This is a genomic window from Lactococcus cremoris subsp. cremoris NBRC 100676 (assembly GCF_001591705.1).
GTDB lineage: Bacteria > Bacillota > Bacilli > Lactobacillales > Streptococcaceae > Lactococcus > Lactococcus cremoris.
This window is the reverse complement of the sequence record NZ_BCVK01000014.1, coordinates 1-40,602: the sequence shown is the minus strand read 5'-3', so window position 1 is coordinate 40,602 and position 40,602 is coordinate 1. Positions and strand designations below refer to the sequence as shown.

At 35.9% G+C, this 40,602-nt stretch carries 34 protein-coding genes, 1 tRNA gene, 1 other RNA gene and 6 pseudogenes; 12 read left to right on the top strand and 30 right to left on the bottom strand.

Annotated features, from left to right (window positions below; translation table 11 throughout):
- From LLA01S_RS03825 to LLA01S_RS03795, 7 genes are all read left to right on the top strand, one after another.
- Nucleotides 1-692: isochorismate synthase (locus tag LLA01S_RS03825; protein WP_155719839.1), on the top strand; the 692-nt coding region annotated here is incomplete at its 5' end.
- A gap of 41 nt (nucleotides 693-733) precedes the next feature.
- Nucleotides 734-2,398 (top strand): 2-succinyl-5-enolpyruvyl-6-hydroxy-3-cyclohexene-1-carboxylic-acid synthase, encoded by a 1,665-nt coding sequence (gene menD, locus LLA01S_RS03820; RefSeq protein WP_061777875.1) that lies wholly within the window; start codon nucleotides 734-736, stop codon nucleotides 2,396-2,398.
- Nucleotides 2,388-3,203 carry a 2-succinyl-6-hydroxy-2,4-cyclohexadiene-1-carboxylate synthase gene (gene menH, locus LLA01S_RS03815; protein WP_014572947.1) on the top strand — a complete coding sequence of 272 codons (816 nt, stop codon included), beginning with the start codon at nucleotides 2,388-2,390 and terminating at the stop codon, nucleotides 3,201-3,203. The genes menD and menH overlap by 11 nt, the downstream gene beginning before the upstream one ends.
- 512 nt (nucleotides 3,204-3,715) lie before the next feature.
- Nucleotides 3,716-4,558, top strand: coding sequence for a 1,4-dihydroxy-2-naphthoyl-CoA synthase (gene menB, locus LLA01S_RS03810; RefSeq protein ID WP_011675699.1), 843 nt, complete (start codon nucleotides 3,716-3,718; stop codon nucleotides 4,556-4,558).
- A gap of 157 nt (nucleotides 4,559-4,715) precedes the next feature.
- Nucleotides 4,716-6,071, top strand: coding sequence for an o-succinylbenzoate--CoA ligase (gene menE / locus LLA01S_RS03805; RefSeq protein WP_032949742.1), 1,356 nt, complete (start codon nucleotides 4,716-4,718; stop codon nucleotides 6,069-6,071).
- Complete coding sequence (gene menC, locus LLA01S_RS03800) at nucleotides 6,068-7,180, top strand: o-succinylbenzoate synthase (RefSeq protein ID WP_061777874.1); 1,113 nt, start codon at nucleotides 6,068-6,070, stop codon at nucleotides 7,178-7,180. Before menE ends, menC begins: the two co-directional genes overlap by 4 nt.
- A 385-nt stretch (nucleotides 7,181-7,565) precedes the next feature.
- Nucleotides 7,566-7,976 carry a PaaI family thioesterase gene (locus LLA01S_RS03795; protein WP_011675695.1) on the top strand — a complete coding sequence of 137 codons (411 nt, stop codon included), beginning with the start codon at nucleotides 7,566-7,568 and terminating at the stop codon, nucleotides 7,974-7,976.
- 7 nt (nucleotides 7,977-7,983) lie between these two features.
- On the opposite strand, the gene LLA01S_RS03790 is transcribed toward LLA01S_RS03795, so the two are convergent.
- The 20 genes and pseudogenes from LLA01S_RS03790 to LLA01S_RS03700 form a co-directional block, all read right to left on the bottom strand.
- Nucleotides 7,984-8,973, bottom strand: coding sequence for a LacI family DNA-binding transcriptional regulator (locus tag LLA01S_RS03790; RefSeq protein WP_021211633.1), 990 nt, complete (start codon nucleotides 8,971-8,973; stop codon nucleotides 7,984-7,986).
- Nucleotides 8,974-9,059: 86 nt separating this feature from the next.
- Nucleotides 9,060-11,279 (bottom strand): annotated as a pseudogene (locus LLA01S_RS12130) (glycoside hydrolase family 31 protein).
- Nucleotides 11,280-11,305: 26 nt separating this feature from the next.
- Complete coding sequence (locus LLA01S_RS12975) at nucleotides 11,306-11,533, bottom strand: hypothetical protein (RefSeq protein ID WP_232035052.1); 228 nt, start codon at nucleotides 11,531-11,533, stop codon at nucleotides 11,306-11,308.
- Nucleotides 11,534-11,691: 158 nt separating this feature from the next.
- Nucleotides 11,692-11,847: a DUF624 domain-containing protein gene (locus tag LLA01S_RS12970; RefSeq protein ID WP_254245746.1), complete on the bottom strand. Its 156-nt coding sequence runs from the start codon at nucleotides 11,845-11,847 to the stop codon at nucleotides 11,692-11,694.
- 176 nt (nucleotides 11,848-12,023) lie between these two features.
- On the bottom strand, nucleotides 12,024-13,586 hold the full coding sequence (locus tag LLA01S_RS03770; protein ID WP_032949740.1) for a type 2 periplasmic-binding domain-containing protein: 1,563 nt from the start codon (nucleotides 13,584-13,586) through the stop codon (nucleotides 12,024-12,026).
- A 62-nt stretch (nucleotides 13,587-13,648) separates the two neighbouring features.
- Nucleotides 13,649-14,311, bottom strand: a pseudogene (locus LLA01S_RS03765) (carbohydrate ABC transporter permease); the annotation flags it as partial.
- A 17-nt stretch (nucleotides 14,312-14,328) separates the two neighbouring features.
- A complete protein-coding gene (locus tag LLA01S_RS03760; protein ID WP_061777872.1) occupies nucleotides 14,329-15,219 on the bottom strand; it encodes an IS982-like element IS982B family transposase in 891 nt (296 codons plus the stop codon).
- Nucleotides 15,220-15,306: 87 nt separating this feature from the next.
- Nucleotides 15,307-15,558, bottom strand: a pseudogene (locus LLA01S_RS03755) (carbohydrate ABC transporter permease); the annotation flags it as partial.
- 11 nt (nucleotides 15,559-15,569) lie between these two features.
- Nucleotides 15,570-16,520: an ABC transporter permease gene (locus LLA01S_RS03750; protein ID WP_011675689.1), complete on the bottom strand. Its 951-nt coding sequence runs from the start codon at nucleotides 16,518-16,520 to the stop codon at nucleotides 15,570-15,572.
- 248 nt (nucleotides 16,521-16,768) lie between these two features.
- Nucleotides 16,769-17,290, bottom strand: a complete 522-nt coding sequence (locus LLA01S_RS03745; RefSeq protein ID WP_061777871.1) for a hypothetical protein — start codon at nucleotides 17,288-17,290, stop codon at nucleotides 16,769-16,771.
- Between the two features lie 52 nt (nucleotides 17,291-17,342).
- An RNA gene (gene ffs, locus LLA01S_RS03740) (signal recognition particle sRNA small type) lies at nucleotides 17,343-17,428 on the bottom strand.
- A gap of 15 nt (nucleotides 17,429-17,443) precedes the next feature.
- Entirely contained in the window at nucleotides 17,444-17,911 is a 468-nt protein-coding gene (gene tadA, locus LLA01S_RS03735) for a tRNA adenosine(34) deaminase TadA (RefSeq protein ID WP_011675688.1), read from the bottom strand.
- Nucleotides 17,912-18,247, bottom strand: a complete 336-nt coding sequence (locus tag LLA01S_RS12965; protein ID WP_021166164.1) for a hypothetical protein — start codon at nucleotides 18,245-18,247, stop codon at nucleotides 17,912-17,914.
- Complete coding sequence (locus LLA01S_RS12960; protein WP_011675687.1) at nucleotides 18,213-18,761, bottom strand: metallophosphoesterase; 549 nt, start codon at nucleotides 18,759-18,761, stop codon at nucleotides 18,213-18,215. Before LLA01S_RS12960 ends, LLA01S_RS12965 begins: the two co-directional genes overlap by 35 nt.
- Entirely contained in the window at nucleotides 18,749-19,501 is a 753-nt protein-coding gene (locus LLA01S_RS03725; RefSeq protein WP_011675686.1) for an MBL fold metallo-hydrolase, read from the bottom strand. Before LLA01S_RS03725 ends, LLA01S_RS12960 begins: the two co-directional genes overlap by 13 nt.
- A gap of 326 nt (nucleotides 19,502-19,827) precedes the next feature.
- Nucleotides 19,828-20,028, bottom strand: coding sequence for a cold-shock protein (locus LLA01S_RS03720; protein ID WP_011675685.1), 201 nt, complete (start codon nucleotides 20,026-20,028; stop codon nucleotides 19,828-19,830).
- A gap of 268 nt (nucleotides 20,029-20,296) precedes the next feature.
- The gene (locus LLA01S_RS03715) at nucleotides 20,297-20,497 is read right to left on the bottom strand and encodes a cold-shock protein (protein WP_011675684.1); all 201 of its coding nucleotides are present in this window, start codon (nucleotides 20,495-20,497) and stop codon (nucleotides 20,297-20,299) included.
- A gap of 122 nt (nucleotides 20,498-20,619) precedes the next feature.
- Nucleotides 20,620-20,820: a hypothetical protein gene (locus LLA01S_RS03710; protein WP_011675683.1), complete on the bottom strand. Its 201-nt coding sequence runs from the start codon at nucleotides 20,818-20,820 to the stop codon at nucleotides 20,620-20,622.
- Between the two features lie 118 nt (nucleotides 20,821-20,938).
- Nucleotides 20,939-21,012, bottom strand: a tRNA-Met gene (locus tag LLA01S_RS03705).
- Nucleotides 21,013-21,160: 148 nt separating this feature from the next.
- Nucleotides 21,161-22,278 (bottom strand): annotated as a pseudogene (locus LLA01S_RS03700) (vitamin B12 independent methionine synthase).
- A 167-nt stretch (nucleotides 22,279-22,445) separates the two neighbouring features.
- On the opposite strand from LLA01S_RS03700, the pseudogene LLA01S_RS03695 reads away from it, so the two are divergent.
- Nucleotides 22,446-23,433: pseudogene (locus LLA01S_RS03695) on the top strand (zinc-binding alcohol dehydrogenase family protein).
- Between the two features lie 28 nt (nucleotides 23,434-23,461).
- Here the strand turns inward: LLA01S_RS03695 and LLA01S_RS03690 are convergent.
- Nucleotides 23,462-24,124 carry a YoaK family protein gene (locus LLA01S_RS03690; RefSeq protein ID WP_015082180.1) on the bottom strand — a complete coding sequence of 221 codons (663 nt, stop codon included), beginning with the start codon at nucleotides 24,122-24,124 and terminating at the stop codon, nucleotides 23,462-23,464.
- Nucleotides 24,125-24,334: 210 nt separating this feature from the next.
- Between LLA01S_RS03690 and LLA01S_RS03685 the strand changes: the two genes are divergently transcribed.
- From LLA01S_RS03685 to LLA01S_RS03670, 4 genes are all read left to right on the top strand, one after another.
- On the top strand, nucleotides 24,335-24,553 hold the full coding sequence (locus LLA01S_RS03685; RefSeq protein ID WP_011675679.1) for a zinc ribbon domain-containing protein: 219 nt from the start codon (nucleotides 24,335-24,337) through the stop codon (nucleotides 24,551-24,553).
- 105 nt (nucleotides 24,554-24,658) lie between these two features.
- A complete protein-coding gene (locus LLA01S_RS03680) occupies nucleotides 24,659-26,653 on the top strand; it encodes an ABC transporter ATP-binding protein/permease (protein WP_014572963.1) in 1,995 nt (664 codons plus the stop codon).
- Nucleotides 26,654-26,927: 274 nt separating this feature from the next.
- On the top strand, nucleotides 26,928-27,572 hold the full coding sequence (locus tag LLA01S_RS03675) for a DedA family protein (protein WP_061777870.1): 645 nt from the start codon (nucleotides 26,928-26,930) through the stop codon (nucleotides 27,570-27,572).
- Between the two features lie 73 nt (nucleotides 27,573-27,645).
- A complete protein-coding gene (locus LLA01S_RS03670) occupies nucleotides 27,646-28,302 on the top strand; it encodes a TMEM175 family protein (RefSeq protein WP_061777869.1) in 657 nt (218 codons plus the stop codon).
- On the opposite strand, the pseudogene lmrA reads toward LLA01S_RS03670, so the two are convergent.
- The 9 genes and pseudogenes from lmrA to LLA01S_RS03620 form a co-directional block, all read right to left on the bottom strand.
- Nucleotides 28,276-30,030 (bottom strand): annotated as a pseudogene (gene lmrA, locus LLA01S_RS03665) (multidrug efflux ABC transporter LmrA). The gene LLA01S_RS03670 and the pseudogene lmrA overlap by 27 nt on opposite strands.
- A 109-nt stretch (nucleotides 30,031-30,139) precedes the next feature.
- The gene (locus tag LLA01S_RS03660) at nucleotides 30,140-30,814 is read right to left on the bottom strand and encodes an SGNH/GDSL hydrolase family protein (protein WP_021166169.1); all 675 of its coding nucleotides are present in this window, start codon (nucleotides 30,812-30,814) and stop codon (nucleotides 30,140-30,142) included.
- A gap of 15 nt (nucleotides 30,815-30,829) precedes the next feature.
- Nucleotides 30,830-31,318, bottom strand: a complete 489-nt coding sequence (locus tag LLA01S_RS03655) for a flavodoxin domain-containing protein (RefSeq protein WP_061777868.1) — start codon at nucleotides 31,316-31,318, stop codon at nucleotides 30,830-30,832.
- A 26-nt stretch (nucleotides 31,319-31,344) separates the two neighbouring features.
- Nucleotides 31,345-32,232, bottom strand: coding sequence for a MarR family winged helix-turn-helix transcriptional regulator (locus tag LLA01S_RS03650; RefSeq protein ID WP_015082174.1), 888 nt, complete (start codon nucleotides 32,230-32,232; stop codon nucleotides 31,345-31,347).
- A gap of 333 nt (nucleotides 32,233-32,565) precedes the next feature.
- The gene (cydC, locus tag LLA01S_RS03645; RefSeq protein ID WP_061777867.1) at nucleotides 32,566-34,287 is read right to left on the bottom strand and encodes a thiol reductant ABC exporter subunit CydC; all 1,722 of its coding nucleotides are present in this window, start codon (nucleotides 34,285-34,287) and stop codon (nucleotides 32,566-32,568) included.
- On the bottom strand, nucleotides 34,287-36,038 hold the full coding sequence (gene cydD / locus LLA01S_RS03640) for a thiol reductant ABC exporter subunit CydD (RefSeq protein ID WP_061777866.1): 1,752 nt from the start codon (nucleotides 36,036-36,038) through the stop codon (nucleotides 34,287-34,289). Before cydD ends, cydC begins: the two co-directional genes overlap by 1 nt.
- Nucleotides 36,039-36,260: 222 nt before the next feature.
- Entirely contained in the window at nucleotides 36,261-37,256 is a 996-nt protein-coding gene (cydB, locus tag LLA01S_RS03635; protein ID WP_011675669.1) for a cytochrome d ubiquinol oxidase subunit II, read from the bottom strand.
- Entirely contained in the window at nucleotides 37,256-38,731 is a 1,476-nt protein-coding gene (locus tag LLA01S_RS03630; RefSeq protein ID WP_021166174.1) for a cytochrome ubiquinol oxidase subunit I, read from the bottom strand. Before LLA01S_RS03630 ends, cydB begins: the two co-directional genes overlap by 1 nt.
- Nucleotides 38,732-39,451: 720 nt before the next feature.
- Nucleotides 39,452-40,602: peptide MFS transporter (locus tag LLA01S_RS03620; protein WP_061777865.1), on the bottom strand; the 1,151-nt coding region annotated here is incomplete at its 5' end.

Sequence of the window (40,602 nt, the reverse complement as noted above, 5' to 3'; positions counted from 1 at the left end):
CCAGAGAACTTGAATTCCTAAGTCAAAGCCCTTTTGAGCTCGAAAGTATTCTCCAAAATCTTCTTGAAAATAATCCTAAGGCTTTTATTTTTGCTTATCAAAAAGAACAAAGAATTTTTCTTGGTGCCTCACCAGAAATCTTAGTTCAAAAAAATGGCAATCAGTTGTTGAGCTATGCTTTAGCAGGCACCTTTCCTAAAACAATGGAAAATGCGGCCGAAAAATTACTGACAGACCCTAAAAATCTTTTAGAACATGAGATTGTTGTCCAAAAAATCAAGAAAAATTTGCTTGAAAAAGCCGAATCGGTCAAAGTTGGTCAGACGGGTTTAATGGAGCTAAAAAATGTCTACCATCTTCAGACCTTATTGACCGCAAAAAGTTCTAAAAGCTCGCTCATTGATTGGGGAAAACATCTTCACCCAACGCCGGCATTAGGAGGTGAACCGCGACATGAAGCACTCACTTTTCTTAGAAAACATGAGAAGCATGAACGTGGACTTTACGCGGCTCCTCTTGGTTTGATTGATAATGAAGGCAACGGAACATTAATTGTTGGCATTCGTTCAGCTTTAATAAATGAGCAAAAACTTTATGCTTATGCTGGCTGTGGAATTATTCCATCTTCTGATGCTTTAGAAGAATTTAATGAAACCAAGGTAAAATTAAAAACGATTTTAGAAGCCTTATGACTTCTATTTAGAATATCAATCCATTAGAAAAGGACATAATCATGACCAATGAATATTTAGCTCCCTTTGTTGATGAACTTTTCAATCTCGGAGTACGTGAAGCTGTCTTTAGCCCTGGCTCACGTTCAACGGCTTTAGCCATGCTTTTTGAAGAATATAAAAAATACGATACTTATGTCAATATTGATGAACGTTCGGCCGCTTTTTTTGCACTCGGAATTGCTAAGGCAAATCGCCGACCAGTTGTGCTAGTTTGTACTTCTGGCTCTGCTGCTGCTCATCATTTTCCAGCTATTACTGAAGCAAAGATGAGTCGTATCCCACTCATTATTTTGACAGCTGACCGACCAGCCGAGCTTCAATTTGTTGGAGCGTCTCAAACGCTTGACCAAACCAGATTTTTTGGAAATTTCGTCAATCATTTTGAAAATCTTGAAGCCCCCCAGCCTCAAGCAAAAAACTTTTGGACTTATCCGCGAAAAGTGGCTCAACGCGCCTTTTTATCTGCCCTTGACCAGATGGCTGGACCTGTTCAAATCAACGTTCCATTGCGCGACCCTTTAGTTCCCGAATTAAAGAGTGAAAACTATGAAAAAGGACGTTCTAAACTGCCTTTTAAATTCTTTAAAGGTCAACAAAGCGCCTTTTTTGATGAAGCATTACTTTCTTCAAAAACACTGATTTTGGCAGGAGCCAATTCTGCTGAAAATTATTCAGAGTCACTTTTAAAACTCGCCGAACAATTAAAGGCACCCATCTTGGCAGACCCTCTTTCCAATCTTAGAAATCACAATTCTCCTTTTGTCATGGACAGCTATGATGCTTTTTTGGCAAATGATGACTTGAAAACTGACTTAAAAGCGGAGTCTATTCTTCTTTTTGGTCAGATGCCTGTTTCTAAAAGATTACAACAATTTATTGCCCTCAATGACGAAGCACAATTTATTCAAGTTGACCCTGCTTTAGTTTATCGCAATCCAAGTTTAACAACGACAATCATGGTCCAATCCAATGTCACAACTTTTGCAAATTCTATCCAAAAAGTGAATCAAGACTTTTCATATTTGGAGAAATGGCAAAAGGCCCAAGAAAAAATGCGTCATCAACTTGAAAAAGTGGCTCAGGAAGAAAATCCATTTGAAGGACGTTTCGTCCAAGAACTACAAAAACATTTGAAAGCACTTGACGCTCAACTTCTTGTTTCAAATAGTATGGAAATTCGCGATATAGATTATTGGTGGAAAAAGGAAGATTCCAAGGTCAGAATCTTAGGAAATCGTGGTGTCAATGGCATTGACGGAACCGAATCTACAGCGCTTGGTATTGCTACAACCGGAAAACCAACGGTTTTACTGACAGGCGATTTGTCCATGCTCCATGACTTAAATGGGCTAATTATTGGTAAAACGCATGAACTTAATCTGACAATCGTTCTTTTCAATAATGATGGTGGCGGAATTTTTCATCATTTAGCGCAAAAAGGCGTGCCAAATTTTGATTATCTCTTTTCAACCCCGCATGGCTTGAATTTTGAGGGCTTGGCTGAATTGACAGGTTTAGATTATCATTTGGTCAGTAATTATGCTGATTTTGGTCAGCAATTTGAAACTTCTATCTGTCAACCTGGCATTCATCTTTTGGAAATTAAAACGGACAAAGATTTAAGTTTGGCTTTGCATAAAAAATATACTTCTTATGAAAATTGATAAAAAAATAATGACGATTGCGGGTCTTGATTATGCTGTCAGTATTTGGGGAAGTGGGAAAATTATTTTTGCATTGCATGGTTTTTCCGAAAGTTCAAGCACTTGGCAGAAACTTAGTTTGACAGGTTACAAGATTGTTGCCATTGATTTATTAGGTCATGGTTCATCAGCAAAACCCGATACCCTTGCTCCTTACAAGCTTGATCAAGTACTGTCAGACCTTCATTTACTTTTCACACAATTTGCTGACGAAAAACCTTTTTCACTTTTGGGTTATTCAATGGGTGGGCGGCTTGCGCTCCGCTATTGTTTGGCTTATCCGTCGGCTCCCGTTGAAAAATTAATTTTAGAGTCAACAGGACCTGGAATTTTTAGCATCAGTGACCGCGAAAAAAGACAATTTACTGACGAAGAGTTGGCTCAGAAAATTCTTCTGAATGGCTCTGAATGGTTCGCCAATTTTTGGGGAAATCTTTCACTTTTTAACTCACAAAAAAAACTATCAGTAAAAATTCAAAAAGAAATTTGGCAGCGACGCGCTAATAATTCACCACTAGCTCTTGCCCAAACTTTGCGGGGAACAGGTCAAGGTCAGCTGGATTATATCGGGGACAAGATTTCTTTAGTAAATCCTGAAATTCTCTATCTCTCTGGTGATTTAGATGAGAAATATTCCAACATTGCCAAAGAGATTTTTGCGCCAAATTCTAATGTCACTTGGATTCCCGTCGCTGGCTCGGGTCATAATATCCACTTAGAAAATCCTGCCCTTTATCAAAAAATATTAGAGGAATTTTTGGCTTAGTCAAAAAGCTTTATGATATAATGGAAAAGTGATGCCTGTGCCATCCGTGCACTTGTCAGCAACATTCATTAGTCAAATAAATGAGTTTTTACAGGCAATTTGTCAGTAAAATCGAAATCTTATTAACTAGAATAAAAATAATTTATGTAAGTGAGTTTGTTCTAATCAGAATTATGAAACAAACCATATCTTATTTAACTGAGTTTGGTGCGCTAGAAACCTACGAAAAAAGATAAAAATTAGAACCTTCACTTCGTGAAGAACCATAATTTTTCCTATTTTTCTCAGTTTCTAAACAAGCGCCCCTCACATCTTATTTTAACTGAGTTCGGATTCGCAAAAGTTGATGAAAATAGATAAAATGGAACCTGGGCGGTGCCCAGAACCTCATTTTTCTATCTGTGCAACAAGTTGCTACGCTGTCCATTCTCGCTAAACTGCTAAAGCAGTTAGTCGAAATGGCAATTTTCATAACTTCTAAACGCTCGTCCTCACATCTTAAAGGAGAAATTGTGTCAAAATTTAACTGGGTTGCCCTTAATCGTAACTACGAAGATATTATTTATGAAACTTATAATGGAATTGCAAAAATTACCATTAATCGTCCTGAAGTTCGCAATGCTTTTCGTCCAAAAACAGTCGTTGAAATGATTGACGCTTTTAGTATTGCACGTGATGACACAAATGTCGGTGTCATTATTTTAACTGGTGCTAATCATGGCAAAGGTGAAGATAAAGAAGCCTTTTGTTCTGGTGGCGACCAAAAAGTTCGTGGAAATGGTGGTTATGTTGGTGAAGACCAAATTCCTCGTTTGAATGTTTTAGATTTACAACATTTGATTCGGATTACGCCAAAACCTGTTATTGCCATGGTTAATGGTTTTGCCATCGGCGGAGGTCATGTTTTACATATCGTTTGTGATTTGACTATCGCTTCTGAAAATGCAAAATTTGGACAAACTGGTCCACGGGTTGGTTCTTTTGATGCTGGATATGGTGCTGGTTTACTTGCCGCTATGGTTGGTCAAAAGAAAGCGCGTGAAATCTGGTTCCTCTGCCGTCAATATACTGCCAAAGAAGCAATGGACATGGGCATGGTCAATACAGTTGTACCTTTTGACCGTCTGGAAGAAGAAACTGTTCAATGGGCCGAAGAAATGCTGGCTCTCTCACCAATGGCCCTCCGTATGCTCAAAGGCTCGATGAATGCAGCGACTGACGGACTTGCTGGACTGCAACAATTTGCGGGAGACGCAACACTCATGTTCTATACCACTGATGAAGCCAAAGAAGGGCGCGACGCTTTCAAAGAAAAACGTAAACCTGATTTTGACCAATTTCCAAAATTCCCATAAACTTTTGAAAAATTGCTGATAAAGCGTCATTTTGGCGCTTTTTGTGATTTAAAAGTTACTGACAGCTTTTTAAAATTATGAAAAATTACTGACAGGATTTCTGTCAGTAAAAAAATACAAATGAAGGGAAAAATTGAGTTCACTCACATCTTAAATAATGAAATGGTTAAAAAAACAGGCGGAACTTTATCCCCAAAAAACATTTTTAAATGACTTTACTTTTGAACAAATCAATCAACGAGTGGATAAAACAGCAAGGCATTTAGCTCCACTCGTCGCTAAAAAGACTAGAGTTGCGCTCCTCTCAGAAAACTCTGTTGAAATGGCGGTTGTCTTGTTTGCCTTACTCGGTTTGTCAAAAGAGATTCTTCTTTTGAATACACATCTAACCACATACGAACTGACTGAGCAAGTCAATGAACTCGAAATTGATAGAGTCTTCAACTCTGATTTATTGAAAGAAAAAATGACTGACAGCATTTCTTTTTCAGATATTTTGGCAACAAAAGCTGAACCTGTAAGTCTGTCAGTCAATTTTCCTGACGAAAAAATCGCTGTCATCATGAATACTTCGGCGACTACCGGAAAATTTAAATCTGTGCCCATCACATGGGGCATGATTTCAAACCATGTTAAAGCCTCGCAAAAGATGCTCGGTCTTTACGAAGATGATAATTGGCTCATCATCTTACCTATGTTTCACGTCAGCGGATTATCAATCATCATGCGTAGTCTATACAACGCAACATCAGCCACAATTTTTGATAAATTTGATGAAAATCAGCTTCTAGAAGTGGTCAATTCTGGAAAAATAAACATGATTTCACTCGTTCCGACCATCCTGACCAGAATTGCCGACAAATTGAATGGAAATAATTTACGATTAATTCTACTTGGTGGTGAATTTATTCCTCAACCTTTAATCCAAAAATGCCAAGAATTAGCTTTGCCAGTCTATAAAACATATGGAATGACCGAAAGTTTTTCACAATCTGTTACTTTTAATATTTTAGATTTTCCAGATAAAACAATCTCTGTCGGTCGACCTTTACCAGGAGTTAAAATTGAAATTCGCAATCCTGATCTTTCTGGCGTTGGCGAAATTTGGCTAAAATCTCCCATGCTGATGAACGCTTATTTAGGGCAAAAGCCTTATGGTGCTGCTTTTGAAACAGGCGATATTGGCTATCTTGATAGGGATGGCTTTCTCTATCTGCTCAACCGCAGAAAAGATATCATCATTTCTGGTGGCGAAAATATTTATCCCAAAGAAATCGAAGATTTAGTATATTCTCTTCCTGAAATTAAGGAATGTGCCGTCGTTGCAAAAACTGATGCCAAATGGGGTCAAGTGCCGATTCTTTTTGTTTCAGGTCAGATTTCTAAGGAAAAATTAGAAAACTTTCTCACTGAAAAGCTTGCAAAATATAAGCGTCCGCAGACCATCATTTTCATGGATGAATTGCCCAAAAACGCTTCTGGAAAAATCTTAAGAAAAGAGCTCAAAGCATGAAAATTGAAAAAATCACAATGTTTCATGTTCAACTCCCTATGAAATTTAATTTTAAGACCGCCAAAGGTTCCTTAAATCTCCGCGATACAATTATTATAAAAGTTGAAAGTCCTAAGGGCCTTTCCGGATTTGGTGAAGTTGTTGCTTTCACGACTCCTTTTTATACCTCAGAAACTTTTGCTGATTCTTGGAAAATTTTGGAAGAAACTTACCTGCCAGAAATTTTGAAAAAGGAATTCTCACACCCTTTTGAAATACATGAATTTTTTAGAAGTCCCTTACCAATGGCACTGGCTGGACTTGAAAATGCGCTTCTAGATTTGTATTTTAAAGAAAAAAATGAAAATTTGATAGCTGGACTTTTCCAAGAAAAATTAGCTGATAAAATCCCACGTGGTGCGGTTATTGGACAAATGTCTGACGAGCAAACCATTAAGCAAATTGACCGACTTATTAAAAGTGGTGTCAAAAGAATTAAATTAAAAATTAGTCCACAAATTGGGACCGACTTGATTAAAAAGCTGGTAAAAAGATATCCACAAATTACATTTGCTCTTGATGCCAATCAAAGTTTTCAACTGACAGACTGGCCAGTCATCAAAGAGCTGGACGAACTTGGTCTGGATTGTATCGAAGAGCCTTTTGATATCAAAGATTTATCCGAATTAAAATTACTGACAGAAAACTTCTTAACACCAATTTGCTTTGACGAATCCGTTCAAGATTTGGAAAGTCTAAAAATGCTGACAGAACTCCCTTTCAAAACCATGCTCAATGTGAAAATTGGTCGTTTAGGCGGACTTTACCAAAGTCAAAAAGCTATTGAATTTTGCAGACAGCATCAGATTGGCTTTTGGATTGGCAGTATGGTTGAGTCTGGTATTTCTAAGATTTTACATGTCCAACTCGCCGCGCTTTCTGGAAATGCTATGGCCGGTGATTTATCTGATTCTAAGCATTATTTTGACCAAGACCTAATCAAACCAGAAATTTCTTTCCCAGAGGGATTTATGACTGTCCCTACTGGAGCTGGCATTGGCTTTACAATCAATGAAGAAGCGCTAAATCGTTATACTGTAAATAAATTGAGCTTGACCTCCTTGAAATGAGTGAAAAAAGAAAAAAACTGGAACCTCTACTTTCAGGTGAATCTTACTTTGCAAATTTCATCCACAACCTTGAAGCTCTGCTTCAAGCAAAACCACTTTTTTCCTACATACGCTCAGTTGTCTCTTTTGGCAATGTCGCTAGCTACGCCGTCCATTCCAGCTAAGTACTGTTCTTCGCTACGCTCGAATGTCCATGCTAAAGCGCAACGAGAATCGCAAGTACTTGCTGGCAGGGCAAGCGTCAGCCAAAAAGGGATTTTTTATCATTTCAAGACAGTCAGCGATAAACTGCCATCAGAGATATCAGCTTGTTGCTGTCCCTGAAGTCTATTCACTAAATGTCAAGACCCTAGGGCGGCCTCATATCTTATTAAGGAGATTTCCAATGAACATGATTGACCAACTCAATATCACAGATTTTCAAGTTTTTACTGACGAAAATTCTGACAAGTCTGTCAGTAAAATCTATAAATTCACAAGTAAAATGTTACTCAGCGATTTTCACGCTCAGCCGCACGGCTTTTTAAATGGTGGTGCAAGTCTTGCCCTTGCCGAAATCACAGCTGGTATGGCAAGTAATGCAATCGGCTCCGGTCAATATTTTGCCCTTGGTCAAAGCATTAACGCCAACCATCTCAATCCAAAAAAATGCGAAGGTTTCGTAAATGTCCGCGGTCTTCTCCTCAAAAACGGCAAACGCAACCATGTCTGGGAAATCAAAATCACTGACGAAAATGAAACTATCATTTCTCAAATCACAGTGGTCAACGCCTTGGTCCCACAAAAAAAACTCTGACTATTTGTCAGAGTTTTTTTACGCTATCCCGAATGATTAGGAGGCTTTCCGAAGAGTAATTTTCAGAAATTTCTTTTTCAATTGAATTAATCAAACTTCCCATTGCCACATTTCCCTTTTCAACTTGGTTAATGGCTACTGTTGTCAATTTAGGCGAGATAAATTCATCAAATTCTGCATCATCAACTCCTACTATCGAAATCTCTTTAAAAATTTGATTTAACTTTGCTGCCAAAATATCAGCAGTAGCATAAATTGCCGTAAAAGGCTGCTCCATTAAATAAACTGACACACTCTTCAAAATTTCCTGATAGTCTGCACTTTTTGTCGTTGCAAACAAAATTTCGCCCTTAAAAAATTTATGAAAAGCATGATAACGTTTTTCAATAACACTTGGTTCTTCTTGATTAAAGTCAAAACTATAAAATAGAACTTCTTCATGCCCCATTTCTGTGAGATGATTAGCAATACTTTCTGAAATTTTTTCCTCATTGGTGCCAATAAAATTTCTTAACTTATCATCTAATTTTTTTGTATCTTCAAAATAGGTATCTATATAACTGACTGGAGTTAATATCGCTTGATCAATTTGCAAAAAGTCTTTATTTGATACCCCGACCACAATAAAACCAGCGAAAGCCCAGTTTCTTTGAAGTTGCTCAATCCCCTTTGCATTTTGGACGGTATGAACCATTGTAAAATAGCCCTCCTCCTTCGCTCTTCGCTCAATCCCAGTTAAAACTGAAGAAATAAAAGGGTCGGTAAAATCTATGTTTTGAGATTTATTATAAAATAAGACACCGATTAATTTCGATTTTCCTGAACGTAAATTGGCTGCATTTTGGTTGGGAACATAATTATATTTTTTCACTAAAGCTTGAATTTTAGCTTTTGTCTCAGCCGAAACGCGTGAATCTTTCCCACGGATAACATTAGAGACCGTCATCACTGATACATCAGCCATTATCGCAATTTCTTTTAAAGTGATTTTTGTCATAGTCTTCGTTTCTAACAAGAGGAAGCATTCACCTATATGTTTAAGTTTTCAGAACCTCTGTCATCCTATTATACAAAGCTTCCTCTTTATTTTCCACTGTAAAGTAATTCAAATAGACTATTTTGTAATTCTTGATTTTCAATTGTTTTGATAAAGGCCACTTGTTTTTCATGTTCTTCAATCAAAGAGAGCTGCTGTAAAATTTCATCTTTTTGCTCATAAGAAATTTCTGCAATATCTAATCTTCTAAACAAAGTAGTAGAAAAATTCCAATCGAAATTTTCTTCTTTTCCATTTAAATCAATAGAAAAATCTCCTCTTTTAGCAGATACAATTTCATGTTCCCCGTAAATAATCGTATGTTTGCGAGAACTTTCTTTTTTACTTGTAACTGTAAAAATTCCATTAACAAATTCTGCTTTAGTTTCGTTGTCATCTTCTAATAAAAGATACTCACCATCGGCTCCAGGAAATATTTTCCAGATTATTTCACTAGGAATTTCTTCTTTTTTTAGAGGATTTTTATCTAGTGGAATAATAGCTCCTGCTTTAGCGAAAACAGGCATTTCTGTTATTTCTCGATAAATTTTCAGGCTGACCTTCCCATCATAAGGTTGACCGCTAAAAAAATCATACCAAGTTCCTTCTGGAAACCAAACCTCCACACTTCCCATCTGTAAAAGAGAATTCATTTTTTCGGTAATCGGTGCTACCATCAGTTGTTCACCAAGAAGATATTGATTTCGATGCTGATAAGCTTCTTCTTCCATCGGATATTCATAGTAGAGTGGTTCAACAAGTGCTCTACCTTCAGAAGCTGTTATTAAATTGGCGCTATAAAGATATGGAATTAATTGATGACGAAGTTGTAAAAAGTCAATCATTGATTGTTCAATCACCGCATCAAAATGCCAGGGCTCTTTACTAGTGAATTCTGATTTTGAGGAATGAAGTCGATTGATTGGTGAAAATACCCCAAATTGCAACCACCTTAAACTGAGCTCCGCATCTTTGTAACCTTGCATGTGCCCCCCAATATCATGGCTCCACCAAGTATAGCCAATATTTGAAGCTGTACTCGTAAAATAAGGCTGAAAATCCAAACTTGCCCATGAAATGACTGAATCTCCCGAAAATCCTAAAGGATATCGATGACTCCCTGGTCCAGCATAACGGCTCAAGATGATATTATTTTTATGCTTCTTTTGAGCATTTTGATATTGATAATGATTGAGTAACCAAAGTGGGTCAACTCCTGATTTAGAGATTGCCCCTTGTTGCCAATCAATCCACCAAAAATCAACGCCTTCTTTTTCTAAAGGTCCATGAACCTCTTCAAAATAAGCTTTTCGAAATTTTGGATTGTCAAAATCAAATTTTGCTGCCTCTTCTAATTCTGTATTTAAATCAAGCGTTTGAGCAACCTGTGGATAAAGGTCTTCAAAAGCACGAATTCCATCAGCCGGATGGTCATTCAAAGTTACTTTCAGTTTTCTTTGATGTAATTCATCAATAAAATTTTCTGGATTAGGAAATAAATTTCTATTCCATGAATAGCCTGTCCATCCAGAACCAAAACGACTTGGAACCTCTGATACTTTATGCCAATCCATATCAATCACACTGACAGATAAGGGAACTTTCTTATCAGTAAATTTATCCATCAAAGCCAAATATGATTTATCACTGTAATCGTAATACCGACTCCACCAATTTCCCAGAGCAAACCGAGGAAGTTGTGGTGTATTTCCTGTCAGCTGATAAAAATCTTTCAGAGCTTATCTATAATCCCGTCCATAAGCAAATAAATATAAATCAATTGTGCTGACAGAATTACCAGCAATATCTCCTACTTCTGTCAGAACTTTTCCTTTATCCGCAAGGACTGCAAAACCACTTTTAGACATAATCCCATCCTCTAAAGGACATTCACCATCAATCATATCCAAGGTTCTAGTTGTTCCTTTTAAATTCCCATCAGATTTTTCACCAAAATACCAGCGATTTGAATAAACAGAAAAGTTAAATTTTACATCAGCAAATAAACTCGCATTTGTAAATTCTCCACCATTGTAATAAAGATGAACCGTTGAGGTGATAATTTCAATCGTCTCTTCTTTTTCAATGATATCAAAATTGACCTCAGAAAACTCTCGATTTTGTACCATTTGTGTCATTCTATCTTCAAATTCACCGGTCTCACTATACTCAATACAAATCAAGTAATCAGTCAAAACCGTGAATCTAGCTTTATCAAATTTTATAATATTATTATTCATATATTTACTTTCTAATTCACTGACCATCCTGTCAGTAAATATCTCACTATAATCTAATGAGTCACTCTTTCAATTCTGTCAAAAACTTGTTTAATCATGATTGAATTGACAAGATTAATCACAGAAAAGCCACCAAAAGTTAAGAAATAAATCATTGTCAGTAAAGCGTACGGACTTGTAAAGCTGAAATAGATAATTAAACCATTAAAAATCAGTAAAAATAAACTTTGAAACCAATTTTGAATACTTATCAACAGAAGATTATAAACTGTTTTTTTCAAAGAATTTTTATATCTTCCAATATAAGAAAATCCATAAACGATTAGTAAAGCAAGAATTAAAGTGCCTATAAAAGCTGCCGTTCTCATTAAAAACGACAACAATAGTGGCAAATGACCCACTAAACGAAAATCACAGAATAAAATAAAAGTCAGCAAACTTAAAGTGGTAAAAAAATTGTCGCTTGTTTAAAATTTATTTTGAAGCTTTTAAAATAATTCTTGACCACACTTCCTTTTTTTTGATGCAATATTTTTTGTAAACTCGTTTGCAAGGCGCAAAAACTCGCTCCGATAGTAATCACTGGAAGTGACATTAAAATAAATAAAGTATTCAGGATTATCAAATCTGCAAAAAGCGCCATTATTCTCATTACTGAACTGTCAATATTTAATAGTTTTCCCATCTTATTCAATTTTTTTTACTGATAAGCTGTCCGCCACTTTTAATAATAGACCAGAGGTTTTTAGACCTCTGGTCTTTTATAACAAGCTATTTTTTCAAAGCTTTTTGGTAACGTTCATAAGCGTCCGTTTGTATTTTCAAATAGTCTTTTAGGCCCATTTGATTTAATTTTGCAATATAAGCCTCCCAATCTTTATCAATCCCACCTTTAGTAACCCATTTTGCTGTTTCTTGTGTTGTGTACGAACTCAAATCTGGATAAACTTGAGCAATTTTTTGTAATTCATCATTTGTATAAGTAACCGAAGGAAAGGCAGGTCGAGCATATTGTTTCAACTCTGCATCCATTTTTAATTTTTGTGCATCACCATTTGTAGGGGCTTCAAAAGTAACCTTATCATTCAAACTGTTATCCCATGATTTAGGCCCAAAATCTCGCAAAGAATTAATACACGCTTGAGTGTCTGCTGAGTTATCCCCAGTTGGTTTTAAAACTTTGTAAGCCTCACCTGATTTTTCAGTCCCAACTCCAAAAGCTCCATAATAATTTTGAATGGCTGCATCGTTAGTATAAAATTTATCAGCCCACTTTATTAGTGCTTTTACATTTTTAGCATGAGTCGTTACCATAAATTCATCTCGCCCTTGGTTAAAATGGTCAGGGTCAGACATCACATATTGATTTCCATCAGGGCCTTTTAATGCAGGAAGTGCAACATAATCTTTAGCATTTTTCCCAAAAGTTGCATCAGCTGTCCAACCAACTGACACACCAACTGTTTCAGTATCGGCCATTAATTTTGCTTGTGCTTGCGTAGGGTCTAGCGTGTACAATTCTGGGTCAATCAACCCTTTCGTATAGGCATCATGCATGGCCTCAATCCCTTTTTTGAAATTATCAGTCGAGCGAATATAAGCTGGTTTTCCATTCAACATCATCATTTCATTTGAATTATCAGCTCCTCGTAGAACACCAAAGGGTAAAGTGTAAGACATAGTGGGGTCAAAATTTCCTGTTCCATAAGGAATTTCATCTGCCTTCCCATTGCCATTAGGGTCTTTAGTTTTAAAAGCTTCCAAAACTTTCACAAATTCGTCATAAGTTGTTGGCATTTGTAAGCACAGCTTATCCAACCAAGCTTTGTTGATAAATAATTGATTCGCAATGATTGGACGCATTGGGGCTTCTTTAGGTAAAGACCAAATATGACCATCCGGACTTGTAATCATGGCTTTTAAAGCCGGATTCTTCTTCATTGCCTTTTGCAAATTAGGCATATCCTTGACATATTTTTCCAAGGGAATGAAATTAGACTGATTTTGAGCAATTTCTTGGTCTGTAAAGGTGATTGAACCCATAAAAGCATCTGGTAAATTCCCTCCTGCCATCAATGTTGACTTCTTATCTCCCCAATCCGTATTGAGATAAGTATCCCACTTCACATTAATTCCAGCTTCTTTTGCTAACTGATTTGGAAATTTAGTATAATCATTCCCCCAATCAGCCCAACGAACTGTTGCAACTGTAAAATCTTTATTGCTTGAATTCCCCTCTTTACTAGAGATTGAGTTTCCACAAGCAGAAAGTAAAGCAAGTGCTGCGAGCATTGAAGCCGCTCCAGCTGCAACAACCATTTTTTGATTTTTCATTTGAAAATCTCCTATAATTTAATTTTAAAATTACTAATTAATTCCTAATTCAATCTAATAACTTACTCTTTAATCGCTCCAACCATGACACCTTGATTAAAATATTTTTGTAAGAAAGGATAAACCATCATAATTGGGAGTGTAGAAACAACAATAGCTGCATATTTCATCATATCAGCAGTTTGACGAAGTTGTGAGGCTACGTCACCAGTAGCTTGACTTTGGAGTGTTTGGTTTGTAATCAATAATTGTCTTAATATTAATTGCAAGGGTTGCAGATTTTGGTCAGTAAGATAAATCAAAGCATTGAACCATGAGTTCCAAATTCCGACTGCTGTCCAAAGACCGATAACTGCCAAAATCGCTTTTGACAAAGGAAGAACAATTTGGAAAAAATATCTAAAGGTACTCGAGCCATCAACTTGAGCAGCTTCCCAAAGACCATTTGGAATAGACTCCTGAAAAAAGGTCCGAGCAACGATAATATTATAAGGGGAAACCGCAAAGGGAACAATCATGACCCAAACCGTATTCAAGAGTCCAAAATTTTTAGTCACCAAATAAATTGAAATCAATCCTCCTGTCACAAACATAGGAACAACATAGAGTAGCGAAATCCATTTTCTTCCAAATAAATCTCTTCGTGATAAGGCATAACCGACAGGGATATTAACCAATAACCCAAATGCTGTCCCTGCAACTGTATATAAAATAGTATTAAAATACCCGAATTGCTAGTTGATTATTTAGCCATGACTTGATACCCGATAGAATATCTTAAAGTCTCTGGTTCCAGTGATTTAGCTGATTTTAACAGTAAAGAATACGCTAAAAGTATCATCTCTAATTTCAATTGAAAACCTTGAGGCGAACGACTTTTACAACGCTCAGCTCCTAGATTTGTCAAAAAAGAGAAAACTCGCTCAATCACTTTTCTACGTTTTGAAAAATTAGGGAAAAGGATTTTCTTTTGCTTCATGTTCTTCCTGACAGGTGTCATTAGATCAATTCCTTTTAATTCCAGCCTATCATGCAGTGACTGACCTAGATATCCCATATCTCCAAGGACTGTTGGTGTCCCAAATTGACTCAACACTTCCTCGGTCATTGAACTATCAGCCATTGAAGCAGGAGTAATTGTGTAGTCTATGACATAGCCTGATTCACTGACTAAAGCATGACATTTACATCCATAGAAGTACTGTCCCTTTGTAGCATTGTAGCCAACATTTGCATAATATCCAAGAACTTTGCTTCTGAAATTACGAATAGGCTGACACAAAGGAATGGGGAAGCTGTCAATAATGGATACACTAATTCCTTCAACCTCTTTAAAGACGAGTGCTTGGCGAATGACTTGGATACTCGGTAAGAGGGCATTACAACGGCGGACAAAGCGAGAATATTCTAGGAAATTAGGAAATAAACTTTGAGCAAGTTGGTGCTTAGCTTTAATCGTTTCACTAAAATGCAGTACGCCCCATAGGTAACAAGCGATAACTAAGCAATCTGATGTTGCGAGATGGACGTTCTTTCGGTTTTGAACCTCAAGGGGAACCCTCGTTTGATAAAGCGTCTCAATGGTTGTCAGTAAATAAACAAAAACTTTTGGAAGTGTGCTATTATAAGTCATATAAGTCGTGCGCTTTCTAATGCTTAGTGGTTTAAGATTAGGATAGCACGACTTATTTATTTTCCAATGAAATTAACTAGCAATTCGGGTATTAAAATATGAACGCCAAATTAAGGGCTGAGCAAATAGGGTTTTATAGCCCTCTAAACTCCAAGATTTCGGCCAAAACCAAACTGCGCCTGTTGCCACATCCTGTGGGTTAGAAAAAGAGGCGATAATAACGAACCAAAGAGGATAAATAATGAGTAAAATAAGCAAAACAGCCATGCCATATACCAGAACATCAAATATTTTTTCTTGTAAACTTTTTGGCCTTCTCGATTTATGTGTGATTTTCATCAATTCTCCTCTCAGAATAATCCAGTTTTAGTTAGCCGACGTGAAATAAAATTAACCGTAACTAAGATAACCAGATTAATGACCGTTTGAAATAAATTAATAGCTGTTGAATAAGAATATTGGAAAGATTTCAAACCGACTTTATAGACATAGGTTGAAATGATTTCTGAGCCCGATAGATTCAATGGATTCTGTAAGAGGAGGACCTTTTCAAAACCAATATTTAAAAGTTGTCCGACAGCTAAAATAAGCATAATCATCATCGTTGGGACTAATAATGGTAAATCAATTTTTATCATTTGCTGCAAACGAGATGCTCCATCCATAGTTGCTGCTTCATAATAAGTAGGGTCAATAGCAGAAAGGGCTGCCAGATAAATAATCGAATTCCAACCGACATGTTGCCAAACATCTGACCAAACATATAGACTCGCAAAAGCATTGGGATTTCCAATAACATCTGGCATTTTCAAATTAAAGATTCCTAAAAAATTAGCTACCAATCCATTAGATGGAGAAAGAAATAGTAGAATCATTCCACACATTACCATCGTTGAAATAAAGTGAGGTAAATATGTTGTCACCTGAAAAAACTTTTTAAAAGCCTGTACTCTGATTTGATTACAAATTAAGGCCAAAGCAATTGGCAGTGTAAAACCAAAGACAATACTATAAACAGCAATTTTTAATGTGTTTAAAATTGTTGGCCAAAACTGATAAGAATTGAAATATTGAATAAACCATTTAAAACCCACCCAAGGACTTCCACTTACTCCTAGAGCAGGTGAATAATCTTTAAAAGCCATCAGTAAACCATACATTGGTACATAAGCAAAAAGGATAAGTAAAATAGTTGCTGGAGCAAGTAAAAGATATAAAGAAGTATTATTTTTTAACTTCTCTTTTATTCTGCCATTCCTACCCTTTTTGAGTAGAATTTTCACTTGAGATGTCGGTGTCATTTAGAACCTCTCTTTTTAGTTTAACGTTAAACTCTTTTTGATAAACTAATCATAAACTTATCAAATAAAAAAGTCAATATTAAATACCTTGTATATTCGTTTTGAAAGCGTTTTATAATTTTGTGGTAAATTTTCTAAAATTTTTATTTTTGAAGTAAAAAAGTGATTAGTAAAATTTCACTAATCACTTTTGCCATATTATTTTTAAAAAAAATCGGGCCCCCTATAAAGGCTTTTCTCCGATCTTATCAACCATTTTCCCTAAAAAAATAAACCTCAAATTCATCAGCAACCTTAACACTTCCAGAAGGAAGAATTCTCATTTTTACTTTATTTTTGTTAATAACTTTATAACGGAAAAAAGCCTCTTCTCCTCTTTCATTAATATTTATTTTAACTGGCCGAAAACCATCTTTGTCTACTTCATTCAAAAGATGATAGACAGAATTTTCTCTCACAAAATCTCCGTCAATATTTCCCCACCCATTTTCCAACTCTCTAAATATTAGTTCGACTTGTTCTTTACCATATTTAAAATAGGGCTCGTTACCCATATTGGCCCGATAAAATTGTCCTTTGAGTTTTTTAGACATTGGTAACTTCACATCTGAAATCCAAGCCCCCTCTAAAAAGCGAACTGAATCTTTTTCATTTTTCATACTTCGGTTTTTATCTGAAATTTGACATGATTTAAATATCCCTAACGAAATCAGGAGCGCTACTAAAACTAAAACCAACCATTTCATATTTTTCCAATTTCCATTTTTCATAAAACTCCTCCTCAATCAAGGTTATGATTATACTTTAACATAAATTAGAATACAAAAAAAAGAGCACATAAGTTCCATACTTAGTGCTGCTACCGTCAGGTCCTGACACGCTTCGTAAGAAACTTATTGCTCCGAAAACTATTATAACACAATTTATTTTTTTCGTCTATTTTTAAAGAAGTCTTGCATAATTTTTGCACACTCGTATTCTAAAATCCCCGATTCTACTTGGACTCGATGGTTCAGTCGCTTGTCTTCTAAAATCTGATAGAGACTGACTGTTCCTCCAAATTTAGGATTTGTCGCCCCAAAGTAAACTTGTGGAATCCTTGCTAAACCAATCGCTCCGGCGCACATGACGCAAGGTTCAATAGTAACAAAGAGCGCACAATCAAGAAGTCGCCAATTTCCCACTGCCTGATTTGCTGCTTCAATTGCACAAACTTCAGCATGGTGCGTTGCCCGACCATCAAGCTCTCGCCTATTGAAATCACGCGCAATAATTTCGCCGTCTTTGACAATGACAACCCCAATCGGAACTTCCTCATTTTCAGCTGCTTTTTGCGCCTCTTTGAGTGCTTCCGTCATAAAAAATTCTTTTTCTTCTTCTGTAAAATTCATTTATCCTAAAAATTTCTCTTGTTCAAGACAATATATTTTCACTGGAACTGCTTCAAACTGTTCTAATGTTCCATTGACAATCGTATTATCTAAACAAATATAGTTTGGATGCTTACCAAACAAGATTCCACTGACATGACCAACGAAGACCTGAACGTCTGTGTTTGGTACCCCTACCGCCTTAGCAACACTATTTCGCCGCTCAAAAGAATCTCCCGGCAAATGTTCCCAAAACAAATCAGTTTTTTTCTCTTTTTCATAAGAGAGGTTCATTTTTGCACTATGAGAGAGTACCACCCACTTATTTCCAATTTTCGATTGAATATTGCCAACCATTTGGCGGAGCCCCTTCATAAATATCAATCGTTCCAATTGCATTAGAAAGTTGCTCCGCATCCGTTTTACCGTCACTTGCAAGCTCTGACCACATTTGTTCATGATTTCCCATCATGACTGTCACATGATAGCCCGCATCTGGCAAAGTTTTCAACAAATAAAGCAAAACATCAAAACCAAATCGGCCGTGGTCAATACTATCTCCAAGCACGAAGAGTCTGTCACTTTTACTAAAGTGAATCTCTGTCAGTGTTTTTTTCAATCCTGGCAAGCGACCATGAATGTCTGAAACAAATAAATTTCGCTGATAATGCTGACCGTCAGTAACAAATCTCGTTTTAGGATTGTCAGCACTTGCTTTAACTAATTGTTCAATCTGCCTTTTAGTCTTTGGAGGATTATAATTAAGGAAATGATTTCTGATACTGACAGAAAAAATGATAATAACTGTCAATAAAAGGACAGACAAAATAATAATTATTGGCTTTTTAAAGCGTCTCGTTAAAGTTGCCATTTTTTATGGGGAACCGCTAAATCAGTAGTGACAGTATTTCCCGCTGCTTCTTTGGCTTCTGTCAGTAAAATATCCAAATCACCAAATTGAGGCAAATGAGTCAAAATTAATTTTTTAACTTTCGCTTCTTTAGCAATTTGACCAGCTTCAATTGATGACAAATGATTAGGCATTTTAGCTTTATCCTTAAAGAAATAAACATCGGCAAGGAGAAGGTCAGCCTCTTTGGCAAATTCTGTCAATTCATCAAAATAACCAGTATCCCCAGTATAAACTAAAACTTGACCCGTTCTACGTTCAACAATGCGCATGGCATAATTAACCACAGGGTGTACTGTTTTTAAAAATGTAATGTCAAAAGGACCAACTTTTGTCCCATTTTCGACATCATAAAGATGACCTTCAGAAACCTTATCCAAATTCAATTTAGAAAATTCATATTCATTTTCGCCATGACCATAAATCGGTAACATCATACCGTCCCAACCGTCCTGTCCTAATGGATAAAGTTGACGATATTGACGAAGTGCTCCCAAATCAGCAATATGGTCTTCATGATAATGGCTCAAAATAACCGCATCCAACTGAGTCGGTTGTAACTCATGTTCAAGCTCAGTCACCGCACGAGACCCGCAGTCTAAAAGCATGTTGAAGCCAGACTCCGATTGTAAAAGATAAGAAGTTGTTCCTGCATCACGAGTGGGGTAACCTCCCCAAACACCTAGCGCTGTTAATTTCATTTTTTTCTCTCTTTCTATTTTTTTTCTTAATTCTATTATAGTTCAAAGCACCTTAATCTTAGTGCTAGACGTCCTATATTATTCTAAATGGCACTTTATCCACTTCAATTATAAACCTCTCTCAAAAAGTGGCATTTACCAGTATCAACACTTTAATTATAACACATTAAAAACAATTAAAAACCACTCCTTAAAAGAGTGGCCCTAATTTATATCAAGGGAAGTGTGAGTTTCCTCTTGCTGCGCTAAGTATATCATAAGATTTTATAATTACAAGTTTTAATAAAAAAAACGAAGCAAATTGCTCCGTTTTTCATTAATTACTTTTATGCTTTTTCGATATTAACAGCTTGAGGGCCACGTTGACCAGCTTCAACATCAAAAGTTACTTTTTGGCCTTCATCAAGTGTTTTAAAACCTGAAGTTTGAATTTGTGAAAAGTGTGCGAACACATCTTGACCATCTTCTGAAGTGATAAAGCCAAATCCTTTATCTGGATTAAACCATTTTACAGTTCCTTTTGTCATATTAATTATTTCCTTTCAACAAAAATTGTAAACCTTATTTTGTGAAAAGTGAATATAATATACATTTAACTCATGACAAAATCTACTCGTCTATAATATCATTATATAGGCTACATGTCAACCTATAAAAAAACCACCTCAATAATGAAGGTAGTCTTGATAAACTGTTAGGAAAGCAACTATTCTTCCCAAGACTAGTATAACATTTTAAAATCTAATTACAACAGCAATAAATAAAAAAAGAGAGATAGTCTCTCATTTTCAAAATTTATACTTTATGTATATTTGAAGCATAACGCCCTCGAGCTGTCATTGTTACATCAAAAGTTACCTTTTGACCTTCATTATACTTTTTAAAACCATTTCCTTGTATAGACAGTAGATAAGCAAATACATCCTGCATATCCTCTGTAATAATAAAGCCATAGCCTTTGTCCATATTGAACCATTTTACTGTTCCATTTATCATCTTAATACATCCTTTCGCATTAATTGTAAATCCTATTTTGCGAAAAAGTGCATTCCTGAAACATTTAAACTCACGACAAAACCTACCTCTTGATAGTACCACCTCTCTGATAGAAAGTCAAATTATGCTTTCCGTATCTTCTTATGGTTACCTATATTATCATGCGGATTTGCTTTTGCAAGAGTTAATGTTTCTCTATCAACTACCCTCACATCATGATTCTCTAATTCTACAATGAGAGCATGCTTATAGGTGTTAATATCTGCCGAAACTATCGTTGCTTTTTCGCCGTTTGAGAGGGTGATAATATCTCCTGTTTTCATGTTATTACTTCCTTTTCTAGGCTTTGCCTATTTAACGAAGAACTTTTCACTACATAAGAGGCTCATTTTACTTTTTAATGATAAGAAAAATAAGGGCCCCCTACAGCCCTTAATAATATTGCGGGAATAGGATTTGAACCTATGACCTTCGGGTTATGAGCCCGACGAGCTACCTAACTGCTCCATCCCGCTTCGCAAGTATAACACTATGTTCAACTAAAGTCAAATCCATTAAGAAATCATTTGACTGGGACGGTCATATTTTTCGTTCAACAGAAAAAAACTTGAAGAGAAAAACTTCATTTTTTCACTATCAAATGCTAAGTTTTGGAGCTATCTCTTACTCCCAAATTTTATCCACAATATTTTTTATATGTGCCAATTTTGCCCATTGCTCTGCTTGTGTTAACGAGTTTCCTTCTTCTGTTGAGGCAAATCCGCATTGTGTTGAGAGGGCTAAGTTTTTGAGAGGCACAGATTCAAGAGCTTCATCTAAACGTGCTTTAATTTCCTCATATTTTTCAAGCTCTGGATGTTTTGAGGTGAATAGTCCAAGAACAATTAATACATCATTTCTTTGATTCCAGATTTCGGCTAAAGGAGCAAAAGAGCCTGAGCGAGCATCATCATATTCTAAAAAGAAAGTATCATAGTTAAGTTGTCCCAAGTATTTTGCGACAGGCTCATATGAACCTTCAAAAAGATAAGTTGATTTGAAGTTTCCACGGCAAATATGAGTCGAAACTCTCAAATCTTCCGGTAAGTCTTCTAAAAGTTTGTTGACAACATAAACAATATCTTCACACATTTTGACATATTTTTCATGATTTTCAGGATCATCTAACAAACGTGCAATAAGATAAGCCCAAGTTGTATCATCTAATTGAATATAACGAGCCCCCAGCTCATAAAAATGAAGCAAAGTTTCATGATAAGCTTGAGCCAAATCATCTAAAAACTCTTCCCAACTTCCATAAAACTCAGGCCAGCGGTCTGAACGACCATCACGATTCGGAATTAATGATGGTGATGGAATCGTAACTTTAGGTTCAACTCCTTCTGGTAAAATACTTTTCAAATATTCAAAATCAGCAAAAAAAGGATGCTCTGGATTAAAGGCTACTTTTCCTGTCAGTTCAATATTAGTCGTTCTTGTTTTTGCTCCATGAAATTTATAAGAAGCTTCTTGTTCATAAACTCCAACTCCATTTAGTCCCCAGAGAAAATCTAAATGCCACCACGAACGATTAAATTCCCCATCAGTTACAGCTTTAAGACCAACCTTTACTTCTTCTTTTACCAGTCTCTCAATTTCTACTTCTTCTACTTCTTGAACTTTTTTAAATCTGTCAGTGAAAGTTGACCTTCGGAATAAGCCGAACGTGCATCTTTTAGGGCTTTTGGGCGAAGAAAGCTTCCAACGTGGTCAAAATGATAATGATTATAAGTTTTTGTCATGAGTTTACCTAGATTCTATTAGTTTAACTCTCTCCATTGTAACAAAGCCTTTTTTCTTTGGTCTTAGAAATTTTTAATGTTGTGATGAAAATATATAATATTAAATTCAAGTGATTGACTTAGGAGTCACACTGGTATACACTTTTACTTATAAGTGAGGTAGAAAAATGAAAGCAATCGGAACAGTTGACTCTGGTCGAAATTTTATTGACTTTGAAATAGAAAAGCCAATCTTAAGACCACATGATTTACTAATTAAAGTTGAAGCCATTTCAATCAATCCTGTCGATACAAAAGTTCGAAAATCAATCAAAGGGACACTAACTCAGCCAAAAATTCTTGGTTGGGATGGATTGGGAACTGTGGTCGAAGTTGGCAGTCAAAGCAAACTTTTTAAAGTTGGAGATTCTGTTTTTTTGGGCTGGAGATGTCACGCGAGCTGGTTCAAACGCTGAATTTCAAGCAGTTGATGAACGAATTGTTGGCTTTGCTCCCAAAAATCTTTCCAAAGAAAAAGCCGTCGCCATACCTCTAACAAGTTTAACAGCTTATGAACTTCTTTTTGAAAAACTTCAAGTTACCAGTGAGTCAAAAGGGAAGTCAATTCTTATCATTAATGGCGCGGGTGGCGTCGGTTCAGTAGCAACTCAAATGGCCAAAAATGCCGGATTGACAGTAATTGCTACAGCATCAAATCCCCAAGCCATTGAATGGGTCAAGAATTTTGGCGCCGATTATACCGTCAATCATCATGAAAATCTGGTGCCTCAAGTTCATGAGCTTGGCTTTAAGTTTGTTGATTATATTTTAATTTTAAATGCTGTTGTTGAACATATGCCTGCAGTAAATGAGTTAATTGCTCCTCAAGGTTCGATTGCAAATATTGTTGAACCAGGGCAAGCTATTAATTTAGATAAACTGGCTCATAAATCTGCTCGTTTTAACTTTGAGTGGATGTTTACTAAAGTGGTTTCAGACACTGATGATTTACAAAGTCAGCATGACATATTAAATCAAGCTTCTGAATGGCTAGATAATGGTACTCTTACAAGCACAATGACTCAAAATTTAGGTGCTCTTACTGCTGACAATGTTAGAAAAGCTCATGAGCTTATTGAAGAAAATCATACCATCGGAAAAATTGTCCTCACTTGAACAAAAAAATCCTCATTTTTGAGGATTTTTAAATTTCATCAAAACGAACAATTAAATAAACTGCCCCTATCATGAAAGTGGAGCCCATCATTGTCCAACTTCCAAACCAATTTCCGGCAAGGGTTGCTATTGCTGCTCCAGCAAAGAAAATACTGATGAGCGCTGCATAGATACCGACTGAACGAAGTTTTTGTTTATCTTTGGTAATAATATACTGTGCAAGATTTGCTGACATAGACTTCATATTACCTGTCATAAAGATACTTCCGTAAGCTCGTCCGTGAACCTTGGTGAAGGTATCATATTGAATTGCCATAAAATAAGAAAAAATTCCAACATAAAACGAAACAGGAATCTTCAAGCCTAAGCCATAAGCTAAGGCAAAAATAGTCACACCTAACCATTGAACCAAAAGCAAATAAGAAGCATCAAAATGACGTCGCTTCATCAAATAATGAGAGTAAAAACCGCGAGTCATTACCCCTAATATAAAGAAAATAATCGGAATCGCAAAATCCCAAAATCGAGCAAAATCTCCTTTGGCAATATTAATCCCTGCTTGAATTACATTCCCTGATTGTGCCCCAATAAAACGGTCATTAAAATGAAAGAATGAGAAACCATCCATAAATCCTGCGTTCAAAGCAAAAATTAATGCTATCCGCAGTTTTTCCTTAACTTGTCTATCCATAATTAGAATTATATCACAAAGCTTATTCTCTTTGCTTTTCAATTATGAAGCAAATTTAACTTTTTTATTTTGATTTTGATGATTTTAAGGAATATATAAAATAATAGAGCGGATTCAAAAGATTAAGAGAATAATGTTTTTTGAGTTATAATGGATTTAAACGATTAGCTTTCCAAAAGCATTTCCAGTTCAAAATGAGGAGGAATTAAAATGAACGGTTATCAACAACAATATACTTGTATCAAATGTGGCAATCATAATTTTGAAGAAGATCAGCTTCAAGCAACTGGTGGAAATTTTTCAAAGCTTTTTGATGTGCAAAACAAAAAATTTATTACGATTTCTTGTTCTCAATGCGGGTACACTGAACTTTATAAATCACAGACAAGCAACGGAATGAATATTTTAGATTTTCTATTGAATGGTTGATGATGAAGTCAATAAAATTAAAAATAAGACCTAAGTCTTATTTTTATTTAAGAAAATTAAGTTATAATGTAAAGTACATACTTTAAGAAAAGGAATAGAGTCTTTATGGCCGTTTTGGAATTAAAAAATATTAGGAAATCTTATTTTCTTGGAAAAGAAGAATTTCCTGTCCTCAAAGGAATCGACCTCGAGTTTGAACGTGGTGATTTCGTCAGTCTCCTAGGGGAATCTGGGGGAGGAAAGTCAACTCTGATGAATATCATTGGGGGGCTTGACCGTAAATATGAGGGGGACGTTATCGTTGATGGCCTTGCTCAAAAAACAAAAAAAGAAAAAGATATGGATGCTTATCGCCGAGATACTATCGGTTTTATCTTCCAATCTTTCAACCTTGTCAGCTATTTGAGCGTTTTAGATAACATTTTAATTAGTCTTAAAATGACTAGTTTATCTGACAAAGAACGTCATGAAAGAGCGATTGAGCTGACCAAGCAAGTTGGACTCTATGAACATCGTAAGAAAAATCCATCACAACTTTCTGGTGGACAAAAACAAAGGGTAGCCATTGCGCGTGCCTTGGCTTCTGACCCTGAAATTATTCTTGCTGATGAACCAACAGGAGCGCTTGACTCACAAAATACAAAAGAAGTTTTAGCACTTCTACGTCAAATTGCCCAATCTGGTAAAACAGTCATTGTCGTAACCCACTCACAAGAAGTTGCTGACTATGGAACTCGAATTATCCGTTTGGCCGATGGACAAATCATAGGTGACGAACGTCTAAAACCGCCTTACCCTGTTGAATCACATCAACGAATGCAATCAAAAGCACTCTCATATCGTGATACTTTCAGAACGGCCTTTAAACACTTTACCCACTCTTGGAAAATCAATTTATTAATTGCAATCGGAACCGCAATCGGTCTTTTCTCAGTTATCTTCTTCTTAGGACTAGGAAATGGGGCGACCAAATATATGAATGACACCATCACTTCGAGTGTCAATCCAAATGTGGTCACCATCTTCAAGCGAACAACAACAGATAATAAGTTAGGAAATGAGCAAGCCCTGCAACAAACTCAACAAGAGCTTGGAAATGCTTCTACCAATCTTGACAGTGATCATCTTTCAAAATTGAAAAAAGTAGATAATGTCAAAAAAGTTGAACCAACCTATTCTATTTCTGGTTTAGGCACACTTACTAACAATGACAAATCTAAATCTGGTTTAATTACTCTTGATACTTGGACACAATCAAATATTAATGATGATTATGTTTCTGGTTCAAAACCAGCTGATGGCGAAATTGCAATCTATGCGAAGGACGCTAAAGAGTTAAATAAAGATTATAAATCATTAGTCGGTAAGAAAATTACTTTGAAAATTCCAGCTAAAACAGCTGCTGGCGCAAGTGTTGAAGTGACAAAAGAATTCACTGTTTCAGGTATTTTGAAAGACCCTCAAGGTCCTGCAGGTTCTTCTAGCAGCGTTATTGCTACTTATAATACTGTAAAATCTGCTCTTGAAGCTGCTAATGCTGACACTGATGCAACTTATGCTGTAGTAACAGTTAATAAAGTAGATAATGTCAAATCAACTACTTCTGATATTCAAGACTTGAAGATTGATGGAACAAAAGCTTTTGTTACTTACAGTGTTACTTCATTCCTTGATGTAATCACTAATATTACTAACATTGTCAGCTATGTCCTTGCAGCTATTGCTGGTATCAGTTTGATTGTTTCAATCTTTATGATTGTCGTTACAACTTATATGAGTGTTGCTGAACGTACAAAAGAAATTGGTGTTATCCGTGCACTTGGTGGACGTAAGAAAGATATTTCTCGCCTATTCACCGCAGAAAGCTTGATTCTTGGTCTTTCATCAGCTGCTATTGCCATCGGATTTGCTTATCTGGGACAATTCCTCATTAACAAAGTTTTGAGTAGCTTCCTTGAAGGAGCAAGCATTGTTCAAATCTCTGGTGGTCACATCATCTTTGCAATCATCATTGCCGTTTTGATTGCCCTCTTGGCAAGCTTAGCTCCAAGTGGTCGTGCAGCACGTTTGAATACAATTGAAGCACTTGCTTCTGAATAATCACTCAACTTACAAAGGCTTCTGTCAGTCAGTCACATTTACTGACAGAAGCACAACAATATTCTAGCGACTGACAATCCAGTCAATTGCTATGAACTTTCTATCAGTAAATAAAAGAATAACCGGCTCTGCTGGTGATTCTGTCAGTGAAAACAATCATTTCAAAAAATAGACCTTGCCTAAAGACAAAGCCTATTTTTTGTACTTTATATTGTTTGGACCCCTTCCAGCCTTATGTTAGAATTAAACTAATAGACAAATAAAAGGAGTACTAATGCAAGAAATAATTATCCAAGTCATGAATCAATTTGGCTACTTTGGTGTTGCTTTTCTCATTATGATTGAGAACATTTTCCCACCAATTCCTTCCGAAGTCATATTAACTTTCGGTGGTTTCATGACTAATTATAGCGAACTGGGGATTATCGGCATGATTATCGCAGCCACTATTGGTTCTGTGCTTGGTGCATTGATACTCTACTTCGTAGGTCGTCTTTTGAGCGTAGAACGCCTTGAGAGATTAGTTTCAGGTCGTTTAGGAAAAGTTCTTCGCCTTAAGCCAGAAGACATCACAAAAGCTGAAAAATGGTTTTTAAAGAGAGGATATGCAACGATTTTCTTCTGCCGTTTCATTCCATTGATTAGAAGTTTAATTTCAGTCCCAGCAGGTTCTGCAAAAATGAAACTTCCTAGTTTTCTTATTTTAACTACTCTGGGAACTCTCATTTGGAACATTGTTCTAGTTTCACTTGGGGCCGCACTAGGTGATAACTGGGAGATGATTGCCGGAATTCTCGATTCTTACTCTTCAGTTGTCGTTGCAATTTTAGGGGTCATCTTTATCCTTGGACTTCTTCACTTTGTCAAAAAACGCTTCTTCCCTAAAAATAAAAATTATTCACCTGACTCAGAAAAATAAGCCTTCGTGCTTATTTTTTTATATGAAAATTTCTTATCTTTTGTTATAATTGGGCAATATAAAGGAGAATTTTATGGTATCTAAGGGGCGTTTAGCCGGATTTATTGATGCAATTATTGCGGTAGTAATGACGATCATGTTGTTAGAGTTTGAATTACCAAAAACAGGTGGGATTATTGAGTTTTTAAGAGATAATCTTGTCTATTTGATTGCTTACCTCTTAAGTTTTATCTATGTCACCACCTCATGGTTTAATCAACAATACATGCTCCAACAAGCTGAAAATATTAGCCGTCGGATTTACCACAGTTGCATGCTCTGGGTTTTGTCATTATCCATGCTTCCTGTTTTATCTGCTTGGGCTGGACGGACAATCGACTTCTTTCATGATTTCGGGCTTCATTCTCCAAAAGCCCCTGCTTTACTTTTTATCATGATGATTTACCTCTGGGGCTTTGCTTATACTTATATGACAAAATGTTTTATTGAGGACAACCCAAAGGAAAAAGCCGAACTGATTGCCCAAATGGAAGTTTATCATTATTTACGTCATCCCTTTTGGAAAATCGGAATGATTGTCAGTTTCATACTAACATTTATCTATCCTCCCTTTGTCTTCATTTATACTGCCGGAGAAATGATTTTTGCAACAGTACGCAGCCAAAATAAAAAAACTCAACGATTTAAGTTGAGCTTTTTTATTTTATTGACCAACAGTCAATTGTTCTGAAAAATATTTAGCATAGAGTGGGTGAGTTGCCACAAGTTCATTGTGTTTCCTACTACCTGTGATTTCCCCTTTTTCAATGAAGTAAATCTTGTCAGCATCAACAATTGTTGAAAGTCTATGAGCAATGACGAGAGTTGTCCGTCCCTTCATCAAACTATCTAAAGCCCTTTGAACCATTGATTCTGATTCACTATCCAAACTGGCTGTTGCTTCATCAAGCATTAGAATTGTTGGATTACGTAAGAATGCACGCGCAATGGCCAAACGTTGTCTTTGTCCACCAGAATTTTTGACTCCTCTTTCACCAACTTCGGTATTGAGTTGGTCAGGCATATTTTCAACAAAGCTACGTGCAAAAGCAAGGTCAAGAACTTGCCAGAGGTCTTCGTCAGTAAAGTTTCCTTCGAGTCCGTAAGTTAAATTTTCACGAATAGTTCCAGCCATAATCGCTGAATCTTGACTGACAAAACCAATTTGACTCCGCCAATTTTCAAGAGAAACACTATCAATCGGTTGACCACCGATAGTAATCTCTCCCGCTGTTGGTTGATAAAAACGTTCTAAAAGGGAGAAGATGGTTGATTTACCACCACTAGAAGGACCAGCAAAGGCAATTATTGAATTAGGTTGAGCTTCAAATGAGATATCATGCAATATTTGTTCAGAATCATCGTAAGCAAAATCAACATGGTGAGCAGAGAGGGTCTTTCCTTCCAAATCAAGGCTTTCACCTTGATGAAGGACTTCTTGTTCTTCATCAAGTAATTCAGTCAAACGACCAGTTGATCCTGACGCTTTGGCAAATTCTGTAAAGAAAGTTGCCACTGTTGGGACCGCTCCGATTAAATTCATTAAATACATCATCATTCCAAGCAAAGTTCCAAGACTCATAACTCCCGTTGAAATGAGATAGATTCCGTAAGCCAACAATCCAAAAATCATCAACATCATTGATAACATCATGACTGGTGACATCAAACCATCAAAAACGGCTTCTTTTACACCAATTTTATAAAGGGCATTGACATCATTTTCTGCTTTTTTAGAAGCTTGTTTTTCAGCATTTGAAGATTTGACTAAACGAATTTCTGATAAAGATTCACTGGCAATCCCTTGGAAATTTGCTAAAGAGTCTTGCCTAGTCCGCCCTATTTTTTGACCAAAAGTCATAATTGGAAACATGATAAGCATGACAATCGGAACCGAAATAATCATGGCAAGGGTTAAACGCCATTGCATTTACAGCATGAATACGATTGAACCTACCAAGAGTAAAATAGAGGTAAAAGCTTGAGGAATACTATTTGCGATTAAGTTTTTAACTTGCGTGGTATCGTTAGCTAAGCGAGAACTCATTTCACCTGTTTTAACTTCATCAAAATATTTTACTGGCAAATGAATCATTTTATCCCAGACACGAGTTCGCAAATTTTTAACGACCGACTCACCAAATATCCCCAGAACGATGGCCGCAATAGCAGAAACGGCTGCTGAACCAATATAAAGAGCAATGACTAAAGCAACTTTCCCGCCATTTACACCATGACCAAAACTATTAACCAGTGGCTAAACCATTTTAGGAACTTGCAATTGAATGAGTGTGCCAATGATACCAGCCACAATCCCAATCACAAAGAAGAGATAACGTGGTTTTGCTGCACGAATTAATTTGACGAAATGTTTAATGGATGTTTTGTCAACCGCTTTTCCTTCAACGCGATTGGCCATTTGTGGACCTCTTTCCATTGTTTGCTTACTTCCTTTTTTCTAATTATTGAAATTCAAGACTAAAAGAACTTAATTCAATCACTTTTATCCTTAAATCAGTTTTTATTTTTCATTCTTCCAAATAAACTTTGAGGTTTTCTAACACAATGCTATAACCAGCTGGATTAAGATGAGCGCCATCGAAAGTGAGTTCTTTCTTTAAATTGCCATCTTTATCGGATAAGCCATCATTGACATCAATAAAGTGAAAATGATGTTTTTGAGCAAGTTTTTCAATTTTGTCTGATGCTTTTTGAAATTTTTCATTACTTCTCGTTTCAAACAAAGTTTTTTCATCTGAATCTTGTCCAAAATCAAGGGTATTGATTGGGTAATAGCGCATGACATAAACTTGTGCTTGCGGTAATTTTTCCCCAATTTGTGTCAAAATTTCATTGTAGTTGCTCATAAATTCAGCTTCTGGGACTTCAAATCCGATATCATTCGTTCCAATATTGATAAAAATTTTTGACGGCTCAAGGTTAATAATCTGACTCTCCAGATGTTTTAATAAAAATGCGGTCGTGGTAGCGCGAACTGCACGATTATAAATGTATTTTGAAAATTTGACCTTTCCCTCTTCTTCCCACTTTTCAATAGGAAATATTTCCATCAGTGAAGAGCCAACAAATAAAGTCTGACCTTTTTTTGCTGATAGATTTTCTTTGTCATATTGGGCAAGGAGTTTTTCTTGAAAGGCTTCAAGTTGAGGGTTTAACGTAAGTGCTTTAGTTTCTTCTGACATTTTCCTTTTCTCCTTTTAGTCCCAATTTACTTTTTTTAATTCTTCAATAAATTTTTGAGGAGCTTCTGATAAAAATTCAATAGGGTGTTTTTTAGATTCTAACTTAATCATTGATTTTGCAACGATTTTATCATGCCAATCAAATGGAGTTAAATTATTAACTTCTCCACCAAAATTTGCAATCGCTACTGCATTTTTACGTAAAGGTTCAGCAATTTCTTTTGCAATGACTTTATTAAAAGTACCATACTCTACCATCGTTACAAAAGCAGCGAAAAGTTTATTTTCTAAGATATTTTGATAAGTTCTTAGAAAAATTTGAACTGAGCTCTCGAATTTATGGCTATATACTGGACTAGCAACAATGACTGCATCAAAATCCTTGGGACTAACTTCTTCAACATTCAAGTCAATAAGGGTCACATTTTTTAAACGAATTGCTAACCTTCTTGCACATTTTGCTGTATTTCCCGTTTTTCCAGCGTAGGCGATGAGTGTATTCATCTTTCACTTCCTAATCTATTTACTGTTTAGAAATCATCCCAGTTTTCTGGTTTTTTAGGTTCTGCATGTTTATCAGAGTGTCCTGCTCTAGGGTCAAATTCATCAAATTCTGGACGATGATGTCCATCAAAATCACCAAAACGATTTTTCATTTCATCTGAGAAATGTTCCCAATGTTCATTAAACTCTGCTTCATCTCGTTTACCAAAGCTATTGCGGAAATTTTCTTTTATTTGTTTTCCAAAAATTTTCCAGTCTTCACCAAATGGTGCTTGTGAACGATCATCATGACGCATCCGATTTTGACCACGTTTCATTTCTTGAGAGGAACGACGCATTTCACGTTGCCAATTTTGCATTTCACGGCGCATATGATTTCCAAAAGCATGACGATCATGGGCATTCATCATATTTTCCATAAATGGGTTTCCGAAAAATTGTGTCATTTTTTGGAAATCTCGATCTTCATGTGCATCATTCGTTTCTACTAATTTTTCCATTAGATTTGCCAGTTGTTTTTGTTCTTCATCTGTCAAATTACCAAAAATTGTTTCGGAAATATCATTGTGCATTGTATCTCGTGTTTCTTGGGCTTCCCGTCCTTTTTCTGTTAAAAAGATACGATTGACGCGTTTATCATTTTCATCTTGTTTACGAATAACCATTTCTGCTTCTTCCAATTGTTTAACTTGAGCCGTTACACTCGAAGGCTTAATATCAAGCAGTTCAGCAATCTCAGCATTTGTTAAGCCATCTTTGTTCCATAATTCGACAAGTAATCCTTGGGCACCATTACGATTCCCTCGATTTTTCATCTGTTTTGAAATTCCATCTGCTCGCAAAGCAAATAGAACGCTTGGATTGTGCAATAGTTTTGAAAATAAATTTAATAAGTTATTTGTTTGTTCTGACATAATTTGTTCTCCTTAGTTTAGATTGGTTGTAGTTGTTCATCAAAAGCGTAGACGAGTAACGCATCTGGTTGTTCAATTAGCCTGATGAACCAATTGAATTTCTGAATTAATTTTTTTATCATCTTAAGCATTGGTTCTCCTTTAAGATTTTTATTCACTTTAAAAGTTCCCTTATTATTGTTTAGTGAACTTTTATTTTAGAGAGAGATTTTTAAAATTAGTTAGTTTATTTATTTATTAACTAACAAAAATGATTATAAATCATTTAATTAGTTTTGTCAACAATAAAACTAACTAAATTAAAAAAATCAGCCCAAAGACTGATTTTTTATTTTATTCATTTCCTAAATCAATCTGATAAAGTTGCTTAAATGTCGGGTTACTTTCCAGCAATACTGCTGGTTTTCCATCAAATTTAATCGAACCATTTTCTAAAAATAGAACACGGTCCATTTGGTGAACTCCTAATAAATGGTGAGTGATAAAGATAATTGATTTATCTCTTAACCTTTCAAAAAAGAGTGTTAATAATTGATTTTCAGTAATTGGATCAAGCGAGACGGTAGGTTCATCAAGAATAACCACATCCACATCTGACAGTAAAACTCTTGCGAGTGCTAAACGTTGTCGCTCTCCTCCAGAAAAACGTTCTCCTGCTTCGTCAACTGGCGTTAACAATTTTTGTGGCAACGATTCAACCATTTTACGGAGTCCGACTAATTCAAGCGCCTCCCAGATTTCTTCATCAGTAGCATCTAGTTTTGCCAAAGTTAAATTAGAACGAACCGTTGTTGCAAAGAGATATGGAGATTGGTTAATCACACCTATCTTTTCTTCAACATTTTTTGCTTTTGATGGTTCTACACCTGAAAATGTGATTTCTCCCTTTTGCGGAATTAAATCTCCTCGAATCAAAGAGGCAAGGGTTGATTTTCCAACTCCTGAACGACCTAGAATCGCAATATGTTCACCCTTTTTAACCTCTAAATCAAAATCATTGAATATTTTATTATTTTCTTCAAAATAAAATTGTAGATTATTGATGACCAAATCAGTCCTAGTGATTTCCTCACTCCTAATTTCTTCATCTTGGTCTGGTAGTGCATTTAAGCGATTAATTGAATCACCATAGCGATTTGTTTCAACCACTGCATCAGACAAAGGAGAAAAGGCATCAAATAGTGGAAAGGCAGCTAAACTAACCGCTGCAATATAATTGGGAGCATCCCCTAATTTTAAAATTCCAGAAGACCAAATCATCAAATATATTACTAAAGCCCCATAAACAACCTGTAAAAAGAGATTTCGTCTTCGGCCAAAAGCTAATAATTTAGCTTGAATCTTTCTGGCAGATAATTCTGATCCCCGATAGGCCGTTAAAAAATCTTCTTTTCGACCAGAAAGGACCCAGTCTTGTAATCCTAAAATATCATCAGTCAAATGAGAAAAAAGTTGATTCCGATAAATTTTAAGTTCTTCATCTAGTTTTACAGTAAATTTTAGAGAAATTAAAGGAAGAATTACAATCAAGAAACCTAGAAAAATTGCTAAACCAAAGGCAAACCACAGAGATAAAAATCCGCCGGCAATAATTAAAGCAACTGATAGACTCCCCGCAATCAAAACTGGGAACAAGGTTCTTAAGAAAAGGTCTTGTAAGTTTCCAATATCTTCATTAAGAACCCCCAATAAATCTCCCAAACGATAGCGGTCTGCTAAGGTCACTGCTGTTTTTTCCAATCGTAAATAAAGTTTTTGACGCAGCAGACTTGTGATTTTTAAAATCCAATTATGTGAAGTTAGTCTTTCCACATAATGCATTACAGGGCGTCCAATCCCAAAAATCCGAACAAAGAGAACTGGAACATAAATCATCAAGATATTTTCTGGTTTTGTCGCTGATTTTGAAATAACATAACCAGAACTAAACATTAAAAGTCCTGCCATTGAAATTGTAATCGTTCCTAAGAAAATAGACAAGATAAACCCCGAACGATTTTTTTTCAAGAATGGAGAAATCCAATCATTTCCAAATAAAATATTTTTTAATTTCATTATTCATGGCCTCCATTTTCTGTCAGTAATTTTTTATCATCATCAACACCTCGCATTTGACTGAGCAATTTTTGATAGTAGCCATTCTCAGCCAATAGCTGTTCATGGGTGCCAATTCCTTCAACTTGTCCTTCATTGAGTACGATGACCAAATCCATTGATAAAAGCCAATGGAGCCGATGTGTAGCAATAAAAACAAGTTTATTCTCAAGCAAAGGTAAAATGTTTGCCTTGATTTCTAATTCCGTTTCAATATCTAAATGAGCCGTTGGCTCATCAAGAAATAAAATGTTACGTGTACGACTCAAAAAGGCTCTGGCCAAAGCCACACGCTGTGCCTGACCTCCAGAAATTGTCCGGCCACTAGCACCAATTTGCCCATCAAGCCCAATTTCATTCAGTAAACTTCCTAGACCAGCAAGTTCTGCAGCTTGATTGATTTGTTCGTCAGTTGATTCGGACTCATAAAAGGCCAAGTTTTGACGAAAAGTTCCTGCAAAAATGTAAGTTTTTTGAGGAATAAATTGAACAGATTGTCGATACTTTTCATCAGTCAAACTTGTCAATGTTTGGTCATTAAGCTTAAATTTTCCAGCTGTAGGTTCTAAAAATCCTGCTAACATAGAAAGAAGGGTTGACTTACCAGAGCCAGAACTTCCAACTAAGGCAACTTTTTTAAATCCTTTTACTGTCAAGTTCACTTCTGAAATTCCGCGTCCAGTATCGTAAATTTTTGCTAAATCTGTCAGTTTGAGGCTAGAATCCTCAGTCCAAGTCACTCTGTCTTTTAGCACTGACAGGGTATTTTCGTCAGTTGAAAGAACTTCATTTACTGCAGACAAAGCATTTTTCCCGTTAAGTGTTGCATGATAATCACTAGCAAAATCACGTAAAGGTAAGAAATACTCAGGTGCTAAGATTAAAGCTGCGAGGGCTGGAAATAATAAAATGTCTCCACTCATCAATCTTAAGCCTAAAAAAAGTGCAACTATTGCAACAGAAAGACTGGCAAAGAAATCAAGAGCAAAAGTTGAAAGCATAGCAACTCTTAATGCTCCCATTGTTTCTTTCCGAAAATCCTCAGACGTTTTATAAATTGAATTAGAATAATCTTTAGACAGACCAAAATATTTCAAAGTAGAAATTCCGCGTAATGAGTCTAAGAAATGATTTGATAAATATTGGAATGTTTTGTACTGACGCTCGGCTCTTCCTTGCGCAGCATAACCCAATAAAATCATAAAAATGATTGCAAAAGGAAAAGTTAAAGTTAGCACGATTCCACTTTGCCAATCTAGAAAATAAACTGGAATCAGAATTAACATTGGGACAATCATCATATTTAAAACCTTAGATAAGACCAGTTTAATATAATTTTCAACTTGGTCAATTCCTGTAATAACTGTTGTCGCAGCAGAACCAGAACCAAGATTTGCAATAGCTACAGGTCCCAAACGGAAAAATTTATCCAACATATCTCCGCGCAATTTTGTTGCTAAATTGTAAGCAAGCTTATCCAAAGATTTTGCACGTATAAAATTAATAATTTCTCGGCTCAAAAAGCAGACTAAAAAGCCCATGACCCAAGGAATAACATGAGAAAATAATTGCCCTTGCCAAAGTTTAGTAATTGCAGCAGCCAAAAACAAGGCCTGCCCAGCGATAGCAACAAACTGCAGAACTGCCAACATTCCAAGAATTGGAAACATCTTTCTTACTCCTGGCAGTTCAAAAAGTGATTTATCAATCATATTTAAAGTTACTGATAAGCACATTTTTTATTGTTCAAACAGAAAAAATCTAAAAATAATTGAAGAAAATTTCTGTCAGTAAAAAAAACAGAGCATCAGTTCCTTTCTAAAAAATTTAGGTCAGAAAAATTTTCTGACCAGAATAAATGGTTACCTCTAATTAATTATATCAATTAAAAAACTAATCTGAAAATAACTGGCTTAACCAGTTATTCTCATAATTTATTTTTGAATTCTTTTTCTGAAAATATAATAGGTCCAGCCCATGTAAATAAGAACAAAAGGCAAGATTGCTAAGGTAATGATTGTCATTGTTTTCAAAGTATAACCTGTTGAACTAGCATTTTTTATCAAAATACTATGAGCAGGATTGGTTGCAATCATCACTCGTGGGAATATTCCTTGGAAGATTAGAGCAACTAAAGCGATGAAAGTCAATCCTGACGCCAAGAAAGCTGACATTTCTTTACCTGAACGAACAGATAAATGAGCGACAAGAGTCAAAATCACAATCAAAGCAAGTAAAAGCAAAGTTCCAATGAAATGTTTTTCAAAGAAATCAGTGAAGACGGCCAGTAAGATTGCAAAAACTACTTCTCCAGCATAGAGGACAAAGTAGAGGAAGTTTGCTACTTTTGCAGCTCTTTTACGCAAATCTCCTTCTGTTTTCAAAGCTAAATAGTTTAAACCATGAAGCCAGGCCAAGAGCATTACGGCAACACCACCCACAACTGACAAGAAGTTTACATAAGTGGTAAAAGTCGCAGTTACATTCCCTTTAGCATCCATTGGAACGCCTTGAATCATACCCGTAAACATCAAACCAAAGAGAAATGGGATTGCAAAGCTAGCTACTCCTAAGACCTTGGTCCAAATCATTTTCCCTTTTTCTGTGTGTGAGTGATGACGAAACTCAAAGGTTACTCCCCGGAAAATCAAACCTACCAAAATTAAGAATAGAATCAGATAGAAACCTGAGAATAAAGAGGCATACCAATAAGGAAATGAAGCAAACATTGCTCCACCGGCTGTCAAAAGCCAAACTTCATTCAAGTCCCAAACTGGACCAATTGATCCTATAGCTTGCTCGACTTCACGTTTATCCTTTGCAACCGTAATTGCACTCATTCCTACTCCGTAGTCAAAACCTTCAAGGAAGAAAAAACCACTAAATAATACTCCAACAATAATAAACCAAAAAAGTTGTAATCCAGTCATTATTCATCCACTCCTTTCTCTTTAGTTTCTTTTTGAATTTCATTTTCTTCTTTAGATGAAGAATCAAAATTTTCTTGACTAAATGAATCTAAAGAAACATAAGCTGTTTCCGCACCTTCTACTCCTTCTCTCATTCGTTGAAGAGTAAAGTAGACCATCACAGCCCCAAGGAAGCAGAAAAGGAAGAAATAGACGATGTTTGAGAACAAGAGTGAACCTACAGAAATATTTGGTGAAACTGAATCCTTCATCGTGAACAATCCATACACCGTCCAAGGATAGCGTCCAAGTTCGGTCACTAACCAACCTGAGGTAATCGCAAGAAATGGTGCAAATAACATCCAACGATACACTTGCAAACCAAATTTATTTTTATATAGACTTGGTTTTTTCTTCCTTGTCCAAAAGAGACCCAGTGCCGAAAGTAGAATCATTAACATTGACAGACCGGCCATAATCCGGAAAGTCCAGAAAAGTACAGTCACTGGTGGGAAGAAATTCCCTCCAATTTCTTTAGCTACATCAGGATACTTCTTCTGAAGTTGAGCATTAATTTCATTCATACCTTCAACAGAACCACTAGGACGGTGATAAGTCAGAATTGAAAGCATATAAGGAATTTGAATTCCAAACACTTCTTTATGATCAGCTTCATTAAAGAAAGCAACCATATCCCAAGCCGCAGGGTCAGGAGTCGTTTCATAGACACCTTCAGTTGCAGCAAATTTCATAGGTTGAGAATTTTTAACTTCAATCATTTGTTGGTCACCAGCTACAAAGTTACCTACGGCACCAATTAAAGCAACCAAAAGTCCTAAACGCAAAACTGGTTTAAACATATCAATTTCTCGATTTTTAAGAATTTGATAAGCTGCAATCCCAGCAACAACAAAACCACCAGTTACAAGGAAGCCTGTTGCCACGTGACTAAATTCTAAAATTGTTTGAGGATTTGTCAAAAGAGCCGAGAAACTTGTTAAGGTTGCTCGTCCACCTTTTACTTCATAACCCACTGGATTTTGCATCCATGAGTTTGCTGCCAAAATCCAAAGTGAAGACAAGAAAGTCCCAACAAATACAATCCATAGCGTTGCATTATGCAGTTTCTTTCCTAACTTATCCCAACCGAACATCCAGACTCCAAGGAAGGTAGATTCCAAAAAGAAGGCCAGAAGGGCTTCAACAGCCAAAGGCGCGCCAAAAATATCCCCAACGTAACGAGAATATTCCGACCAGTTCATTCCAAATTGAAATTCTTGAATAATACCGGTTACTACCCCTACTGCAAAGGATAAGAGCATAATAGATCCAAAAAATTTCGTGCGTTTTTTCCATTTTTCATCACCAGTCTTTACATAGATTGTCTCCATGATTGCCGTCATGAGAACCATTCCGACAGAAAGCGGTACAAAGAAAAAGTGGAAGATTGTAGTCATCGCAAACTGAAAGCGTGCGAGATTTTCAATGGTTAGCATTGTTTATCTCCTTATTTTTTATTTACTATATATATCAAATAGATATAAACTTACTTAAAAAAATATTTTATGCTATTAGACGAGTTTCATTTCAAGCCTAATTAAAAATATTTACATTTTAATAAATAAAATAAGGATATTTTTTTAAATTCATAAGACTTTCAAAAATAATTAAGAATTAAAAAGATCAGTTTTAATTAAAAGACTATTAAATTTTTTATTTCCCATCAAATTATTTATTAATTTTTTCAAGAAAACAATAAGTGCTTTCTTGAGGCCTCCGATTAGTTCACTTTCCAAACACAAAATGTTCAAAGTTTTTGAAACTCATACTTTCTAGTTACCCAGTTTAATTCGTAACTATAATGAGTATTTCTACTTTTAATTTTTTCATTTTTCAGTAACAGAGCACTAACTTTAAGCCTTAGATAAAAATATGTTCCCTTGCCACCTCTATTCTCTTTAAATAGCACTATAAGTGAGTGATTTTTAAAATTTATATTGGCATTTGTGAATGTCTTTGAACGTTTGAACAAAGGCACTAACATCTGCAAATAATTTAAAATCACGTTACACTTTATTCTATCACAATGTAAGCGCGAATAAAAACGATTGAATTGTAAAAATTATTCAACAAGAGTAACCTCAGGAGCAACAATGTCATTTTAAAGATACAAAAAAGCCTATCTCTCAAGATAGGTTTTTTCATTCCTTTACTAATTAACGAACATCTCCCATTAATTTCAAAATAGGTTTTTTGATAATAAGGAGGATGATTCCAACGATAATACCTGTAATTGCAAAGAAGTGAACTTCTGTTGCTGCTTTAAAGATAGGTGTAATTTGGGCATTAATCGCTTGTGAAGTTGAGTCTGCCAAGAACCACATTGCCATCATTTGAGATTGGAATGCTACTGGCGCTAATTTTGTTGAAACTGATAAACCAACAGGTGAAACAAGTAATTCACCTGCCATTTGAACAGCAAACATCAATACTAGCCAAAGAGCACTCGCACGTCCAGAAGTCCCATTCAAGAGTCCAGGAAGTGTCATAATCAAATAAGAAGCTCCGGTCAACATCAGTCCAAGACCAAATTTAACGATGGTTGATGGTTGACGATCTCCTAATTTGTTCCAAATTCGTACAAAGATAGGTGACAAGAGAACGATGAAGAGTGGGTTCAACAATTGGTACCAAGATGGGGCAATATGGAAAGTAAATCCAAACCAAGTAGGATTTAAGTTAGAACGTGATTCTCCCCAAACCGCAATAATCGTAGAACTTTGTTCTTCAATTGCCCAAAAGACAATAGCAGAAAGGAACAAAGGAATATAAGCTGTTAATTTACGACGTTCGTCTGATTCTACCTTTTTAGAGGTAAACATCATTACGAAATAAATAATTGGAACAAAAATACCGATAATTGATAAAACGTTAATGAAATTATTGATGAAATTCGCAGGACTTGCTTGATAAATTAAGAAAAATCCGATTAGAGCAACAATAAGAACAATCGTTAATGTAATAATGAAATTACGTTTTGCTTTTGCATCCATTGGATTAGATGGTTCACGTCCAATTTCTGGAAAATGACGAAGACGTCCATACCAATAAGCAAATAATGCAAAAATCATTCCGATTGCGGCAAGTGAGAAACCTAAGTGGTAGTTCACACCTTGTCCAACTGTCCCAACAATCAATGGAGCAATCAGAGAACCCATATTAATTCCGACTACAAAGATATTAAATCCAGTATCACGACGTGAGTCATCTTTTGAATATAGATGTCCAACCATGTTAGAAATATTGGGTTTAAGCATCCCTGTTCCTAAGATAATCAAGAATAATGCCACGAAGAGTGAAGATAAAC

What these genes read in the sequence shown, in the direction of transcription:
- menH (WP_014572947.1), top strand. Translation starts at nt 2,388, where the DNA reads ATGAAAATTGATAAAAAAATAATGACGATTGCGGGTCTTGATTATGCT.
- tadA (WP_011675688.1), bottom strand. Translation starts at nt 17,911, where the DNA reads ATGAATTTTACAGAAGAAGAAAAAGAATTTTTTATGACGGAAGCACTC.
- LLA01S_RS03670 (WP_061777869.1), top strand. Translation starts at nt 27,646, where the DNA reads ATGGTATCTAAGGGGCGTTTAGCCGGATTTATTGATGCAATTATTGCG.
- LLA01S_RS03750 (WP_011675689.1), bottom strand. Translation starts at nt 16,520, where the DNA reads ATGACACCGACATCTCAAGTGAAAATTCTACTCAAAAAGGGTAGGAAT.
- LLA01S_RS03790 (WP_021211633.1), bottom strand. Translation starts at nt 8,973, where the DNA reads ATGACAAAAATCACTTTAAAAGAAATTGCGATAATGGCTGATGTATCA.
- LLA01S_RS03650 (WP_015082174.1), bottom strand. Translation starts at nt 32,232, where the DNA reads ATGTCAGAACAAACAAATAACTTATTAAATTTATTTTCAAAACTATTG.
- LLA01S_RS03685 (WP_011675679.1), top strand. Translation starts at nt 24,335, where the DNA reads ATGAACGGTTATCAACAACAATATACTTGTATCAAATGTGGCAATCAT.
- menC (WP_061777874.1), top strand. Translation starts at nt 6,068, where the DNA reads ATGAAAATTGAAAAAATCACAATGTTTCATGTTCAACTCCCTATGAAA.
- LLA01S_RS03795 (WP_011675695.1), top strand. Translation starts at nt 7,566, where the DNA reads ATGAACATGATTGACCAACTCAATATCACAGATTTTCAAGTTTTTACT.
- LLA01S_RS03745 (WP_061777871.1), bottom strand. Translation starts at nt 17,290, where the DNA reads ATGAAAAATGGAAATTGGAAAAATATGAAATGGTTGGTTTTAGTTTTA.
- LLA01S_RS03660 (WP_021166169.1), bottom strand. Translation starts at nt 30,814, where the DNA reads ATGTCAGAAGAAACTAAAGCACTTACGTTAAACCCTCAACTTGAAGCC.
- cydC (WP_061777867.1), bottom strand. Translation starts at nt 34,287, where the DNA reads ATGAAATTAAAAAATATTTTATTTGGAAATGATTGGATTTCTCCATTC.
- LLA01S_RS12970 (WP_254245746.1), bottom strand. Translation starts at nt 11,847, where the DNA reads ATGTCACTTCCAGTGATTACTATCGGAGCGAGTTTTTGCGCCTTGCAA.
- LLA01S_RS03690 (WP_015082180.1), bottom strand. Translation starts at nt 24,124, where the DNA reads ATGGATAGACAAGTTAAGGAAAAACTGCGGATAGCATTAATTTTTGCT.
- menD (WP_061777875.1), top strand. Translation starts at nt 734, where the DNA reads ATGACCAATGAATATTTAGCTCCCTTTGTTGATGAACTTTTCAATCTC.
- cydB (WP_011675669.1), bottom strand. Translation starts at nt 37,256, where the DNA reads ATGACTGGATTACAACTTTTTTGGTTTATTATTGTTGGAGTATTATTT.
- LLA01S_RS03715 (WP_011675684.1), bottom strand. Translation starts at nt 20,497, where the DNA reads ATGATAAATGGAACAGTAAAATGGTTCAATATGGACAAAGGCTATGGC.
- LLA01S_RS03675 (WP_061777870.1), top strand. Translation starts at nt 26,928, where the DNA reads ATGCAAGAAATAATTATCCAAGTCATGAATCAATTTGGCTACTTTGGT.
- LLA01S_RS03680 (WP_014572963.1), top strand. Translation starts at nt 24,659, where the DNA reads ATGGCCGTTTTGGAATTAAAAAATATTAGGAAATCTTATTTTCTTGGA.
- LLA01S_RS12960 (WP_011675687.1), bottom strand. Translation starts at nt 18,761, where the DNA reads ATGGCAACTTTAACGAGACGCTTTAAAAAGCCAATAATTATTATTTTG.
- cydD (WP_061777866.1), bottom strand. Translation starts at nt 36,038, where the DNA reads ATGATTGATAAATCACTTTTTGAACTGCCAGGAGTAAGAAAGATGTTT.
- LLA01S_RS03725 (WP_011675686.1), bottom strand. Translation starts at nt 19,501, where the DNA reads ATGAAATTAACAGCGCTAGGTGTTTGGGGAGGTTACCCCACTCGTGAT.
- LLA01S_RS03720 (WP_011675685.1), bottom strand. Translation starts at nt 20,028, where the DNA reads ATGACAAAAGGAACTGTAAAATGGTTTAATCCAGATAAAGGATTTGGC.
- menE (WP_032949742.1), top strand. Translation starts at nt 4,716, where the DNA reads ATGAAATGGTTAAAAAAACAGGCGGAACTTTATCCCCAAAAAACATTT.
- LLA01S_RS12965 (WP_021166164.1), bottom strand. Translation starts at nt 18,247, where the DNA reads ATGGTTGGCAATATTCAATCGAAAATTGGAAATAAGTGGGTGGTACTC.
- LLA01S_RS03710 (WP_011675683.1), bottom strand. Translation starts at nt 20,820, where the DNA reads ATGAAAACAGGAGATATTATCACCCTCTCAAACGGCGAAAAAGCAACG.
- LLA01S_RS03630 (WP_021166174.1), bottom strand. Translation starts at nt 38,731, where the DNA reads ATGCTAACCATTGAAAATCTCGCACGCTTTCAGTTTGCGATGACTACA.
- LLA01S_RS03760 (WP_061777872.1), bottom strand. Translation starts at nt 15,219, where the DNA reads ATGACTTATAATAGCACACTTCCAAAAGTTTTTGTTTATTTACTGACA.
- LLA01S_RS03770 (WP_032949740.1), bottom strand. Translation starts at nt 13,586, where the DNA reads ATGAAAAATCAAAAAATGGTTGTTGCAGCTGGAGCGGCTTCAATGCTC.
- LLA01S_RS03655 (WP_061777868.1), bottom strand. Translation starts at nt 31,318, where the DNA reads ATGAATACACTCATCGCCTACGCTGGAAAAACGGGAAATACAGCAAAA.